The organism is Mycobacterium sp. Aquia_213 (genome assembly GCF_026625985.1).
Taxonomy (GTDB): Bacteria; Actinomycetota; Actinomycetes; order Mycobacteriales; family Mycobacteriaceae; genus Mycobacterium.
The window spans coordinates 849,719-905,559 of the sequence record NZ_CP113116.1; the positions used below are offsets into that span (position 1 = coordinate 849,719).

The 55,841-nt window shown below is 64.4% G+C and carries 60 protein-coding genes and 1 pseudogene (1 of these 61 cut by a window edge); 29 read left to right on the plus strand and 32 right to left on the minus strand.

Going from position 1 to position 55,841, the window contains the following annotated elements; translation table 11 throughout:
* The 6 genes in view from LMQ14_RS04135 to LMQ14_RS04160 are tightly spaced (at most 21 nt apart) and all read right to left on the minus strand, a layout consistent with a single transcriptional unit that may run on beyond the window.
* Positions 1 to 529, minus strand: the start of a protein-coding gene (locus LMQ14_RS04135) for an acyl-CoA dehydrogenase family protein (protein WP_267733568.1). 578 nt of this gene lie to the left of the window's left edge; 529 of the gene's 1,107 nt are visible here — the first part of the coding sequence; it begins with the start codon at positions 527 to 529; its stop codon lies beyond the left edge, outside the window.
* Entirely contained in the window at positions 526 to 960 is a 435-nt protein-coding gene (locus LMQ14_RS04140; protein WP_267733569.1) for a nuclear transport factor 2 family protein, read from the minus strand. The genes LMQ14_RS04135 and LMQ14_RS04140 overlap by 4 nt, the downstream gene beginning before the upstream one ends.
* Entirely contained in the window at positions 932 to 2,170 is a 1,239-nt protein-coding gene (locus LMQ14_RS04145; RefSeq protein WP_267733570.1) for a metal-dependent hydrolase family protein, read from the minus strand. Before LMQ14_RS04145 ends, LMQ14_RS04140 begins: the two co-directional genes overlap by 29 nt.
* Positions 2,171 to 2,173: 3 nt before the next feature.
* The gene (locus LMQ14_RS04150; protein WP_267733571.1) at positions 2,174 to 2,497 is read right to left on the minus strand and encodes a hypothetical protein; all 324 of its coding nucleotides are present in this window, start codon (positions 2,495 to 2,497) and stop codon (positions 2,174 to 2,176) included.
* Positions 2,481 to 3,758: an aromatic ring-hydroxylating oxygenase subunit alpha gene (locus LMQ14_RS04155; protein WP_267733572.1), complete on the minus strand. Its 1,278-nt coding sequence runs from the start codon at positions 3,756 to 3,758 to the stop codon at positions 2,481 to 2,483. Before LMQ14_RS04155 ends, LMQ14_RS04150 begins: the two co-directional genes overlap by 17 nt.
* 21 nt (positions 3,759 to 3,779) lie before the next feature.
* A complete protein-coding gene (locus LMQ14_RS04160) occupies positions 3,780 to 4,289 on the minus strand; it encodes a carboxymuconolactone decarboxylase family protein (protein WP_267733573.1) in 510 nt (169 codons plus the stop codon).
* Positions 4,290 to 4,707: 418 nt separating this feature from the next.
* Here LMQ14_RS04160 and LMQ14_RS04165 point away from each other — a divergent pair, with 418 nt between their 5' ends.
* The 9 genes from LMQ14_RS04165 (at position 4,708) to LMQ14_RS04205 (ending at position 12,397) form a co-directional block, all read left to right on the plus strand.
* The gene (locus LMQ14_RS04165) at positions 4,708 to 6,006 is read left to right on the plus strand and encodes an amidohydrolase family protein (RefSeq protein WP_267733574.1); all 1,299 of its coding nucleotides are present in this window, start codon (positions 4,708 to 4,710) and stop codon (positions 6,004 to 6,006) included.
* A gap of 68 nt (positions 6,007 to 6,074) precedes the next feature.
* Positions 6,075 to 7,241 carry an acyl-CoA dehydrogenase family protein gene (locus LMQ14_RS04170; protein ID WP_267735337.1) on the plus strand — a complete coding sequence of 389 codons (1,167 nt, stop codon included), beginning with the start codon at positions 6,075 to 6,077 and terminating at the stop codon, positions 7,239 to 7,241.
* A complete protein-coding gene (locus LMQ14_RS04175) occupies positions 7,238 to 8,050 on the plus strand; it encodes an enoyl-CoA hydratase/isomerase family protein (RefSeq protein WP_267733575.1) in 813 nt (270 codons plus the stop codon). Before LMQ14_RS04170 ends, LMQ14_RS04175 begins: the two co-directional genes overlap by 4 nt.
* 4 nt (positions 8,051 to 8,054) lie before the next feature.
* Positions 8,055 to 9,203, plus strand: coding sequence for a thiolase family protein (locus LMQ14_RS04180; protein WP_267733576.1), 1,149 nt, complete (start codon positions 8,055 to 8,057; stop codon positions 9,201 to 9,203).
* Positions 9,204 to 9,317: 114 nt separating this feature from the next.
* Positions 9,318 to 9,935 carry a TetR/AcrR family transcriptional regulator gene (locus tag LMQ14_RS04185; RefSeq protein WP_267733577.1) on the plus strand — a complete coding sequence of 206 codons (618 nt, stop codon included), beginning with the start codon at positions 9,318 to 9,320 and terminating at the stop codon, positions 9,933 to 9,935.
* A complete protein-coding gene (locus tag LMQ14_RS04190; protein WP_267733578.1) occupies positions 9,932 to 10,447 on the plus strand; it encodes a hypothetical protein in 516 nt (171 codons plus the stop codon). Before LMQ14_RS04185 ends, LMQ14_RS04190 begins: the two co-directional genes overlap by 4 nt.
* A 164-nt stretch (positions 10,448 to 10,611) precedes the next feature.
* A complete protein-coding gene (locus tag LMQ14_RS04195) occupies positions 10,612 to 11,886 on the plus strand; it encodes a cytochrome P450 (RefSeq protein WP_267733579.1) in 1,275 nt (424 codons plus the stop codon).
* Positions 11,883 to 12,083: a ferredoxin gene (locus LMQ14_RS04200; RefSeq protein ID WP_267733580.1), complete on the plus strand. Its 201-nt coding sequence runs from the start codon at positions 11,883 to 11,885 to the stop codon at positions 12,081 to 12,083. The genes LMQ14_RS04195 and LMQ14_RS04200 overlap by 4 nt, the downstream gene beginning before the upstream one ends.
* A gap of 29 nt (positions 12,084 to 12,112) precedes the next feature.
* Positions 12,113 to 12,397, plus strand: a complete 285-nt coding sequence (locus LMQ14_RS04205; RefSeq protein WP_267733581.1) for a DUF1330 domain-containing protein — start codon at positions 12,113 to 12,115, stop codon at positions 12,395 to 12,397.
* Between the two features lie 3 nt (positions 12,398 to 12,400).
* Here LMQ14_RS04205 and LMQ14_RS04210 read toward each other — a convergent pair whose 3' ends face one another.
* The 7 genes from LMQ14_RS04210 to LMQ14_RS04240 all read right to left on the minus strand — a co-directional run bounded on the left by LMQ14_RS04210 (position 12,401) and on the right by LMQ14_RS04240 (position 18,545).
* Entirely contained in the window at positions 12,401 to 12,601 is a 201-nt protein-coding gene (locus tag LMQ14_RS04210; protein ID WP_085223769.1) for a ferredoxin, read from the minus strand.
* A 9-nt stretch (positions 12,602 to 12,610) separates the two neighbouring features.
* Positions 12,611 to 13,816, minus strand: a complete 1,206-nt coding sequence (locus tag LMQ14_RS04215; protein WP_267733582.1) for a cytochrome P450 — start codon at positions 13,814 to 13,816, stop codon at positions 12,611 to 12,613.
* A gap of 114 nt (positions 13,817 to 13,930) precedes the next feature.
* On the minus strand, positions 13,931 to 14,695 hold the full coding sequence (locus LMQ14_RS04220) for an NAD(P)-dependent oxidoreductase (RefSeq protein ID WP_267735338.1): 765 nt from the start codon (positions 14,693 to 14,695) through the stop codon (positions 13,931 to 13,933).
* Between the two features lie 38 nt (positions 14,696 to 14,733).
* Entirely contained in the window at positions 14,734 to 15,549 is an 816-nt protein-coding gene (locus LMQ14_RS04225) for an NAD(P)-dependent oxidoreductase (RefSeq protein WP_267733583.1), read from the minus strand.
* A complete protein-coding gene (locus tag LMQ14_RS04230; RefSeq protein WP_267733584.1) occupies positions 15,546 to 16,433 on the minus strand; it encodes an alpha/beta hydrolase in 888 nt (295 codons plus the stop codon). Before LMQ14_RS04230 ends, LMQ14_RS04225 begins: the two co-directional genes overlap by 4 nt.
* On the minus strand, positions 16,430 to 18,085 hold the full coding sequence (locus LMQ14_RS04235) for a thiolase C-terminal domain-containing protein (RefSeq protein ID WP_267733585.1): 1,656 nt from the start codon (positions 18,083 to 18,085) through the stop codon (positions 16,430 to 16,432). Before LMQ14_RS04235 ends, LMQ14_RS04230 begins: the two co-directional genes overlap by 4 nt.
* Positions 18,086 to 18,224: 139 nt before the next feature.
* A complete protein-coding gene (locus LMQ14_RS04240) occupies positions 18,225 to 18,545 on the minus strand; it encodes a hypothetical protein (RefSeq protein WP_267733586.1) in 321 nt (106 codons plus the stop codon).
* A 198-nt stretch (positions 18,546 to 18,743) separates the two neighbouring features.
* Between LMQ14_RS04240 and LMQ14_RS04245 the strand changes: the two genes are divergently transcribed.
* Genes LMQ14_RS04245 through LMQ14_RS04255 form a run of 3 tightly spaced genes read left to right on the plus strand, consistent with a single transcriptional unit; the run spans position 18,744 to position 21,391 of the window.
* Positions 18,744 to 19,667, plus strand: coding sequence for an NAD-dependent epimerase/dehydratase family protein (locus LMQ14_RS04245; protein WP_267735339.1), 924 nt, complete (start codon positions 18,744 to 18,746; stop codon positions 19,665 to 19,667).
* 11 nt (positions 19,668 to 19,678) lie between these two features.
* Positions 19,679 to 20,422, plus strand: a complete 744-nt coding sequence (locus tag LMQ14_RS04250) for a hypothetical protein (RefSeq protein ID WP_267733587.1) — start codon at positions 19,679 to 19,681, stop codon at positions 20,420 to 20,422.
* 12 nt (positions 20,423 to 20,434) lie between these two features.
* Positions 20,435 to 21,391, plus strand: a complete 957-nt coding sequence (locus LMQ14_RS04255) for an LLM class F420-dependent oxidoreductase (protein WP_267733588.1) — start codon at positions 20,435 to 20,437, stop codon at positions 21,389 to 21,391.
* On the opposite strand, the gene LMQ14_RS04260 is transcribed toward LMQ14_RS04255, so the two are convergent.
* Positions 21,392 to 22,567, minus strand: coding sequence for an acyl-CoA dehydrogenase family protein (locus tag LMQ14_RS04260; protein WP_267733589.1), 1,176 nt, complete (start codon positions 22,565 to 22,567; stop codon positions 21,392 to 21,394). It lies immediately after the preceding gene.
* 234 nt (positions 22,568 to 22,801) lie between these two features.
* On the opposite strand from LMQ14_RS04260, the gene LMQ14_RS04265 reads away from it, so the two are divergent.
* Complete coding sequence (locus LMQ14_RS04265) at positions 22,802 to 23,674, plus strand: alpha/beta fold hydrolase (RefSeq protein ID WP_267733590.1); 873 nt, start codon at positions 22,802 to 22,804, stop codon at positions 23,672 to 23,674.
* Between the two features lie 8 nt (positions 23,675 to 23,682).
* On the opposite strand, the gene LMQ14_RS04270 is transcribed toward LMQ14_RS04265, so the two are convergent.
* Together LMQ14_RS04270 and LMQ14_RS04275 are read right to left on the minus strand one after the other, a co-directional pair.
* Positions 23,683 to 23,979 carry a ferredoxin gene (locus tag LMQ14_RS04270; RefSeq protein WP_267733591.1) on the minus strand — a complete coding sequence of 99 codons (297 nt, stop codon included), beginning with the start codon at positions 23,977 to 23,979 and terminating at the stop codon, positions 23,683 to 23,685.
* Positions 23,976 to 25,280 (minus strand): NADH-ubiquinone oxidoreductase-F iron-sulfur binding region domain-containing protein, encoded by a 1,305-nt coding sequence (locus LMQ14_RS04275; RefSeq protein WP_267733592.1) that lies wholly within the window; start codon positions 25,278 to 25,280, stop codon positions 23,976 to 23,978. Before LMQ14_RS04275 ends, LMQ14_RS04270 begins: the two co-directional genes overlap by 4 nt.
* Positions 25,281 to 25,316: 36 nt before the next feature.
* On the opposite strand from LMQ14_RS04275, the gene LMQ14_RS04280 reads away from it, so the two are divergent.
* Positions 25,317 to 25,790 carry a hypothetical protein gene (locus LMQ14_RS04280; protein ID WP_267733593.1) on the plus strand — a complete coding sequence of 158 codons (474 nt, stop codon included), beginning with the start codon at positions 25,317 to 25,319 and terminating at the stop codon, positions 25,788 to 25,790.
* 5 nt (positions 25,791 to 25,795) lie between these two features.
* Here the strand turns inward: LMQ14_RS04280 and LMQ14_RS04285 are convergent, their stop codons facing one another.
* The 7 genes from LMQ14_RS04285 to LMQ14_RS04315 form a co-directional block, all read right to left on the minus strand.
* Positions 25,796 to 26,662, minus strand: a complete 867-nt coding sequence (locus LMQ14_RS04285; RefSeq protein WP_267733594.1) for an alpha/beta fold hydrolase — start codon at positions 26,660 to 26,662, stop codon at positions 25,796 to 25,798.
* Positions 26,663 to 26,677: 15 nt separating this feature from the next.
* Positions 26,678 to 27,076, minus strand: coding sequence for a Rieske (2Fe-2S) protein (locus LMQ14_RS04290; protein ID WP_267733595.1), 399 nt, complete (start codon positions 27,074 to 27,076; stop codon positions 26,678 to 26,680).
* A gap of 1 nt (position 27,077) precedes the next feature.
* Complete coding sequence (locus tag LMQ14_RS04295; protein ID WP_267733596.1) at positions 27,078 to 28,223, minus strand: amidohydrolase family protein; 1,146 nt, start codon at positions 28,221 to 28,223, stop codon at positions 27,078 to 27,080.
* A gap of 30 nt (positions 28,224 to 28,253) precedes the next feature.
* Positions 28,254 to 29,345: an amidohydrolase family protein gene (locus tag LMQ14_RS04300; protein WP_267733597.1), complete on the minus strand. Its 1,092-nt coding sequence runs from the start codon at positions 29,343 to 29,345 to the stop codon at positions 28,254 to 28,256.
* Positions 29,346 to 29,636: 291 nt separating this feature from the next.
* On the minus strand, positions 29,637 to 30,536 hold the full coding sequence (locus LMQ14_RS04305) for an NAD(P)-dependent oxidoreductase (RefSeq protein ID WP_267733598.1): 900 nt from the start codon (positions 30,534 to 30,536) through the stop codon (positions 29,637 to 29,639).
* Positions 30,533 to 30,922: a carboxymuconolactone decarboxylase family protein gene (locus LMQ14_RS04310; protein WP_267733599.1), complete on the minus strand. Its 390-nt coding sequence runs from the start codon at positions 30,920 to 30,922 to the stop codon at positions 30,533 to 30,535. The genes LMQ14_RS04305 and LMQ14_RS04310 overlap by 4 nt, the downstream gene beginning before the upstream one ends.
* Positions 30,923 to 30,954: 32 nt before the next feature.
* Entirely contained in the window at positions 30,955 to 32,379 is a 1,425-nt protein-coding gene (locus LMQ14_RS04315) for an aldehyde dehydrogenase family protein (protein WP_267733600.1), read from the minus strand.
* A 92-nt stretch (positions 32,380 to 32,471) separates the two neighbouring features.
* Here LMQ14_RS04315 and LMQ14_RS04320 point away from each other — a divergent pair, with 92 nt between their 5' ends.
* From LMQ14_RS04320 to LMQ14_RS04330, 3 genes are all read left to right on the plus strand, one after another.
* Entirely contained in the window at positions 32,472 to 33,140 is a 669-nt protein-coding gene (locus tag LMQ14_RS04320) for a nitroreductase family protein (RefSeq protein ID WP_267733601.1), read from the plus strand.
* Positions 33,141 to 33,255: 115 nt separating this feature from the next.
* Positions 33,256 to 34,254, plus strand: coding sequence for an acyl-CoA dehydrogenase family protein (locus LMQ14_RS04325; protein ID WP_267733602.1), 999 nt, complete (start codon positions 33,256 to 33,258; stop codon positions 34,252 to 34,254).
* The gene (locus tag LMQ14_RS04330) at positions 34,238 to 35,410 is read left to right on the plus strand and encodes an acyl-CoA dehydrogenase family protein (RefSeq protein WP_267733603.1); all 1,173 of its coding nucleotides are present in this window, start codon (positions 34,238 to 34,240) and stop codon (positions 35,408 to 35,410) included. The genes LMQ14_RS04325 and LMQ14_RS04330 overlap by 17 nt, the downstream gene beginning before the upstream one ends.
* A 33-nt stretch (positions 35,411 to 35,443) precedes the next feature.
* On the opposite strand, the gene LMQ14_RS04335 is transcribed toward LMQ14_RS04330, so the two are convergent.
* The 6 genes from LMQ14_RS04335 to LMQ14_RS04360 form a co-directional block, all read right to left on the minus strand.
* Positions 35,444 to 36,016, minus strand: coding sequence for a hypothetical protein (locus LMQ14_RS04335; protein ID WP_267733604.1), 573 nt, complete (start codon positions 36,014 to 36,016; stop codon positions 35,444 to 35,446).
* Positions 36,013 to 36,990 carry a hypothetical protein gene (locus tag LMQ14_RS04340; RefSeq protein ID WP_267733605.1) on the minus strand — a complete coding sequence of 326 codons (978 nt, stop codon included), beginning with the start codon at positions 36,988 to 36,990 and terminating at the stop codon, positions 36,013 to 36,015. The genes LMQ14_RS04335 and LMQ14_RS04340 overlap by 4 nt, the downstream gene beginning before the upstream one ends.
* A gap of 55 nt (positions 36,991 to 37,045) precedes the next feature.
* Entirely contained in the window at positions 37,046 to 37,489 is a 444-nt protein-coding gene (locus LMQ14_RS04345) for a hypothetical protein (RefSeq protein ID WP_267733606.1), read from the minus strand.
* Positions 37,490 to 37,584: 95 nt separating this feature from the next.
* Positions 37,585 to 38,949 carry a cytochrome P450 gene (locus tag LMQ14_RS04350; protein ID WP_267733607.1) on the minus strand — a complete coding sequence of 455 codons (1,365 nt, stop codon included), beginning with the start codon at positions 38,947 to 38,949 and terminating at the stop codon, positions 37,585 to 37,587.
* A 14-nt stretch (positions 38,950 to 38,963) separates the two neighbouring features.
* On the minus strand, positions 38,964 to 39,164 hold the full coding sequence (locus LMQ14_RS04355; RefSeq protein WP_267733608.1) for a ferredoxin: 201 nt from the start codon (positions 39,162 to 39,164) through the stop codon (positions 38,964 to 38,966).
* 61 nt (positions 39,165 to 39,225) lie between these two features.
* Complete coding sequence (locus LMQ14_RS04360; RefSeq protein WP_267733609.1) at positions 39,226 to 39,927, minus strand: SDR family NAD(P)-dependent oxidoreductase; 702 nt, start codon at positions 39,925 to 39,927, stop codon at positions 39,226 to 39,228.
* A gap of 279 nt (positions 39,928 to 40,206) precedes the next feature.
* Here LMQ14_RS04360 and LMQ14_RS04365 point away from each other — a divergent pair, with 279 nt between their 5' ends.
* The 10 genes from LMQ14_RS04365 to LMQ14_RS04410 all read left to right on the plus strand — a co-directional run bounded on the left by LMQ14_RS04365 (position 40,207) and on the right by LMQ14_RS04410 (position 51,438).
* Positions 40,207 to 40,380, plus strand: coding sequence for a hypothetical protein (locus tag LMQ14_RS04365; RefSeq protein ID WP_267735742.1), 174 nt, complete (start codon positions 40,207 to 40,209; stop codon positions 40,378 to 40,380).
* Entirely contained in the window at positions 40,377 to 41,582 is a 1,206-nt protein-coding gene (locus LMQ14_RS04370; protein WP_267733610.1) for a CaiB/BaiF CoA transferase family protein, read from the plus strand. The genes LMQ14_RS04365 and LMQ14_RS04370 overlap by 4 nt, the downstream gene beginning before the upstream one ends.
* Positions 41,583 to 41,925: 343 nt before the next feature.
* Complete coding sequence (locus LMQ14_RS04375; protein ID WP_267733611.1) at positions 41,926 to 42,744, plus strand: MlaE family ABC transporter permease; 819 nt, start codon at positions 41,926 to 41,928, stop codon at positions 42,742 to 42,744.
* Between the two features lie 7 nt (positions 42,745 to 42,751).
* The gene (locus LMQ14_RS04380; RefSeq protein ID WP_267733612.1) at positions 42,752 to 43,597 is read left to right on the plus strand and encodes an ABC transporter permease; all 846 of its coding nucleotides are present in this window, start codon (positions 42,752 to 42,754) and stop codon (positions 43,595 to 43,597) included.
* Positions 43,598 to 43,720: 123 nt separating this feature from the next.
* Entirely contained in the window at positions 43,721 to 44,884 is a 1,164-nt protein-coding gene (locus tag LMQ14_RS04385) for an MCE family protein (protein ID WP_267735340.1), read from the plus strand.
* On the plus strand, positions 44,881 to 45,903 hold the full coding sequence (locus tag LMQ14_RS04390; RefSeq protein ID WP_267733613.1) for an MCE family protein: 1,023 nt from the start codon (positions 44,881 to 44,883) through the stop codon (positions 45,901 to 45,903). The genes LMQ14_RS04385 and LMQ14_RS04390 overlap by 4 nt, the downstream gene beginning before the upstream one ends.
* Positions 45,903 to 47,021, plus strand: coding sequence for an MCE family protein (locus LMQ14_RS04395; RefSeq protein WP_267733614.1), 1,119 nt, complete (start codon positions 45,903 to 45,905; stop codon positions 47,019 to 47,021). The genes LMQ14_RS04390 and LMQ14_RS04395 overlap by 1 nt, the downstream gene beginning before the upstream one ends.
* Positions 47,018 to 48,436: an MCE family protein gene (locus LMQ14_RS04400; RefSeq protein ID WP_267733615.1), complete on the plus strand. Its 1,419-nt coding sequence runs from the start codon at positions 47,018 to 47,020 to the stop codon at positions 48,434 to 48,436. The genes LMQ14_RS04395 and LMQ14_RS04400 overlap by 4 nt, the downstream gene beginning before the upstream one ends.
* The gene (locus LMQ14_RS04405; protein WP_267733616.1) at positions 48,433 to 49,689 is read left to right on the plus strand and encodes an MCE family protein; all 1,257 of its coding nucleotides are present in this window, start codon (positions 48,433 to 48,435) and stop codon (positions 49,687 to 49,689) included. The genes LMQ14_RS04400 and LMQ14_RS04405 overlap by 4 nt, the downstream gene beginning before the upstream one ends.
* On the plus strand, positions 49,690 to 51,438 hold the full coding sequence (locus LMQ14_RS04410; RefSeq protein WP_267733617.1) for an MCE family protein: 1,749 nt from the start codon (positions 49,690 to 49,692) through the stop codon (positions 51,436 to 51,438). It begins immediately after the preceding gene.
* Between the two features lie 81 nt (positions 51,439 to 51,519).
* On the opposite strand, the gene LMQ14_RS04415 is transcribed toward LMQ14_RS04410, so the two are convergent.
* The 3 genes from LMQ14_RS04415 to LMQ14_RS04425 form a co-directional block, all read right to left on the minus strand.
* Positions 51,520 to 52,041: a hypothetical protein gene (locus LMQ14_RS04415; protein ID WP_267735341.1), complete on the minus strand. Its 522-nt coding sequence runs from the start codon at positions 52,039 to 52,041 to the stop codon at positions 51,520 to 51,522.
* Positions 52,042 to 52,171: 130 nt separating this feature from the next.
* On the minus strand, positions 52,172 to 52,813 hold the full coding sequence (locus LMQ14_RS04420; protein WP_267733618.1) for a hypothetical protein: 642 nt from the start codon (positions 52,811 to 52,813) through the stop codon (positions 52,172 to 52,174).
* Positions 52,810 to 53,559 (minus strand): hypothetical protein, encoded by a 750-nt coding sequence (locus LMQ14_RS04425; protein ID WP_267733619.1) that lies wholly within the window; start codon positions 53,557 to 53,559, stop codon positions 52,810 to 52,812. The genes LMQ14_RS04420 and LMQ14_RS04425 overlap by 4 nt, the downstream gene beginning before the upstream one ends.
* A gap of 212 nt (positions 53,560 to 53,771) precedes the next feature.
* On the opposite strand from LMQ14_RS04425, the gene LMQ14_RS04430 reads away from it, so the two are divergent.
* Complete coding sequence (locus LMQ14_RS04430; RefSeq protein ID WP_267735342.1) at positions 53,772 to 54,161, plus strand: hypothetical protein; 390 nt, start codon at positions 53,772 to 53,774, stop codon at positions 54,159 to 54,161.
* Positions 54,162 to 54,550: 389 nt separating this feature from the next.
* Positions 54,551 to 55,224, plus strand: a pseudogene (locus tag LMQ14_RS04435) (SDR family oxidoreductase); the annotation flags it as partial.
* Positions 55,225 to 55,841: the final 617 nt, after the last annotated feature.

Sequence of the window (55,841 nt, forward strand, 5' to 3'; positions counted from 1 at the left end):
ACGCGGTGATGCCGTCATGGCCGGGCCCGGTGCGGGTGAGCAGGATGCAGCGGGTGGAAAACTGCGCGAAGCTGGTCCAGACCTTCTGCCCGTTGACGATCCAGTTGTCGCCGTCCTGAACCGCCCGGGTGGTCAGCGACGCCAGGTCGCTGCCCGAGCCCGGCTCGGAAAAGCCTTGGCACCATTGCTCTTCACCGCGCAGCAGTCGCGGCACCATTTCGGCGGCGAGTTCTACGGGGGCGTAATCGATCATCGTGGGTGTGAGCACCTCGAGCATCGAATACGGGCCGGGCTCGGCAAGGCGGCGGCCCACCACTTCTTCGCCGACGATCGCGCGCAGCACCGCCGGCCCGCCCAATCCGCCGACTTCTACCGGCCACCCGTAGCGCATCCAATCGGCGTCGTACAGCGCCCGGCTAACCCGCAGGAATTGCTGCATATGGCCCTGCAGCGAGTGATCGGGGCCGGGCGTTAAGTCGTTCTCGTCGAGCCACTTTCGCAGACCCGCCCGGAACTCCTCGACATTCACGGGGTGGGGCGGCCGATGGCGTGCGGTCGCCCGGAGTCGTGTACGCCGCTGCGGCGGATGAATGTCATGGCGCGGGTCTTGAGTCGCCATCCCTCCGCGGTCCGCGAGTAGGTGTCGCGGTAGTAGCCGATCCGCATGTCGTGCGTGGAGCCGTCGATGAAGCACAGCGGCTGGGTGCCGCTCGCCGAATCACCGTCGATGTTTTCCACCAGGGCAGTCCCGGTGAGGAACAAGCCCTTTGGCGCGGCGGCCACCAACTCCGGGAACTTGTCCAACTTGTAGGTGGAGCCGAACGCGCTGTAGGTGCCGTCGGGCGTGAACACGCCGATCAGACCGTCGATGTCTTCCTGGGTGATGGTGACGGCGTAGCGGGCGAGTAGCTGCTGGATCTCGACCAGGTCGTCAATTCTGGTTGGCTGATTTGTCGACATAGACCTTGCCGCCTTTCATGACAAAGCTGACGTTGCGAGTAACCGTGATGTCTTCCAACGGGTTTCCGGGTACCGCGATGATATCGGCAAGCTGACCTTCCGCGAGCCGGCCCCGGTCGGTCGAGTTGATCAGCTCGGCCGCGGTCGTCGTGGCCGCCCGCAGCACCGCCAACGGCGGCATGCCCCACTCGACGAGCGTGACCAGCTCGTCCGCGTTGCGGCCGTGCGGTATCGCGGGCGCGTCGGTACCGACCGCGATCTTCACGCCGGCCTCGTAGGCGGCCTTGATCGATGTCTTCGCCTTCGGGAACATCTCGGCGGCCTTGTCCTGCAACTCCTTCGGAGCGCGGGACACGTCCATCGCCTCGGCGAGCCTGCGGGTGGTCACCAGGAACCGGTCGTTGTCCACCAGCATCTGGATGGCCTCGTCGTCCATCAGGAAGCCGTGCTCGATGCAGTCGATACCGCACGCGACCGCGTGTTTGACCGCTTCCGCCCCATGGGTGTGCGCTGCGACGCGTAACCCGCGCCGGTGCGCCTCGTCGACGATCGCGCGCAGTTCTTCATCTGAATAATGTTGTGCGCCGGCCTCACCCGTCAACGACATCACGCCGCCGGAAACACACACCTTGATCAATTGGGCGCCGTGCTTGATCTGGTACCGCACGGCCTTGCGGACCTCGTCGACGCCGTTGGCGATGCCCTCTTCGACCGTGAGCTCAAGTGCGCCCGGCATGAATGCGGCGAACATCGTCGGGTCCAGGTGACCGCCGGTCGGCGTGATCGCGTGGCCGGCCGGGACGATGCGGGGCCCGTCGATCCACCCCGCGTCGATGGCCTTGCCCAGGGCGACGTCGAGCAGGTAGCCGCCGGTCTTGACGAACAGGCCCAGGTTGCGCACGGTGGTGAAGCCGGCGCGCAGCGTGCGCCGGGCGTTGCCGACCGCGCGCAGCACCCGCGTCGGAGGATCGTCCTGCACCTGGGACAGCCCTGGCGTCTCGCCGCGCCCGCCCATCAGGAGGTTGACCTCCATGTCCATCAGGCCCGGCAACAGGATCGCCTCGCCGAGGTCGATGACAGTGTCTTCTGGGCCCGTCGGGCCCGAGCCCCCGACGCCGACGATCCGGTCGTCCTCGATCTTCAGGATGCCCGGCCGAACGATCTCACCGGCGTCGACGTCGAGCAGCCCGGCGGCCTTGAGCGTCAGCACCGCTTAGATCACCGGCTCCCGAAGGACTTCAACCCATGCCGCGCCACTGTCCGGGACGCGCGGCTGCTTCCATGCCTCGATCGGGAAGGACACCATCACCAGCGACTGCATGATGTGCATCAGAGTTTTCGCGTCCTCGGGTAGGTCGTCCAACGGGAACTTATCGCAGTACGCGATCACATCATTCAGCAACGGGAACGCGACGTTGTAGAACTCCTGCATCTGGGGCATCGTCGACGCCAGCCGCTTGGCGTAACGCTCGGGCTCGGTGGCCAGATCCCAATCCAAATACGGCTCCAGGGCCGCGAATTCAGACGGTAGCGACATTGCGCTGGTGCTCCTTGACGTAGTTGGCGGTCGTATGGTGCAGATGGCGGATCAAGACTTCCTGGTCGCACAGCAGGAACTCCTTGACGGCCCGGGTGCCGATCATGGTCTGGGTGGCTTCCAGGGTGTTGGCATCCTGCAACGCGTACTCCTTGAACGTCACCGCGGCCAACTCCTGCGCCAATCGCTCCCGCGCGTTCTTCGGCGGAACGAAATACAGCGACGACTCGAAGATGTGCTTGTCGACCGCGGTCGGCCAGTAGTGGTAGGTCAGGTACCAGCCCGGCTCCCAGATCAGCAGCATGAAGTTCGGGTAGAACAGCCACGAGTCGATGCCCCACTGCGGCACCCGCTTCACGTTGACGCCCGGCGGCAACTCCAGGTTCTGGATGATCTCCGGCTTGTCCCACGGCCCGAACAGACCGCTGCGCAGCACCTGGTCCAACGGCTTGACCATGGACATGTCCGGGGGCGGCGCCTGACCACCCCAGGTGGACTGCAGGTTGTGCGGGCCGGCCAACTCGTAGTGCAGCGCCTCGTAGCCGAACTTCTGGATCTTGGCGGCTTCTTCCTTGGTGTACTGCCCCTGGTGCAGGATCGGCGCGTGGTAGAACTCGACGAACGCGTCGATGAACAGTTTCCAGTTGCTGCCGACCTCGGCCCGGTAGGAGTAGGTCTCGGTCATCTCGCCGAAGGGGTAGCCCTCGATGCTCTTCGCCAGCGGCCCGAGGTAGTCGATCAGCGGCGCCGCGTTGTCGTCGAAGTTGATGAAGATGAAGCCTTCCCACACCTCGCAACGAACGGCTGCCAGGCCGTAGTTGCCCTTGTCCAGGTTGAAGAACTCGTCTTCCTGCTGGACGAAGGTCAAATCGCCGTCCAGGCTGTAGCGCCAGGCGTGGTACTTGCAGGTGAACTGCCGGCAGGTGCCGGAGGTCTCTTCGTTGGGAAAGTCGTTCCACACCAACTTGTTTCCGCGGTGCCGGCAGACGTTGTGATACGCCTTGACGGTCCCGTCCTTGGTCTTGGTGATGATCACCGACGTGCCCTTGCCGGCCGACGGCAGTTCCCGGGTGAAGTAGCTGCCGGTCTTGGGGAGTCGCTCGACCCGGCCGACGTTCAGCCAGGTCTTCTTGAAGACCGCATCACGCTCGGCCTCGAAGAAGGCCGGATCGATCGAGTCGGTGTAATCGACCGGCGCGGTTCCCAGGTCGGGATAGTTTTCTGTCCAGCTGCCGACAGCCGGCTTGGGGAAATGAGCCACGGTTCTACCTCTCTGATCCGTCTAGTGGTGCTCGAGCTGTATGCCGAAAGTGTTGAAAGCCATGGCCAGCAAGGCGTAACAGCCGACCGTGAAGACGAAATCCATGCGCTGCTGGTCGTTGAGCCGCTCGCCGAGTGCCGCCCACGTTTCGTCGGACAGTTGCGATTTCTCGTCCAGCTCGTCGACCGCGGTGAGCACCGTACGGTCGAACTCGTCGGATGCCTCGCCGCGTTTGACGGCGTCGATCTGCTCGTCGGTGATGCCGGCGTCCCTGGCCATGCTGACGTGGTGCGACCACTCGTAGGCGGAGTCGCGACGGTGCGCGACTCGCAGGATGGCCAGTTCGCGGATGCGGGTCGGCAGCGTGGATGTCATCAACAGATGGACGTTGAACCGGAGAAACGCCTTGGCCAACGCCGGATGGTGAGCCAGTGTGCTGAGCGCGTTGTTGGTGTCTGCGCCACGCATTGCCGAGAGGGCCTGCTGGGTAGCCTCGTCCCACTGATCCGCGGGCAGCGGCGGCAAGCGCATCGACGGTGTCCTCTCGGCGAAAGAGAATTGGATTCTCATTTACAACTAACAGACTTGCATGATTCGCTCGGTTGGTCAATGCCAGCGGGTAGTGATCCGCTGCTGGGCCACCCGCGTGCCGCTTCGGGCCGGCTTATCGACGGTCCGGGCGACACCATCGGGCCGTGAGTGAACAAATTTTTGGTTTTTTCTTTGGTCGCAAGCCCGGTGCTGGCATTTCCGTGATCGCGTAGTCGCACGTGAGAGGGCCATCCGCGCCAAGATGAGGTATACCGGAACAGTGCCCGTATTTGCCCGGCCGGCCCGGTGGATGTTGATTCTCACCTGGCGAGAAGCTAGTTTTCAGAGGTAGCGGGGCGAGCCGACAGCCAGCGTCCTGGAAGCAGACTGCACGTGGATCCGATGGAGGAAGAAGCTCATGAACAAAGAAGACATGATGCTGATCAGCGTCGACGACCACACTGTCGAGCCACCCGACATGTTCAAGAACAACTTGCCGAAGAAGTACCAGGACGACGCGCCTCGGCTGGTGCACAACGATGACGGCTCGGACATGTGGAAGTTCCGCGACACGGTCATCCCGAACGTCGCGCTGAACGCCGTCGCCGGCCGGCCCAAGGAAGAGTACGGAATCGAGCCGACGGGTCTCGACGAGATCCGGCCGGGTTGTTACAACGTCGACGAACGCGTCAAGGACATGAATGCCGGCGGCATTCTGGCCTCGATCTGCTTCCCGTCGTTCCCGGGCTTCGCCGGGCGGCTGTTCGCCACCGACGACCACGACTTCTCGGTCGCGCTGGTGCAGGCTTACAACGACTGGCACATCGACGAGTGGTGCGGCGCCTACCCGGCACGGTTCATCCCGATGGCGATCCCGGTGATCTGGGATGCCGAGGCGTGCGCCGCGGAGGTGCGCCGGGTGTCGAAGAAGGGCGTGCACGCGCTGACCTTCACCGAGAACCCGGCCGCGATGGGCTACCCCAGCTTCCACAACGATTACTGGACGCCGTTGTGGAAAGCCTTGGTGGACACCGACACCGTCATGAACGTGCACATCGGATCGTCGGGCCGGCTCGCCATCACCGCGCCGGACGCGCCGATGGACGTGATGATCACGCTGCAGCCGATGAACATCGTGCAGGCGGCTGCGGACCTGCTCTGGTCCAAGCCGATCAAGGAGTACCCGGACCTGAAGATCGCCCTGTCCGAGGGCGGAACCGGCTGGATCCCCTACTTCCTGGAGCGTGCCGACCGCACCTACGAGATGCACTCCACCTGGACCCACCAGGACTTCAAAGGGAAGCTGCCCAGCGAGGTCTTCCGCGAGCACTTCCTGACCTGTTTCATCAGCGACAAGGTCGGCGTCGCGCTGCGCAACATGATCGGCATCGACAACATCTGCTGGGAAGCCGACTACCCGCACAGCGACTCGATGTGGCCGGGAGCGCCCGAAGAGCTGTGGGATGTGTTGAGCCTCAACGATGTTCCGGACGACGAAATCAACAAGATGACTTACGAGAACGCCATGCGGTGGTACTCGTTCGACCCGTTCACCCATATCCCGCGTGAGCAGGCTACTGTCGGCGCGTTGCGCAAGGCCGCCGAGGGACACGACGTGTCCATCAAGGCGGCGGGCCACGACAAGGACAGCAGGGCGGGTTCTTCATTCGCGGACTTTGCCGCCAACGCGAAAGCGCTGAGCGGCAACAAGGATTGAGCCTCATCGGAACGCAGGCGCGCCGGTGCAGGTCGACTAAAGGAGATTGAGCAGTGCCCGGCGACGGAATGAATTTTGAGCTGACCGATGACCAGGAGCTGATCCGTAAGTCGGTCGCCGAACTGGCGCGCAAATTCGACGATCAGTACTGGATGGAGAAGGACCAGGCGCACGAATTTCCGACGGAGTTCTATCGAGCCATAGCCGACGGCGGCTGGCTCGGCATGACGATTCCGACGGAGTACGGCGGCCATGGCCTCGGAATCACCGAGGCCACACTGCTGCTCGAAGAGGTCGCCAAGTCCGGCGGCGCGATGAACGCCGCCAGCGCGATCCACCTGTCGATCTTCGGCATGCAGCCGGTCGTCGTGCACGGCTCCGACGAACTCAAGGCCCGCACCTTGCCCACGGTCGCCAATGGCGATGTGCACATCTGCTTCGGGGTCACCGAACCCGGTGCCGGGCTTGACACTTCGCGCATCACCACGTTCGCCAAACGCGATGGAGACAAGTACATCGTCAATGGCCGCAAGGTGTGGATCTCCAAGGCGATGGAGTCCGACAAGATCCTGCTGCTCACCCGCACCAAGAGCTACGACGAGGTGGCCAAGAAGACCGACGGGATGACGCTGTTCCTCACCGACCTCGATCGCAGTCGCATCGATATCCGCCCGATCCGCAAGATGGGCCGCAACGCCGTCAGCTCCAACGAGTTGTTCATCGACAATCTCGAAGTACCGGTCGAGGACCGGGTTGGCGACGAAGGTAAGGGATTTCAGTACATTCTCGACGGCCTGAATCCCGAGCGGATGCTGATCGCGGCCGAGGCGCTGGGCATCGGCCGGGTGGCACTCGAAAAAGCGGTGAAGTACGGCAACGAGCGTGAGGTCTTCGGCCGGCCGATCGGCATGAACCAGGGCCTGCAGTTCCCGCTCGCGGATTCGCTGGCCCACCTCGACGCCGCCGAGCTGATGTTGCGCAAAGCCACGTGGTTATACGACAACGGCAAACCCTGTGGGCGCGAGGCGAATACCGCGAAGTATCTGTGTGCCGATGCGGGCTTCACCGCCGCGGACCGGGCGTTGCAGACGCACGGCGGCATGGGTTACGCGGAGGAGTACCACATCACGCGCTACTTCCGTGAGGCGCGATTGATGAAGATCGCACCGGTCAGCCAGGAGATGATCCTGAACTTCCTGGGAGCCAATGTCCTGAAATTGCCGAGGAGCTATTGACGTCCACCGAAGAACCCGTCCTGTTGTCGGGTGACAGCGATGGGGTACGCACGCTGACCCTCAACCGGCCGCGCCGCAAAAACGCGATCAGTCCAGAGCTTTGGATCGCACTGCGCGACGCGCTGCTCGCCGCGGGCCGTGACCGCAGCGTGCGTGCGCTGGTGATCACCGGTGCCGGCGGGGCGTTTTGCTCCGGGGCCGACATCGGGATCGCGGACGACATTCACCCGAAATACAAGCTGCAGCGCCTGACCGACGTGGCGCTGGCGTTGCACGAGCTGCCGATACCGACGGTGGCCAAGGTGACCGGCGTCGCGGTCGGAGCCGGATGGAACCTGGCGTTGGGCTGTGACCTCGTCGTCGCGACGCCGGAATCGACGTTCTCGCAGATCTTTTCCAAGCGGGGTCTGTCGATCGACCTCGGCGGCTCCTGGTTGTTGCCGAAACTTGTTGGCCTGCAACAGGCTAAGCGGCTGGCGCTGCTGGCGGAGACCATCGACGCCGTCGAAGCCCTCGCGCTGAACCTGGTCACCTGGCTGGTGTCCGCCGCCGAGATCGATGCCTTCGTCTCCGACCTGACCGCCCGGCTGGCGGCGGGCCCGCCGATTGCGCTGGCCCAGACCAAAGCCCTGCTGAATGAGAACGCCGATCGCACCCTGCGCGACGCGTTGGCCAACGAGGCGCGAGCCCAGATCGGTAACTTCGCGACCGCGGATGCGGCCGCGGCCTATGCCGCCTTCAGCGAGCGACGGGAACCGACGTTTACTGGTCGGTGGGCGCTATCGAAATCTGACGAGGAATCGGAGTAGGGACATGCGAGAGACGGTCATCGTCGAGGCGGTGCGCACGCCGGTCGGCAAACGCAATGGCGGGCTGTCGGGCATGCACGCCGCGGACCTGTCCGCGCTCGTCCTCAACGAGGTGCTGGAACGCGCCGGAGTCAGTCCGGACATCATCGACGACGTAATCTGGGGATGCGTGTCTCAGGTCGGCGACCAATCCAGCAACATCGGGCGCTACGCGGTGCTGGCCGCCGGCTGGCCCGAGAGCGTTCCCGGGACCACCGTGAACCGGGCCTGCGGGTCCAGCCAGCAGGCCCTCGACTTCGCGGTGCAGGCGGTGATGTCGGGCCAGCAAGACGTCGTCGTGGCCGGGGGCGTCGAGGTCATGAGCCGTGTTCCGTTGGGTTCGGCCAGGGCAACCGGCATGCCTTACGGACCGAAAGTTCGGGCCCGCTACGACGACTTTTCCTTCAACCAGGGCCTGTCGGCGGAGATGATCGCCAAGAAGTGGGGCTTCTCGCGCACCCAGCTCGACGAATTCTCGGTCCAATCTCACGAACGAGCGGCCGCGGCCCAGGACGGCAACGCGTTCACCGAGCAGATCGTGCCGGTGTTCGTGGAGGACGGCGGAATCATCAACGCCGACGAGGGGATTCGGCGGGGGAGCACCGTCGAGAAACTGGGATCGCTGAAGCCTGCGTTCGCCGAGGACGGCGTGATCCACGCCGGCAATTCCTCGCAGATCTCCGACGGCGCCGCCGCGCTGTTGGTGATGACGTCGGAGATGGCACTGAATCTGGGCCTGACCCCGATCGTGCGGTACCGCGCCGGTGCCGTCACCGGAGCCGATCCCATACTGATGCTGACCGGCCCCATTCCGGCGACCGAAAAGGTGCTGAAGAAGGCCGGCGTTTCGCTGGACGAAGTGGGCGCATTCGAGGTCAACGAGGCCTTCGCACCCGTCCCGCTGGCGTGGCTCGCCGAGACCGGCGTCGACCCGAGCCTGGTCAATCCGCTGGGCGGGGCCATCGCGCTGGGGCATCCGCTGGGCGGGTCCGGGGCGGTGCTGATGACCAGGTTGGCGCACCACATGCGCGATAACGGCATTCGCTACGGGCTGCAGACCATGTGTGAAGGCGGCGGCACGGCCAACGCCACCCTGGTCGAACTGGTCGCCTAGCACCGTCCAAAGAACTTCTTAAGAGTCCACCTGAGACTCTTGTCACAGCGGGCAAACCTACCTACTGTGTGTTTACTAGGTTGGTTCAGCCCACCAATCGGTCAAAGGAGTCCGGTGCCCGACGCACGCCGTTACGACACGCTTCTCGCCAAAGGCGAGGACCGCAAGGAGCGGATCCTCGCGGTCGCGCAGCGCCTCCTCACCCGCAACGGCTGGCGCAACACCACCTTGGCCCAGATCGCCGGCGAGGCCGGCGTCACTCCGGCGGGGCTGCTGCATCACTTCGCGTCCAAGGAGCAGCTGCTGCACGCGGTCTTGGACGCCCGCGATCAGGACGACGATTCGCACGCCGACCGGGCCGGCGACCTGCTGGCGCAGATCTGCGCGGTGGCCGACCGATTCAGCCGGGCGCCCGAATCGGTCGGTGCGTTCACAGTGCTGCTGGTGGAGAACATCCTTCCCGATGCCCCGTTGCACGACCGCATGCTCGATCGGCACCGGCAAGCCGTCGACATCGTCACCGAGCTCATTCGCACCGGTCAGGCCGACGGCCGGTACCGCGCGGACATACACCCCACCATCAAGGCAGTGGAAATCCTCGCCTTCGTCCACGGAATGGAAACCACATGGTTGCTCGATCCTTCGATACCTCTGGCCGAGGTCTTCAAGCAGTACGCCGAGACGCTGGCGCGGGACTTCGCGCCGCCGAGCAAACCATTGAGCACGAGATGAGGTACCGGCTTGATGTCGTCGCCTCCGGCGTCGTCGACGTGGTGCGGTTCGCCGGGGGGTGGCTGTTCGACCGGTCGATGGCCGGATGGGACGTCACCGTCCTGCTCACCGACCTGGCCGACCACCCCGATGTGCGGCCGCTGCAGATCATTGGGGTCCGCACCCTCGACCTCGAGTTCGCGCTGGAGTCCGTGGACGACCGTCCCCACCCGCAGGCCCTGGCGGCCGCGGCGGACCTGATCGGGTGCGATTCGCGGGTCCGCCAAGGCGTCTTGCAGGCTCTCGATCGCGGCGTCACCGAGGTCACCCTGTGGGGAGACACCTGGCCCGCGGAGCTGGATGGCAGCGTGGGCCTGGTGCAGCACCGGCTGAGCATGGCCGCGCAGATGTTCAAGGGCAAGGCGCTGGCCGCCGCGGCAATACCCGAGTTCTCGATCGGTCACACCGAGACGTTCCGCAGCGGGCTGCTGCCCTGTCCGTCGGTGGCCGCCGATCTGGTCCCGGCCAGCTAGTTCCCCGCCGCATGCCGGCCCGAATCCCGGGCTCCGACGGCAGGTCATTACCCAGTCCCAGCCCCCATAGCGGCACCCGTCGTTGACGACGATCATGCCGTGTGGAAATCTAATACTCATCTCTGAGAGGCTCATTCTCACTGCTGAGATTCGAACGGAGCAAGATGACGAACGACTTCTCCAAGTTGGACTTCTTCCGCGGCAAAGAGCTCATCGCCGACCCGTACCCCTATTACGAGTCGCTGCGGGAGCAGTGCCCGGTGGCCCGGGAAGACCACCACGGGGTCACGATGGTGACCGGTTGGGAAGAGGCCTGCGCCGTGCTCAACGACGCCGAGACATGGTCCTCCTGCACCTCGGTGACCGGCCCGTTTCCCGGCTTTCCGGTGCCGCTCGAGGGTGACGACATCACCGACCTGATCGAACAACACCGCGACGAGCTGCCGTTCAGCGACCAGTTGCCCACACTCGACCCGCCGACCCACACCAATCACCGCTCCCTGCTGATGCGGTTGATCACCCCCAAGCGCCTCAAGGAGAACGAGGACGCGATGTGGGCGCTCGCCGACCAGGTGCTCGACGACTTCCTGCCATCGGGGAAGGGTGACTGGATCAAGGGCTTTTCGAGTCCTTTCACCCTGCTGGTCATCGCCGACCTGCTGGGCGTGCCGATGGAAGACCGCGACAAGTTCGTGAAGGGCATCGCCGAGCACGCGGGCGGCGGCATCGGGGGCACCGGCAAGGAGTCGCTGTCGCACAGTCCGCTGGAATTCCTCTACGGCTTGTTCTCCGACTACGTCACCGATCGCCGCCGCGAGCCCCGCGACGACGTGCTGACCGGCCTGGCGACCGCCACCTTCCCCGACGGCTCGATCCCCGAGGTCGAGGACGTGGCCAGGGTCGCCAGCAACGTCTTCTCGGCGGGCCAGGAGACCACGGTGCGGTTGCTCGGTGCCGCGCTGCAGACCCTCGGGGAGCGCCCGGACATCCAGGCGCAGTTGCGCAAGGATCGCAGCCTGATCGGCAACTTCATCGAGGAGTCGCTGCGCCACGAGAGCCCGGTCAAGGGCGACTTCCGCCTGAACCGGGTGCCGGTCAACGTCGGCGGGGTCGACCTGCCGGCGGGCACCACCGTGATGATCGTGCAGGCCGCAGCCAACCGGGACCCGCGGCGATTCGAAGACCCCGCCACCTTCGATCCGGCCCGCAAGAATGCACGCCAGCACATCTCGTTCGGCCGCGGCATCCACAGCTGCCCGGGCGCGCCGCTGGCCCGGGCCGAAACCCGGGTGGCCATCGAGCGGCTGCTCGATCGCACGGCCGACATCAGGATCGACGAGGACAAGCATGGACCGGCGAATGACCGGCGCTACCAATATGTTCCGACGTACATCCTGCGCGGCCTGACCGAATTGCATTTGGAGTTCACGCTGGCATGAAGGTTTGGGTAGACGACCAGCGCTGTCGCGGTCACGGTATGTGCCTGACGGTGTGTCCGGACGTGTTCAGCCTCACCGACGACGGCTATGCGGTGTCGATAGAGGGCGATATTCCAACGGAATTGGAGTCGGCCGCCCACGAGGCCATCGAGTTCTGCCCGGAACAGGCCATCAGCGAGATCAAAGACGAGAACTGACGAAATTCCTACCGACGTAAGGAGATTCAATGCCTAAGGGATATGTCATCCTGACCGAGGCCATCAAGGACCCGGAGGGCATGAAGGCCTACGGCAAGGCCGCCGGTTCGGCGATGAGCGGTGCCACCATTCTCGCGGTGGACACCAAGCCCACGACGATCGAGGGCAGCTGGCACGGCGACCAGACCGTCGTGCTGGAGTTCGAATCCGTCGACGCTGCCCGCGCGTGGTACGAATCCGAGGGCTACCAGAAGGCGGCGAAGCTGCGGCAGGCAGCCGCCGACTGCAATGCGGTCATCCTCTCCGGATTCTGACCGCTACTCTCCGACGATCGCGATTGCCTGCCGAGGGCATTGACGGACGGCTTCGCGCACGTCCGCCTCGTTCTCCGGGGTGACTTCTTCCTGGTGGACGGTCAGCATGTCGTCGTCGCCGAGCTCGAAGATTTCCGGGTTGATGCCCATGCAGACTCCGTTGCTCTCGCAGAGTCCCCAATCGACTTCGATTTTCCTCGTCATTGCGACCCCTTACCGAACCACCTTGACGGGCACGTGCTTCCAGCCCGCGACATTTTGCATGGTCACCCGCTTGCAGCCGTCCCAATCCACCTCGTAGCGCGGCATGAAATCGACCAGCTTCTCCAGCGCGATCCGGCTTTCCAGGCGAGCCAGCGCGGCGCCGAGGCAGCTGTGAATCCCGTACCCGAGGCCCAGATGCTGTGCCTCGGTCTGGTCGCGCTCGATGTCGAACGTGTCGGCGTCGGTGAAGGCATCGCTATCGCGGTTCGCCGCGGCGCCGCACAGGAACACCGGCTTGAAGGGGGGAATCACGCCGCCGCTGACATGAGCCTCTTTCAGGGTGTAGCGGACGTTGTACTGGACCGGTCCCTCGTAGCGCAGTAGCTCTTCGACCGCCCCGGGGATCTTGCTGCGGTCGTCTTGCAGCTTCTGCCACTGGTCGGGGTTGCGTGCGAAGATGACCGCCGCATTGCCGATCAGCTTGGTGACGGTCTCGGCACCGGCGCCGCCCAAAAGCGTCGCGAATCCGGTGATTTCGATGTCGTCGAGCTTGCGGGTCGTACCGTCGTCACAGGGGATCTCGGCCGTGATCAGCCTGCTGATCATGTCGTCCTGTAGGTTCCCGCGCCGCTCCTGGATGAGGCCGAAGTAGTACATCGCGGTGTCGATGTTGGCCTGCATGCCGGATTCGCTGATCTCGATCTGGCCCGGCTCGTGATGCAGGCTGGTGTCGATCCAGTGCCGCACCTGCTGGCGGTATTCCTCGGGCACCCCGGCCATCCGGGTGATGACCTCCACCGGGAACGGTCCGGAGAAGTCCTGCACCACGTCGAAGTTGTCCGGATCGCATGCGCTCAGGTAGTTGTCGATGACCTCGTGGATGGTGTCCAGCTGCGAGGTGATCGCCCGTGGAGTGAACGCCTTGTTGAGCAGGCTGCGCATGTGCCGGTGCTCCGGCGGGTCCATGAAGATGATCGACTTCTGCTCGGGGGATACGCCCCTGCGCACCATCGCCAGGTCGCAGCCGCGCGCCGACGAGTAAGTGTCAAAATCCTTGAACGCGGCCGCCACATCCTCATGGCGGGTCAGCGCGTAGAAGTCTTCCTTCTCGTCGTAATAGAGCGGAGCGTCCTCGCGCATCCGTGCGTAAATATCGAACGGGTTGTTGTAGAACTCGTCCGAGTACGGGTCGAAGACGACTTTCGGTTTTGTCACTGCAGACTCCTCGGTGACGCGATGCTGGGCTGGACCTTTACGATTGAATGCCTGACTGTAACGCTAACGGTAGCGCTTTCGTCGCGAACCGGGAAGAACCGAAGTGCCGTCATGTCAGACCTTTCCGCCGACATCGAGAACTTCGATCACGTCATCGAGGGCACCGAGGTCGCTGCCGAGGTCTTCGGCGATGCTGCGCACCACTGCCACGTCTTTTCCGACGAATTCCCCGGCCATCTCGATGAACCCCGCGACGGAGCCGCGGGCAGCGACGATGTCCAGCACCCGGCTGGTGGCGCTGCCATGGGCCAATGCGCCCAGCACGGTCGATTCCGGAACGCCCAGGCGCTCGCCCAACCGGATTGACTCCGCGAGCAGCCCGATGTGGCCGGCGAACAGCGCATTGTTGACCAGCTTCACCGTCTGGCCGGCGCCGCGCGGGCCGACGTGCAGCACCGGATCGCCGTAGCAGCCCAATACCGGTCGCAGGCGGTCAACGGCGTCATCGGCGCCGCCGACGAACAGCGTGAGCTTTCCTGCCGCGATGTCGTGCGGGCCGCCGCTGACCGGCGCGTCGACGACCTCGACCCGGCCGGTCCGGGCGGCGATGGCCTCGATCGTTTTCGGGCTGGCCGTGGTGTGTACCACCAGCGTCGAGCCCGACGGCATCGCGGACAGCAGCGCGCCGTCCAGGCAGACCTCGCGGACCTGCTCGTCGGTGAACACGCAGAGCACCACCGCATCGGCCTGCGCGGCGTCGCTGACCTCGTTCACCACGGTTGCGTCCAACTGCTCGAGATCGTGCCGCTTGGCGTCGTCGGCCGCATCGCGGACCAACACGCGGACGTCGTGGCCGGCTGCCGCGAGACGCGCGACCATCGGGCGGCCCATCCGCCCGGCGCCGACGAACCCGACCTTCACCTCGGGTGATCCATCATGGCCAGCGCGGCGTCGGCCGCATCGAGGACGGCGCCCCCACGAGCGGTGGCCGCCTCGGCGAGGTCGACGATCAGCCGCACATCCTTCTGCAGCAGCGTGCCTGCCAAACCGGCCAGCCGGTCCAGAGTGCCTTCGCCGCCTATGACATTGAGCGCGAAGCTGTTTCCACTGCCGCGGGATACGACTTCGACGAGCCGTTTCGGGGTGACGCCCAGGGACTGCGCCAGTGAAAGGGCGGTGGCCGCGGTGCCCAGGTTGGCGGTGAACAGCAAGTTGTTGAGCAGCTTGGTGGTTTGGCCGGTGCCCAGCTCGCCGAGGTGGACCACAGGATCGCCATAGGTTTCGAAGACCGGACGGCAGCGCTCGACGTCGTCGGTGTCGCCGCCGACCATCACCATCAGACGGCCCTCGGCGGCGGCCGGACCGCCGCCGCTCACCGGCGCATCGATTACCGAAGCGCCTTTATTGCCAACCCTTTTCGCCAGTGTTTTGCAGGTGTTGGGGTGCACGGTGCTGTGCACCGCGATCACGCTGTCGGGCTTGAGGCCGGCGAGCAGCCCGTGCTCGCCGTTGGCGATCTCCTCGATGTCGGCCTCGCCGACCACGCAGAGGCAGACCAGATCGCTGGCCGCGGCGAGTTCGGCAGGTGATGACGCGATTTCCGCCGAGGTGTCGGCGAACGGCTCGACCGACGCGGGTCGGCGCGCCCACAGCGTGGTCGCGAAGCCGCCATCGATGATCCGCCGGGCCATGGGGCCGCCCTGACTACCCAACCCGATGAATCCCACCTTCATCCGGCAGCCTCTTCGCCCGCCGAACGCGCGGCCACACACTCGTCGGCGAACCCAAGGACCACCGCGTGGTAATCCGCGGCGGTGTGGCCGAGGCTGATGTTGTGGCCCGCCTCGAGTTGCCGGTGCAGGCCGAAGCGCGGCGCCGAGGAGAACATCGCGGTGATCTCTTGTACGGCCGAATCGTCAGTCTGCCAGACCTTTTCGTGCTCGGCGATGCTGAAGTGCACCGGCACCCGCACGGCCGGCGCCAGCGTCGGGAAGGTTTGACGGGCCCAGTCCGACACCATCTGGTCCTCGTAGGACGGAGCCGTCGGGGAAACGGTGACTCCGGTCAGGATCTCCGGCGGATACAAGTGTTCCGGATGCCATAACAGCTCGCGCAGCCCGGACGGCCGGCGCTCTCGCGTTGCCGTCTTGAGCATTTCGCGCGCCGCGGGGTGATAGTGCCGGCCGGTGCCGGCCAATTCGATGCCGAGCAGATCGGCGCCGCGCTCGTCGGCGGCCATCCGCATCGTCAGCTCGCAGCCACCCGAATGACCCATTACGAACAGGCCTGCGCCGCTTGGTCGTTCGCCGATAATGCGCTCGACCGCACCGTACGCCAGGTTGACGCGTTGTTCGCCCTCGACCATCGCCTCGGGATACGGCGCCGAACTGCCGTAGCCGGGGCGGTCGAGCGCGACCACGGTGAATCCCGCTGCAGCGCCGGTGCGTAACAGCGAATACGACGGATGGCCCGGACAGTCGAAATAGACGGCGGTGGTGCCGCCGCCGTGGATGGCCACGATCACGGCCTTGGGGTCGGGCGCTTCGCAGACCACCGCCGACATCGGCACCCCGTCGACGATCACCAACCGGGGACGCGGAGTCGGCTGGCTGCTCATGTGTCGGCCCGGAGCAGCAGCACGCCACTGGGAGTGAGGCCGCCGCTGCTGACCACGCCGACCCGCGCACCGGCGACCTGGCGATCGCCCGCCTCGCCACGCAACTGGCTGACGGCCTCATGCAAGAGGCCCATCCCGTGGGTGCGGCCGTGCGACAGTTGGCCGCCGTGCGTGTTGAGCGGCAGCTGGCCGTCACGGGCGATGTTCTTGCCGCCGTCCAGAAAGTCTTTGGCTTCACCGATCCCGCAGAAGCCCAGCGCCTCGATCCACGACAGGCAGTTGAAGGTGAAGCCGTCGTACAGCTCGGCGACGTCGACGTCTTCGGGTCGCAACGAGGTGCGGGTCCACACGTGCGCGGCCTGGCCGAGCACCTGCGGCTCGTGGGTCAGCGTGCTCTGGTCCCAGTCGAGCCGCTCGACGATCTGCGTTCCGACCGCTTCCACGAGGACGGGCGGCTTGGGCATATCGCGGGCGGCATCGACGGCCGAGACGATCACGGCGATCGCGCCGTCGCAGGGCACGTCACAGTCGTACAGGCCGAACGGCGTGGTGATGGGGCGGGCGGTCAGGTAGTCGTCCATCGTCATCGGGGTCCGGTAGATGGCCGTCGGGTTGAGTTCGGCGTTGGCGCGCTGGTTCAACGCGATCCAGCCCAGGGTCTCTTTGGTGGTGCCGTACCGGTGGAAGTGGCGCTGCGCGTTCATCGCCAGCGTGTGCGCCGCCGAGGTGGCGCCGAATGGCATCTGCCAGCCCGACATCCGGCCCATCGAGGGGGCGATCTTGCCCTGCTTCATCAGCTCGCCGTGGGTGGCTTCCCACAGCGTCCGGAAGCACAGCACGTGGCGCGCCAGGCCGCAGGCGATCGCCAGCATCGCTGAGATCACCGAACCGCCGGGGCCGAACGTCTCCATGGTGCCGTTGTGCCACGCCGGCCGGATTCCCAGCGCGGCCTCCAGCGCGGTGACCCCGCCTTCCCCCATGCCCGCGACGTTGATCGGGCCCGGGTAGGTCGACAGGCCGTCGATGTCGGCGAAGGTGAGGCCGGCGTCAGCGATCGCCGCCTCGCACGCGTCGATGGTGAGCGACAGCGGCGGCACCATCAACCGCCGCCCGACTTGCGACATGCCGATCCCGGTGAGGGCGGCCTTGTCCTCGAATTTCTCCCGGGTGAGCATCGGCTGGATGTGCTCGGCGAAGCGTTCCGGCGCGATCTCGTCGGCGGGCAGGGGAGCGGACTTGGCGTCCGGCAACGGCCGGAACAGGGGGAACCACACGTCCTCGACCTGCTCGAAGGCGACTTCGACCTGTTGGCCGAGTTCGAGTCCGTCGGGGTCGCACTCCACGATGTTGGTGGTCAATCGGACGCGGGGGTCTTCGGTGATCGCCACCTGCGCGATGACGTAGGGCGCCACCAGTCCGGGCAGGCTGAACCGCTCGTTGATGGTGAACCCGGCCAGTGTCGCGCGGCCGGAGACGGCGCGTACGGCGATGTCGCGCGAGCGGCAGTACCGGCACACCGGCGCGGGCGGGTGGATCAGCGCGTTGCACGCCTGGCACTCCTGCAGTCGCAACTTGCCGTCGGCACCGGAGGTCCAGAAGAACTCGTTCTCTTCCGTGACCAGGGGCAATGGGCGGCCCGGTGCTGCTGACACGTCACCTCCGGGAGTCGCACGGCCGGCCTGGTAGGGCCATTATGCAGATTGGAGAATTACGTTATCAGCCTAGACAGGCACGATCCAGACGCGTTGCAGTGCTGGTGCTGCATGTCAGGCGAGGGTGGGGCTCCCGCCGTCAGTACGGCACCCAGGCGCCGTCGAAGAAGGCACCCCATTGGTGAAAGCCGACGTGCCACATCGGGACGTTCGGTGACCACCAAGGCCGTGGCGGCGGGGGCGGCACATCCGGTCCGGCGAATGACGGTGCGTAGGGCGGCGGGGGTGTGTACCACGCCGGCGGTGCCTGTGGCGGTTTGCACACGCCGGTCGCCTGATTCCACGACATGTTGGAATCGCACTGCGCCGAGCTGATACCCGGCGTCGCGATCACAGCGCCCGCCATCGCCGCGAAGACGACCGCGCCGGCGGCGGACATACGACGAACAAACCACATCATGATGCGCCTCCTATTGGGCATCCCAACCTTGCTTCGTCCCAGTTTATTTCGTAGACAACGCCACGACCAGCTAACAACGTCCGAGGGCGGCTCCACATCGAGCCCGACCACCCGTGCCATTTCCGATCTTCCGGGGGTTATGCTCCCAACAACATATCAAGTACTTCACATTGCTCCTCGTCATGATTGGAGGGCTTGTTGCTCGACGCGGAGAAGGTTCTGATCACCGGGGCGACGGGCAAGATCGCGTTCCCCATCGCGCGTGCCCTGGCCGCGGCGGGAAACGAGGTATGGGGTGCCGCTCGCCTGAAAGACCCCGCGGACCGCGAAAAACTTGTCGGCGCCGGCGTCTTGCCCGTCGCGCTGGACGTCAGCACCGGCGACTTCTCCGGTCTCCCTGACGATTTCAGCTACGTCTTCCACGCGGCGGTGGATCCCGGCACCGACGACTGGAATCGCTGCATCGAAACGAACGCGCAGATGTCCGGTGAATTGCTCCACCACTGCCGGTCCGCCAAGGGATTCGTCTTCTGCTCCACCGGCTCGATCTACGCCTACCAGGGACAACGCCCACTGACCGAATCCGATCCGCCGGGAGTGCCGCTGCGGGCGAACTACAGCATGTCCAAGGTTGCGGCCGAGGCGGTTTGCACGTGGATCGCCAAGCACTATCGGATCCCGCTCACCATCATCCGAATCTGTTCGACGTATGGACCCCAGGGCGGTGCCCCAGCCGATCGTCTCGATGCGATGCTGGCGGGCAAGCCGATTCGGCTCTATCCCGACAAGCCCAACAATTACAACCCCATCTACGAAGACGACTACGTAGAGCTCGGCGTCCGCGCCATGGAAGTCGCCGCGGTGCCGCCCGTGGTGGTGAACTGGGCCGGCAGTGAGACGGTCAGCGTCGAGGATTACTGCACGTTCGTGGGTGAGCTGGTCGGCGTCGAGCCGATCTTCGAATACACGGCCGAGGCGCACACGCCGTTATGGCCGGATGTCACCCACATGCACGACGTGCTCGGCCGCACTAAGGTGCACTGGCGCGACGGCTTCCGGCGCATGGTCGCGGCGCGCCACCCGGAAATATCGCTGCCCCAGCATGATTCGACGAGATCGTAAGGACGTACGCGATGCAGCTTCCCGGCACGCCATCCGACGAGGTCGCCGAGGTTCTCGCCGCCGGGCGGGGAGAGATCACCACGCTGTTCGTCTCCATGGCGACTCGCCATCCCGACGGAACCGACGCCGAATACCTGCGCTGGCACACGCTTGACCACCGGCCGGAGCAACATCGGCTAGCCGCGGTGCGCGCCTCGTTGCGGCTGGTGTCCACACCGGCCTGCCGCTCCGCGCGTGCGGTCAGCGGTGGACCGTTGGACGCGGTCGACCACGTGATGACGTACTTCTTCACCGACGCGGCAGGACTTCAGAACTTCAACGAATTATCCACGGCCCTAGGCAATGCCGGCCGCAAACTCTCGTTGCTGCCGCCGGTGGAGCGCGGCGTGTACGACGTCGGCAGCCGTGCGGCCGCGCCCCGGGTCAAGGTCGGGTCGGATGTGCTTCCCTGGCTGCCGGTGCGAGGTGCGTACGTGGTGGTCGAGCGGGGATCGGCAGCGGTGAACCCGCTTGTCGAGGTCGACGGCGTCGCCGGCGTCTGGTCCGCATTGTCGCGCCAGGTTGACGCCAATCTGGCTAGCGCTCAAGGGAATCAGTCGATCACCTATTGCTTTCTCGACGACGACCCGGTTGCGACCGCACAACGACTTCGGCCGGTGCTCGCGGCGCGTTGGGCCGAGCCAGGCATCGAACCACTTTTTGCCGCACCATTTTTCGCGGTGGTTCCGTACGAATGGGATCGATATGTCCCGTAGCCAGTGGGCCGCATGCGCGTCGGCTTGATGGTCGGCTCCGACAAGGAGCGCGCGCGTGCCGACCGGCTGTCCGGGCTCATCGGCGATGCTGTCGCGGCCGAAAGCGACGGTTTCGCCTCGTACTGGATGCCTCAGGTGCCCGGCTACCTCGATGCGATGACCGCCGTGACGCTGATCGGGCAGGCAACCGATCGCATCGAAATCGGAACGGCGGTCGTTCCGATTCAGACCCGCCATCCGATGATCATGGCGCAACAAGCCTTGACCACCCAGATCGCCTGCCGCGGGCGGTTCACCCTCGGCATCGGGCCGTCGCATCATTGGATCGTCAACGGTCAACTCGGATTGGACTACGCGCGCCCGGCGCGCTTGATCGGCGACTACCTCGACGTGCTCGTGGCGTCGTTCGTCGGACCGGGGACGGTCGACGTCGACAATGACAGCTATCACGTCCACTCGCCGGTGGATGTCACCGACACCTGCCAGGTTCCAATTCTGTTGTCCGCGTTGGGGCCGACGATGCTGCGACTCGCGGGCGAACGAGCCGGCGGCACCGTGCTCTGGATGGCGGACGAGCGCGCGATCGGCGACCACGTCGTCCCGCACATCACCGAGGCGGCGACCCGCACCGGGCGGCCCGCGCCACGGATCGTCGCCGGAGTTCCCGTCGCACTGTGCGCCAACGACGAGGCAGACGCCGCCCGCGCCTACGCCAGCGAGGTGCTCGGGCACGCCGACTTCTCGCCGAACTATGTGCGGGTGCTGGAACACGGTGACGCGCAGGACGTCGGCGACACCATGGCGGCGGGCGACGAGTCGGCGATCCTGGCCCGGCTGCGCCGCTACCGCGACGCGGGTGCTACCGATCTGGCGGCGCGAATTGTCCCGTTGGGCAAGGACGCGACGCAACGGACCGAATCACGACGTCGGACCCAGGAGTTTCTCGGGTCACTGTGTCCCGCGCTGTGATCAGCGCGTCGGTAGACCGAGCACTCGCGCCGCGATGATATTGCGCTGAATCTCCGACGTGCCGCCAGCGATGGTGCCCGCGTAACTGCTGATGTAACGGGTGAACCAGCTGGCGGTAAACACGTTGGGCGCGTGGGGGTTATAGGGTGCCGTGAGTGTCGTGTCGCGCAATCCGTCGACGCCCGCGCCGTCCAGCGCATGCCGGAGTGCGTTTTGTTCGGCCTCCGAACCGAAGACCTTCAGCACGGACAGGCCCGCCACGTCGACGTCACCGCGAGCCGCCCGCCCCAGCGCCCTCGAGCCGAGCAGCCGCAGCGCGCAATAGTCCATCGCGATGGTGGCGTAGTGGTCTGCGTTCACCTGGTCCGCCGGGCGGTAGTCCTCGAGAAGCTGCTCGAGCCGGTTCGCGAAGGCCATCCACATCAAGGTGCGCTCATGACCGAGTGAGCCGTTCGCGACCTGCCATCCGCCACCACGCGGCCCGACGAGATTTTCCGCGGGCACCCGGACGTCGTTGAAGAAGACCTCGTTGAAGTCCAGATCGTCGCGGTCGTAGACCGATGCGAAGGGACGGCACACCAGCCCGGGGGTATCGGTGGGAATCAGCACCGCACTGATTCCCTTGTGCCTCGGCGCGTTTGGATCGGTGCGAACGAACGTCAGGATGACGTCCGCGTCATGGGCGCCCGAGGTCCAGACCTTCTGCCCGTTGACCACGAAATGATCGCCGACCAACTCGGCCTTTGTCGAGAGCCCCGCCAGGTCGGAGCCGGCTCCCGGTTCGCTCATGCCCAATGACGCGGTCATGTCGGCACGCAGAATCGGTACCGCCCAGTGCTGCTTTTGCTCGTCGGTCCCGAAGGACAGCAGCGACGCCGCGATGATGCCGACGCCTTGGGGATTGAAGCAGTGGTAGATCCGGCGCCGCGACAGCTCCTCGCGATGCACGAATTGCTGCAGGATGTTCGCGTTGCGCCCGCCGAATTCGGGCGGATTTCCGGGCAGCAGCCAGCCGTGGTCGAACTGGAGCCGCTGCCAGCGGCGCGACCATTCGGGTACGTGCGATGTCGAGGTAGGTCGTTCCGCGGCCTGCGCCTGCGTCGGCAGATGCTCGTCGAGAAAGGCGACAAACTCCGCGCGGAAGGCTTCAACCTCGGCGTCAAAGGTGAGTTGCATTAATGCTACGAATCAGGGCCGGGAAGCTCAACGCGCGAATCCCCGTTGGGCTTCCTCTCATTCGTGACGATGGGCAACGGGTGGCCCGGCGCTGCTGACACGTCACCTCCGGGAGTCGAACGGCCGATTTGGTAGGGCCGTTATAAAAAACCGAGAATTACGTTATCACCTGCGATCAGGCACGATCTAGACCGAGCCGTCGAAGCCAAGGTCATCAACCGCGAAGGTGGATCATTGTCCGAATACGTCGCCGATGAGCAGTTCCAGGTGGTCCGGTTGCGGGACGGTCGGCGACTGAGTTACGCCGAATACGGCGATCCGAGCGGTTTTCCGGTACTCAACGCGCACGGCGGGCTGGCCTGCCGTCTCGACGTCGCAGCCGCGGCGCCAGTCGCGAACTTGTGCGGGATTCGTCTCATTTCCCCCGATCGACCGGGCGTCGGGCGGTCGGACCCGCAACCGGGCCGAACCATCCTGGATTGGGCGCGCGACATCACCGAATTACTCGACGGGCTCGATATCGCCCGATTCGCCGTGATGGGCTGGTCTCTGGGTGGACAGTACGCCGCGGCAGTGAGTTATGCTCTGCCGCAGCGGGTTACGCGCGGTGCAATCATCGCCGGGGCTGTGCCGTTGACCGAACCCGGGGTGATCGATGGTCTGCCGAGCATCGATCACACCTACATCCGCATGTCTTGTCGTGCGCCGTGGGCGGCGCGGCTGGTCTTTCGTGCGATGGGTCTAGCCGCCGTATGCGCCCCGCGACTCTATGGCCGGGTTGCCGCACGCGAACTCGGACAGGCCGACGCGGCGGTGTTGAGGGCAGACGGTTACCCGACCTTCGCACACATGTCGCGAGAGGCGCTGAGACAACCGCAAGGCGTCGTCGAGGAGTACCGAACCATGGTGCGCCCGTGGGGCTTTGCGCCCGAGGACATCCACGTCCCAGTGGACATCTGGGCCGGGACGGACGACAAACTGCTGGACCCGTCGTGGCCCGGCGAACTCGCCCGTCGCATACCGGACGCAACGTTGTATCAGCGACCCGGCGGACACTTCCTCGCCCACCTGTACTACCGGGACATCTTCACGTCGCTACGCGGGTGATGAGACGTTCAGCGCGTGAAGCCCCATTCGGCTTCATTCTCTTCGGTTTTGAGATGCTCGGCCGGATCGTCTGCGTCGGTGAGCGGCGGCTCAGGGGCGCGGAATCTGCGCTCGCCGAGCTCGGTGATCGCGTGCACCGGGCAGTCCAGCAGCGCCCGCATGACCGCGTCACGATCCGCTTCGGCGACGGTGCCATCCCCGATCAGGGCCGCATATCCCCAGTCGTCCAGCGAGAAGTATCCGGGCGCGTGCTTGGCGCAGACGCCGAAGCCGTCGCAAATGGTGCGGTCCAGGCGGATTTTCATGCGTGCCTCACAACTTCCGCCTCATACGGTCGGTCGGCGCGGAATGCGCCCCCGGCGCAATCCGGGCAGGTGCCGTCGAGATGCGCGGTGACTTCGGCCGGGAATTGGTCGAGCAGGCTGGCGGCGATATTGGTGGCGGCATCCAGCGTCGCGCAGGCCCCGCGTCCGCGCAGCAGCACCGACCAGCGGCGCAACCGGTCGACGTCTTCTTTCGTCGCGGCGCCGTCGCGCAGGGCCCCGGCGGCGGCAGCCATCGCCGCCGTCCCGTTGAAGCACGACCCGCACTGCCCGGCATTTTCGCGATCGAAGTAGGCCAGCACCGCCGCCGCGACCGCGACGGGGCAATCGTCGGTGATCACCGAGACTGCACCACAGCCCAGACCGCTGCCGAGGCGCCGCATCGTTTCGTGGTCGAGCGAGGTCTGCAGCACGGTGCGGTTGAGCAGGCCGGCGAAATACCCACCCATCAGCGCTCCACGTACCTGCTCTGGGGAAATACCGTGCAGGGCAAGCAATTCAGTGAAAGCCAAACCGTGGGGTAGCTCGTAAAGGACCGGCGGTTTGCCGCCACCGGTGATGGTGGCCAAAAACGTGCCCGGCGACAGCGACGTGCCCTGCGACCGGAACTCCGACGAGCCGTGACCCTGTAGGTAGGGCAGATTGGCCAGCGTCTCGACATTGCTGACCAACGTGGGCCGATCATCGACACCGGCCTCGAAGGGGCGCGGCGGCTTATCGGTCGGCTTGGCCGGGCCGCCGTTGATCGCCCGAACCGCGGCGGTCTCCTCACCGGCCACATACCCGGGCGCCACCGTCAGTACGTGGACCGTGACGCCTAGCGTGTCGGAATCGAGCTCGCCGAGCGCGGTTTCGACGCTGTGCGCCGACTCCGGGTCGGACACATACACGTAGGCGCGGTCCGCGGCCACGATCGCGGCGGCCAGTCGAAGCCCATCCAAGACCAGGTGTGGGCGATTGCGCAGCAGCCAGCGGTCCTTGACCGAAGCCGGTTCTCCCTCTTCGCCATTCGCGACGACGACGGGGCCAGCGGTGTCCGCGATCAGACGCCCGTTGTCGCGCACTGTCCGCAGCTTCACCACGAGGGGAAAGGCGGCGCCGCCGCGGCCGACGAGTCCGCTGGATTCGACTTCGCTCAGCAATGCCTCGGCGTCGGCGAGCGGGCGGTAGCCGCCGAGCCGTCGATAGGCCACGAGGTCCTCGCGGCCTTGTTCAATGAGCAGCCGCGGTGTGCACCCGGGAAGGGTGGCGGTGGTGATGGTCGTGGACTGGGTGGTGTTCAAAGCTGGCCTGCCATCGTCTTAGTTAGGCTTGCGCCCATGCGAACTGCCGTGGTGCGTGTCAACGTCGACCCGGAAAGCGTGCTCACGCCCGCACAACTAGGTGAGGGCATGGCAGCGCTCCTCGAACTCGCGGCGCAGGCCGGCGCGGGCGTGGTCGAGAACGACCTGGGGTCCATGCCCAAAAGCCGCCGTGAAGTCGAAGTGCTCGTCGCGGCCGAAGACGGCGACACGGCCAAAGAAACTGCGATAGGTTGGTGCGCCAAGGTATTCAGCGTCACCCCGGTCCCGGGCGTGATCACGTTTGTCAGCCGCGGAACCGATGACGACGCCCACGGCGTGCTCTCCGCGTTCGGCCTCACCGGTGACATCGTGCGCACCCCCGGCGACGAAGGATTCGACGTCGTCTACGTGACGCTGCGGGAGGCGGACCTCGAACGCATTCCGGAAAGCCGAGTCCACACGGCGCTGGAAGCGTCGCTCAATTGCGAAGTCCACATTCGCGTCGTGTAGCGCCATTACGAGCCCAGGAACTCGAGAATCGCGGGTGCCGCCTGCACCCAAGTGTCGAACATGTTGAAGTGCTTGACCCGGCCCGCCGCGCGGTCCTCGGACGCACGCTCCCAGGCGTCCTCGGGCCACGGCGGGTCGATCAGCTTCGATCCCTTGATCAGGCAGCTGACTTCCAGCGACGTCCGCTTGGGGTGATCCATGTCGTTCTCGCCGCCACGAATGATCAACGTGGGAACCTTTATCCGGTCGAACATTTCGTCCTCGACACCGGGAATCGTCTGCCCCGGCTTGGAAACGAATGCGTTGAGCCAGCGCAGCATGATCTTGAGGAAGTCGGCGGATTCGAAGTCGAGGAACCGTTGCTTGTTGGCGGGGTTCTCCGCGATCCGGTCGCGCCATTCGGTCACCTGCACCACGCCGTCCATCCCGGTGCCGCGCACCGCGAGAATGCTCGGGATGATGTAGAAGGAGCCGAGCACGAAACTGCCGTAGATGCCGCCGACGATGTTCCACACAACGAGCTTGGTGACCATCTCGGGGTAGAGCATCGTCGTCAGCATGGAATCCCTTGCGCCGCCGGATCCTCCGGCGAGAATGCAGCGCTCGAAGCCCAGCCCGGTGACCAGCTTGTGCAGTGTCTCGGCGCGCATGTGCGACTCGCTTTGCCCGTAGAACTGGACATCGGAGGCCCCGCAGTTGGGCCGGTCCCACAGCAGCACCCGGTAGCCACCCGCGGCCAATGCTTCCGCGAGCGGACGCAAGCCTTCGATTTCCTTGCTGAACCGCCCGCCGGGCGTCAGGGCGATGAGATCACCTGAGTCACCGAGGATTTCGTAGACGACATTTCCCCCGTTGATCTCGATTGAAGGCACGCGTTTCTCCTGTAGTTAGGCCTGGACCAGAACGTCGTTGCCGACGACACGCACCGGATAGGTGCGGATACTCCACTCCGGCTTGACCGCGGTGGTGCCGGTCGCCAGCTCGAAACCCCATTGGTGCCAAGGGCAGTAGATGAACTCGAGGTCTCGCACCATCACCGCGTCGCCGGGCACGGTCTCGTCGACGATCGTCCGTCCGCGCGGGCGCCCCGAGCACAGCGGACCGCCCTCGTGTGGGCAGTAATTCGCGATGGCGTAGAAGGTGCCGTTGACGTTGTAGACACCGACGCCGTGACGTCCGATCGGTACCAGCTTGTGCTTGCCCGGCGGAATCTCGTCTACGGTGGCGACAACGTGCTCGCGGCCCTGGGCGAGACGTGGCTCGGGCCGTTTGGTTTCCTCCGTCAACTCAGAGCACCCGAGTCTGACCCTCGAGGACCGGGACGGTCTCGGGCAGGTGATAGGTCGCGATGCCGTTCTTGTACATGACCGCATCCCGGGCGTGCTTGGGCAGGTGCTTGACCAACCAGCGCGGGTCGTCGAACGTCCAGTGCGGGTAGTCCGAGGAGAAGAGCAGGATCTTCTCGCACTCCATCCATTCCAGCGCGCGGGTCAGCTCGGTCTTGTCTTCCGGGTAGTCCAGCGGCTGGGTGGTGAACTTGATGTGGTCCTTGACGTACTCCGAGGGCTTGCGCTTGATGTCCACCCACGACTTGCGTGCTTCGTAGATCGCGTCCATCCGCCACATCAGCGGCAGGATCCAGCTGAATGCGTGCTCGACGAAGACGATCCGCAGCGTCGGGAACCGGTCGAAGACGCCGTCGAAGATCAGGCTCATCACCTGGTTCGCGGCCAGCAGCGAGTAGGTCACCATGAAGTCGTGGTTGTAGCTGGGGAATCCGACCGGCGGGATCGGTAGCTCGTCGAACTGGCTGCGCGACAGGTGGCAGCTCACGGTGATGTCGTGCTTGGTGGCGGCCGCCCAGATCGGGTCGTATTTCGGGTTGCCCCAGGGCGGGCGCGGCTCGGCCTTGATCAAAATCTGCGCCATGTAGGGGTGCCCGGCCCATTTTTCGATCTCCCGCGCGGACTCTTCCGGCTCCTCGATGGCGGCGCAAATCGAACCGCGCCAGCGCTCGTGCCAGTTGTTGTGGCTGTCCAGCCAGTGATTGGCCTGCCAGTCGTTCAATGCGGCCGACATCGCGTGCTGCGCTTCGGGAATGCGAGCAGGATAGGCGGCGGGTTCCAGGATCGCGATGTCGGAGCCCGCCTCCATGATCAGCTGGCGAAACGCCATGTCCGGGTCGCTGCACGGGAATTCGCCGTTGGCGGGAAACGCGTCCACCCGCATCGCGTAGGAGTGCGCGTAGTCGGGCGCGTCGTAGTAGATCTGCTCGCCGATGGTGCGGGTGAGGAAATACTTGCTGCGCCAGGGCTCCGGGATATACGGGACCAGCTCGCCGCGCTTGGGCGCCGGGTGGACATCCGAATCTACGCATCGGACGGCTATGCGCTCGGTAGCGGGAACCCGCTCCTGCGAATGGGTCAACGTCATCTGGGGTCTCCTCAGTCTGCCGTGTTACTTCTACTGTGCGCCCACCCCGGCGGGGATGTCTATGCCGTAGAGCTGCGCCGCATTACGCCAGCACAACTTTTCGCGTTGTTCGGCGGACAGCGCGCCGGGCAGCTTGTTGATATCCCCGCATTGCCAGTGTGGGTAACTCGAGCCGAACATCACCATGTCGTCCTTGCCGGTGAAGCCGAACCACTCGCCGGCGAATTCGGTGTCACCGGGCCCGTCGAGGCTGCCCTGCACGAAATAGACGTGGCCGGGCAGGTAGTCGCTGGGGATCCGCGGCGCCCAGGGCGTCTGCTCGAGGTGCGGGCGGCCGAACGTGTCCATCCGCCAGATAAACGGTGTGATGAAGTCCGCGGCGCCGTCGCCCCAGACGAACTTGAGACCGTCGAAGCGCTCGAACACTCCCTCGGCGATCATGTTCATCAGGTGATACAGGTAGTTCAGCGCCATGAAGCTGACGTATTGCTCGTAGGTGCGGGTGTTCCCGTTCGGCGTCGGCGGGAAGGCGATGCCCGAGCCGACTTCGATGTGTGCGGCAACAGGCAGGCCGGCGTCGACCGCGGCTTCCCACAGCGGCCAGAACTGTGGTTTTCCGTAGACCTCGCGGGATTGCAGCGGAACGCCGATCTGAACCACCCGTGGATGACCGCGCCATTTCTCGATCTCGCGCAACGCACCGGAGATGTCGTCGGGGTTCACCCGGATGGTGCCGCGGAACCGCTCGCCGTACTGGCTGGACTCCAGCCAGTTGGACACCATCATCTCGTTGTGCGCGGCGTGCAGCGCGCTGCCCAGATGCCGGTCCGGCATGATGCCGCGGGCCGCCGGATGCAGGACCGCGATGTCGACGCCGCGCTTCGAAAAGAGCTCATGGCCAACGAATTCGGGATCCGAGCCGGGGTACTGGCCATCCGGGCCCTCGGTGTTGGGCGCGTACTCACCACCCGGGGCGCCGTACCAGTCCATCTCGTAGTCGGGGAACCCGCGACTCTTGAACGGCTCACGCAGGGTCTTCCGCAGCGCTTTGTTGGACGGGAAGAAAATGTGCACGCTCGCGTCGATCAGCGGCGTGCTCGTCCCGTCAGCGTGTTCGATCACGACAGCCACCCTTCGGTTCCGGTAGCCAAAGTGAGCCAAACCTGGTCATAAGATAGATAATCTAACATTCTCATAGGCTGTCGATCAATGAATTTCCGGTAAGCGTCTCGTTTAACGATATGCGCTGGTAGCCGCTGGTATTGCCACCATCAGAGCAATCGTCGTTCTTCAATCCGGATAATACCATTCTCGGCACTCGTGGGAAGGTGGCTGCCGCGCCGGCGCGATTGCCTCGCCGCGGCCGGGCCCGCTACCCGGGCGTTACAGAGTCGCCGAACAGTGTCACGCCGTCTAGCTGGCGTCGACGCCACCGACGACGACGCCGGCCGCCTTCTCGAACGGCTTGATGACCGCCGTGAAATCCGAGTCGGCGCCTTGGTCGAGCGCGGCCGCCTCCCAGAGCCGGCCGATGGTCTCGGCGACGTCGACCGGCACGCCCAGGGCCTCGGCTTCGTCAAGATAGAGCCGCACATCTTTGAGCATCAGACCGGTGGCAAAGCCGTAGTCGAAGGTGCGGGGCAACACCGCACGCGGAAACTTGTCCCGACTCGCGCTCGTTGCACCCGAGCCCGCGTTGAGAACTTCGACCATCACGGCCGGGTCGAGACCGGCCTTGACGCCCATCACGACGACCTCTGATGTCGCGACCAACACGTTGGCCGCCAGGATGTTGTTGGCGAGCTTCATCGTTTGCGCCGACCCGGCCTTCTCTCCGATGTAGTACGGGCGACCGATCGCCTCGAGTACGGGCTGTATGACCTCGAATTCGCGGCGCGGACCCGAGACCATGATGGTGAGCGCCCCTTTCTCCGCGCCACCCACTCCGCCACTGACCGGGCTGTCGAGAGCGGCGATGCCTCGTTGAGCCAGCAGGTCATGGATCTGCACGGCGGTCCGGCTGCCCACGGTCGACAGGTCGACGTAGCGCTTGACCCGCGAGCCCTCGATCACACCCGTGGCCCCGGTGGCGACCTCGAGCGACACCGCCGGTGTCGGGAGGCTGGCCAGCACCGTTTCCGCGCGGTCGGCGACGTCTTTCGCCGCTGACGCGGCGCGGCCCCCGAGCGAGACGATGCGTTCGAGGCTGGTGCTGCTGGTGTCGAAGGCGACGACGTCGTGACCGTCGCCGATCAGGCGACGCGCCATCGGAAAACCCATGTTTCCCAACCCGATAAAGCCGATATCGGTCACGACTGCGGGCTCTGGTCCAGTTCGGCGAACACCTCGCGGGCGATGCGGAAGCTGTCGACCGCGGCCGGAACGCCCGCGTAAATGGCCACTTGCAAGAAGACCTCGCAAATCTCTTCGCGGGTAACGCCGTTGGTCAGCGCGCCCTTGATATGTGTCCGTAATTCATTCGGCCGATTGAGGATTGGGATCATCGCCAGGTTGAGCATGCTGCGCGTCTTGAGGGGCAGCCCGTCGCGGCCCCATACCCCGCCCCAGCAGTATTCGGTGACGAGATCTTGCAGGGGCTTGGTGAATTCGTCGGCGTCGGCCAGCGCCCGGTTGACGTACTCCTCGCCAAGTACCGCGGAGCGGATTTCAAGCCCGCGCTGGTATGTTTCGCGATCCAATGGTCTTCTCCTTTATGTCCGGGCCCTGCGCATCACAAACGGACGACGACGGTCTTGGTTGCGGTGAACATGTCGAGGGCTTCATAGCCCTTCTCGCGGCCGTATCCGGATTTCTTGAAACCCCCGAACGGCAATTCGACCCCGCCGCCGGCGCCGTAGGTATTGATGTAGACCTGGCCCGCCCGGATGTCGGCGGCGAGCCGGTGCGCGCGGGATAGGTCGTTGGTCCACACCGCGCCCAGCAACCCATAATCGGTCCCGTTGGCCAAGCCGATAGCCTCCTCCTCGCTGACGAACCTGTTCACGGTGAGCACCGGGCCGAAGATCTCCTCTTGGGCGATGGTCTCGGCGGGATCGACATCGGTGATCACCGTGGGGGCAAAGTATGCCCCGTCCGTCAACTTAGGATCCTGCGGTGGCTCACCGCCACAAAGGATTTCGCCCTTGACGTTGCCGGCAACCATCGTTTCCACCCGTTGTTGTTGTTTGCGGGAGACCAGCGGCCCGAGATCGGGGTCCTCGAGTCCCGGCCCGATCGTCGCCAACTGCAGCCGCCGGCAAACCATTTCGAGCAACGCGTCGTGAATGGACTCGTGTACCAGCAGACGCGATCCGGCCGAGCATGTTTGACCGGCGTTCTGCAGTATCGCCTTCGCGATCGATTCCGCCGCGCGTTCCAAATGTGCGTCGGGGAAAACGATCTGCGGGGACTTTCCACCCAACTCCAAAATCGTGGGTACGACTCGGTCGGCCGCGGCGTGGGCGATCGACGAACCGATCTGGGTGGATCCGACAAAACCCACGTGGTCGACGCCCGCGTGTGCCGCCAGAGCGGCCCCGGCTTCGGCGCCGATCCCGGTCACCACGTTGAACACCCCGGACGGCAAGCCGGCTTCAATTGCCAGTCGCGCTAATTCGACTGCGGTGCGCGGTGTTTCATCGGCGGGCTTGGCGATGGAGCAATTGCCCACGGCGATCGCGGGGGCCACGGCGCGGGCCAGCAACTGCATCGGGTAGTTCCAGGCGACGATGTGCCCGGTGACGCCGAACGGCTCCCGCCGCGTGTAGACGTGCAGATCCGTTGACAGTGGGATGGTTTGGCCGTAGTACGAGTCGATGGCGTGGCCGTAGAAGCGGAAGTAACGCGCGGCGACGGCGGCATCGGCACGCGCCTGGGTCAGGGGCTTTCCGGTGTCCTCGCTTTCGATCCGGGCCAACCGCTCTTGGTTGTCACCGATCAGATCGGCGATCCGCGTCAAGAGCGTCGCCCGCGCCTCCGGCGCGGTGTCCCGCCAGCTTTTCGATGCCGCCGCGGCGGCCCCGACGGCGCGATCGACCTCGTCGGCGCCGCCGCGCGCAACCGATCCGAGGGAGCGTCCGGTGGCCGGGTCGATGTTGTCGTAGCAGTCCTTCGAGGGCACTGATTCGCCGTCGATGAATGACTCAGTGATGGTCACGGTTGATCCCTTGACTTCGTTCGGCGTGCCGACGGTTAGCTAGACGCTAGTGAATAGTTGCATCAGAAGGCCCGGGCCGAAAGGGAGTGACCATGGCGGGAGCCAGCAGCGACGTCTGGGAAGTGATGTCGACGGCCCGGACGATCCGGCGCTTCACCGACGAGCCGGTCGACGACTTCACACTCGCGCAGTGCCTGGAAGCGGCGAGGTGGGCCCCGTCGGGCGCCAACGCGCAAGGCTGGCGTTTCGTCGTGCTGCGCTCACCCGAGCAGCGGGCCGTCGTGGCCAAGGCTGCTGCCCACGCCCTGGAAGTGATCGAGCCGGTCTACGGAATGAGCCGGCCCGCCGACGACGACAACAGCCGGCGCGCTCGTACCTACCGTGCGACCTACGAATTGCATGACCGGGCGGGCGAATTCACGTCGGTCTTGTTCGCGCAGCAGCACTTCCCGACGGCATCCGAGCTGCTGCTGGGCGGATCGATCTTTCCCGCCATGCAGAACTTCCTACTGGCCGCGCGCGCCCAGGGCCTTGGGGCCTGCATGACCAGCTGGGCCTCCTATGGCGGCGAGCAGCTGCTGCGGGAAGCCGTCGGGGTACCCGACGGCTGGTTGGTCGCCGGCCACATCGTGGTCGGGTGGCCCGAGGGCAAGCACGGCCCACTTCGTCGCCGCCCGCTCGCCGAGTTCGTCAATCTCGACCGTTGGGACGAGTCCGCCAGCAGCCTTTTTGCAGCTCCTGCGAGCCCACCGGCAAACTAAGCCACCGCGCCTCGGTTAACGCACGCCGATACGTCATACGCCGAATTCGAGATTATTACTTCCGGAAGGGAGAATGGTATTCTCGCGAGGGCGGTGACGACAGGAGGCGGCCTCGATGCTGTTGGAGTTCGATGCTGATCAGCGACTGTGGCAGGACACGGTGCGAGACGCCCTTGCAAAGCAATGCCCGCCCTCGCTGGTGCGGAGCGTGGCCGAGGATGGCGTAGACCCGAGCCCGCTGTGGAAGTCGTATGTCGACCAGGGCTGGACCGAGCTGCACGAATCGGACAGCGCGGTGGAGCTGGCCATCGTGCTCGAAGAGCTAGGCCGCGCAACCGATCCCACGCCGTTCCTGGCGACGATGAGCCAGTTCGCACCGCTTGTCGCGGACCGATTCGACCCACACCAGTCGGGCACCGCGGTGTACAGCGGGGTCGCGGCGCACCGTGACGCCGAGAGCTGGGTGCTGGCTGGAACGGCACGCCACGTCCTGGACGGTGACCGCGCGGACCGGCTGGCGGTCGTGACCGACGCGGGCGTGTTCCTCGTCGCATCCAGTCAGGTCTCGGCCCGGCGCGCGTCGGTGTTCGACCCGGTGCTGCACGTCGCCGACCTGTCGTTCGCCGAGGTCCGGGTGCCCGACAGCGAGCGGCTGACCGTCGACGCGGAACGCGCTCATCATCTTGCGCTGACGGGCATGGCCATCACGATGGTCGGCGCCTGCCAGCGCATCCTCGACCTGGTGCTCGAGCACGTCAAAAGCCGCCAACAGTTCGGTGTGGCGATTGGCTCCTTCCAGGCCGTGCAGCACAAGGCCGCCGACATGCACGTCGCGGTGGAACGCGCTCGCGCGCTGGCCTACTTCGCCGCGCTGACGATCGCCGCCGACGATCCGCGCCGCCGGCTGGCGGCCGCGATGGCGAAGGCGTCGGCGGGGGAGTGCCAGTCGGTGGTTTTCCGGCACGGTCTGCAGCTGCACGGCGCGATGGGCTTCACCTGGGAGAACGACTTGCAGTTCGCCCTGAAACGGGCCAAGGCGGGCGAGCTTATGCTCGGCGGTGCTGCCGAGCACCGCGCACGCATCGCGGAGGAATACCGTGCAGCTGACTTTTGATTCCGACGTCGAGGAGTTCCGGGCGGAGTTCTCGGCGTTCCTGGACGAAAACCTGCCTCCCGCAAGCGAAACACTCGAGCGTCCCCGCTCGGTCTCGCACATGCCGCAGTGGGCACGCGACTGGCAGCGGCTGCTGTTCGACAACGGCTGGCTGCTGCCCAGCCAACCGCCGGAATTCGGCGGACGCAATGCGACGGTCCTTCAACAGTTCGTCTACATGCAGGAACTCAGCCGCCGCCGGATCTACCACAGCTTCAACCCGCAGGGCGTGAATATCGTTGGCGCCTCACTGTTGTCGTTCGGCAGCGACGAGCAGAAGCGACGCTGGGCGGTGCCGATCCTGCGCGGCGAGATCACCGCGTCGCTCGGCATGAGCGAACCCAGCGCCGGCTCCGATCTGGCGTCGCTGCGTACTCGCGCGGTGCTGGACGGCGATGATTTCGTTGTCAACGGACAGAAGGTGTGGACCTCCGGCGCCCACGATGCCGACGTCTTGTTGACGTTCGTCCGTACCAATCCAGATGTGCCGAAGCACAAGGGAATCAGCGTGCTGATCATCCCAACCGACACGCCGGGTCTGGTGCGCCGGCCGTTCCCGTCGATCGTCGCGGCCGACGATCTGGACTTCAACGAGGTGTTCTTCACCGACGTGCGGGTGCCGGTGGAGAACCTGGTCGGAGAGGTCGACCAGGGTTGGAAGGTGGCCAACGGGTCGCTCGGACACGAGCGCACGATGATGTGGCTGGGCTTCGCGGATCGAATCGACAACATGATCGACGACTTCCGCCCCGGCACCGAGGTCGAGCGCGACCAGTACGCTTCCACGATCATGGACCGACAGGCGCTGCGCTTGCTTGGGTCGGCGGCCTTGGCCCGCGCCTCGCGCGGCGAGGACGACGTGGCCGCTATCTCGGTGCTCAAACTGCTCGGGTCCGAGGCCGAGTTGCGTGGGATGGACCTCGCGTTCACGGCCGCGGGATCGGACGGACTCGTCCATCCCGGCCAGACCGGTCCCTACGCGCACATGAACCTCGACCACTACTTCGCCAGCTGGTTCGAGCGTTATGCGCGAAGCTTTTCCGGCACCATCGCCGGCGGTACCTCCGAGATTCAGCGCAACATCATCGCTCAGCGTGTACTCGGTTTACCGCGCTAGTTGACTAGCTCCACTCGCGAGCAGAGGCGCCCGCTAGACCGGGTCGAATTTGGTGATCAGCCAGTTGCCATTGACCCTGGCCATACTCACCAACACGCTGCTGGAAGCCATCGCGGGGTCCGGATTGTCCTTGCTCGTGGTGCTCTGGTCGACCAACACCAGCACGACGGCCGAATCCGGATGCAATTCCTGAACGGCGGCCCCCAACACCCGAGCATTGGTTTTCAGTGACTTCTGTTTGGCCGCCGGAGCCACGATCTGTTCGGTGAACTGGTTGTAGTACGAAAGGAAGTCGCCAGAGAGGTGCGACTTGGCCGCGGCGAAGTCTTTGTCGAGTGAATCGGGCGAGTAGGACAGCAGCGCGACCGTTCCGTCGGACGCCGCACTGGCGACCGCGCTCGCGACGCTGGCGTCGGTCTGTTTGTCGGGCCGGTACTGCTTGAAGTACAGCCACGCCGCCGCGCCACCGGATACGAGCAGGAGCAAAATCAGAACAACGGGGACGACTTTCACCCTGCGCCGCGCCGGTGGCTCGCTAGGTCCACTGACTTCCGTCTCGTCGGAAGATTCGTCGACGGCGTCGGTGCTGCTGTCGTCGTCGGTCACGGAACGAACTCCAGCTTCGACATCTTGTATTGCCCACCCTCTTCGGTGACGGTCACCTTGAGTCGCCAGTTGCGCCGTTCGTCTTTGGCGCCCGCGGCGTTGGTGATCTGCGATGACGCGGCGACGAGTACCAACGCGGAATTCCCGTCGATGGATTGCACGGCTGCCGCATTCACAGTTCCCTGGGTAACGACCTTGGACTGCTCGACGACGGTCGTGAAATCTTTTGCGCGCTGCTGGAGATCGTCCTTGAACTGGCCGGTAGAGCTGTCGATTACCCGCTGAACATCCTCCTTGCTCCTGTTGAAGTCCAGGGAAAACATGTTGACGACACCTTGTCTGGCGCCCGCGACGAAGTTCGCGGTGCGCTGGTTGCGCTCGGTGATTTCATTACGTTGCCACACCATGTATCCGCTGGCCCCGACGAATGCGCAGATGAGGACGATCACGGCCGCTTTCCACGTCACGGACAACGACGGCAACCGCTGCCGCCGAGAGCGGGCCGACTTGGATTCCGATTCTGCGTCTTCGGCCGTTTCGTCGGAGACTTCTTCTTCTTCTTCTTCTTCTTCTTCTTCTGTTGCTGCTGCAGTCTCGGCTTCTTCGGAGCCGGTTACGTCGGCGTCGGCGTCGGTTACGTCCTCGCCGGTTTCGGCTGTCGCCTCGCCGGTGTCGGTTACGTCCTCGCCGGCGTCGGCGTCGGTTTCGTCCTCGCCGGTTTCGGCTGTCGCCTCGTCGGTGTCGGTTGCGTCCTCAACGGCACCCGCGGCTTCTTCGGTGGTTTCAGCGGTCTCAGCCTCTGTCTCATCCTGGGCTTGCACTTCGCGCCGGAGTCGGGCGGCACGGGCGCGGGCACGCGCCGCGGCCGCCAGTGCTTCGGCTTCGGCGGCTTCCGCCTCGGCTTCCGCGATCAATGCCAAAGTGTCGGCTTTCGACTTGGCCGGATCTTGCGGCGGCTTCTTCGCCTCAGCCATCGTGCTTACTCCCCGTCGCCCTCACCAGCGACTGACTCCCGTACGTCTCACGCGGCTACCATCGCACGAGCGAGAACTGGTAACTGTTGGTGCCCCCTGGCCCGCCACCGCAGCCCGTGTTGAATGTCGAGTCGACCTGACCCGCCAGCGTCACCGCATCCCACGAATAAACGTCATGCGAGGGAAAGAACTGGACCACGCAGCGCACACCGAAGGGATCGTCCACGGCCATGGTGTAGCGGCCGTTCGACAGGTGAGCATCGGCCTTCCATGGGGCTGCTTGCCCGTTGGGTTGCGGAGTCGCGTAGACGTTCATGCAGCCGGGCACTTTAGGAGTGCACGGGTTAAGCGACCAAATCCAACTGTGGCCGGTATCCCGGTTTGTATCCACTCTGTAGTTGCCAAACAGCGTGTCCGCGTGGGCGGTCGGCATGACGGCCAGCGCCGCCGTGGCAAGCGCAAGGCTTACTGCGAAAGTCTTCACCCGAGCGTCTCCCATCTCTGCACACGCTCGCCTCAATATAAGGCGCGGTCGGGCTGAACAGGCCGACTCGGACTGATTGGATCAGTCAACGGCCGGTTCGTCTAGGCCTGCTAGTCGATAACCGCAACTTCTTTGCGCTCGGTGATCGGCAAAGCGAGCTGCTGCTCGTCGCAGATGCGTTGCAGCTTGTCCAGTGTTTCGTCGAGGCCGGCGCCGACCGCGGGGCCGGGGGTGAAGGTGGCGGGCAGCTTGCGCATGCCCTGGATGACGCCGATGCATTCATAGTGCACAGTGCCTTCGGGGTCGCAGTGGTAGTCCGGCATCCGGTCCAGAACCGCGGTCAGCATGGACTTGAACACCGTGCGCGCCACGTTCGATCCGACGCAGCGGTGCACGCCAATGCCAAAGCTGAAGTGCCGGTTGCCTTTACGGTCGAGAAGGACCTTGTCCGGGTCGGCGAACACCGACGGGTCGCGGTTTGCCATGGCCCACGAAATCCACAGCCGCTCACCTTCTTTGAACTGATTGCCGACGAGCTCGACATCGTCGGAGAACGTCCTGCCATCACCTGCCGCCGGGGTGAAGTAGCGCAGGAATTCCTCGGTCGCAGGATCGAGGAGGGTGTCGCGGTTCTTGGAGAGCAACTCGCGCTCCTCGGGGTTCTCGGAGAGCCATTCCAGCGAATGGGCGGTCAATGCCGTCGTAGTGTCGAAGCCGCCGCCGATGACCAGGCCGAGATTGCCGAGGATTTCGAGGTCCGGGGCGGGCTCGCCGTCGATCCGCAACTGCAGGAGTCCGTTGACGATGCCGGGCCGCGGATTCTCGCGAATCTCGATCATGTTGTTGACCATGTCCAGGCCCATCTCGCGGTGCATCGCGGTGACGCGCTCGATGTCGGGGGAGTGTTCCGGGGTGTAGACGGCGGCGTGGACGGGCTCGCTGTATAGGTTCCACTTCTTCAGTGGGATGCCCAGCATCGCCAGGGTCAGCACGGCGGGCACGATGTTGGCCAGGTCGTCGACGAAGTCGATGCTGCCGCTTTCGATCTTCTCGTCGAGGCAGGCGCGGGTCACGTCATGGATGAACGGCTCCCAGCGCCTGACCGCGGCCGGCGACAGATAGGGGTTCAGCACGTTGCGGTAGGTGCGATGCTCGGGCTCGTCCATTTCGAGGATGCCGCCGCGCACCATACTGACGCGTCTGGCCTTCGGGATGGAGATGCCTCCGTAGCCGCGACGCTCGTTGTTGATGTCGTGGTCATTGGAGACCGCGGGGCAGCGTGCGAGCTCGAAGACTTCGTTGCTGCCGGCCGCGACCCAGTGTCCGTCGTAGGTTTCGCTCCACGCCATCGGGCACTTGGCGTGCATCTCCTCGGTGATCTGCTTGAACTGCGAGCGGTACTCCGCGGCATTCCGATCGAAGTGATACTTGTTTTTCTTACGGTCGTCGTCGCTCACGACGTCGTCGACGCTCAAGGTGCTGTCTCCCTTTAGGTTTCGTCCGTGATCATGATCGCCTGCTCCGGGCACGAGTGCGCGGCCTCGCGAACCTGGTCTTCCCGGTCGGCCGGCACCTCTTCGTTGACCGCCGACGAACTGCCGTCAATGTCGCTGAGCTCGAATGAATCCGGCGCAATCATCGCGCACAGGGTGTGGCCCTGGCAGCGTTCTGAATCAACCCAGACCTTCACGATGTCTCCTCCTGGGGGCTGCAGTGTGGCTCAGTTACGGTAGTCCCGACGACGACCTCGCTCAGGTGTTTCGGCCGCCGTTGACGCCCAATATCTGACCGGTGATGTAGCCGGCTTCCTCGGATATTAGGAAGGCGCATGCGGCCGCGATGTCCTCCGGCTTGCCGATTCGGCGCACCGGGGTCCGGGCGATTGTCTCGTCGATGTCGCCGAGGTAGCCGCGTTGTTCGGCGCTGCGCAGCATCGGGGTGTCGATGAAACCGGGCGGCACCGCGTTGACTGTGATCCCACTCGGGCCGTACTCGAGGGCCAAAGACTTGGTGAGTCCGTTGACCGCCGACTTGGCCGCGACATAGTGAGCCATATAGGGAGCGCCGGAGTGGGTGCTCGACGACGAGATGTTGACGATCCGTCCCCACCCTGCCTCGACCATGTCGGGCAGCACCGCCTGGGTCATGTGGAAGACCCCGTGGAGGTTGACGTCGATCACGCGTTGCCAGTCCTCGAACGAGAGGTTGCTGAACTTCTTGAACCCATCCAGGCCCGCAGCGTTCACGAGTACTGCCACCGGGCCCAATTGCGCGCGGATCGCCGAGACCGCCGCGTCCACCTGGGACCGATCCGTCACGTCGGCGGTGAAGGACAGATCGGCGTCCGACGGCCTCAGATCGATGGTCGCGACATCGAGCCCATCGGCGCGCAGCCTGTGGGCGACCGCCAGACCGATCCCGGATCCACCACCGGTGACCACTGCGGTCTTCACGCCAAGGTCCCTAGGCCAAATGCGGGCGTCTCAGTCACAAAGAATCTCCTTCGCAATTATGAGAACCTTACTCTCACGCGGAAGTGACGTGCAACATAGCGGCGAAACGCCCTGCTGCCTGGGCTGAGGCCAGCCACACGCTATCGTGTTGCCCGATAGGGGCGCTGGTCAGCCCCCTTGTCCCATTCCTATGACTTTCTTGAATTCTCGAGACTCGAATGTAAGATTCGCCGGGGACGAGAATGAAATTTTCGTGACCGTCACCACAATAGGAGCTAAATGTCAGCGCAGGTCACACTGTCGGAAGTCGCGCATACGAGCGGCTCAGGGGTGTCCCGCAGACTGCTCGACGGCCGGCAATCTGGCGTCGGTCGCGAGATGGGCGTTGCCGGGCTCGAAGAGTTCTTGGGGCGCAAGACCTTCGCCGTCCCGGTGATGGGAGGCAACAAATGAGGCCATTAGAGGGCATTCGCGTTCTGGAAGTAGCGATGTACGGGTTCGTCCCGTCAGCGGGTGCGGTGTTGGCCGAATGGGGCGCAGACGTAGTCAAAGTCGAGCATGCGGTGACAGGCGACCCCCAGCGTGGACTTCGGCAGACCGGCATGTTGCGCGTCGAAGGTGATCCGAATCCCAATATCGAGCACGCCAACCGCGGCAAGCGCAGCGTCGGACTCGACATGTCGGTTCCCGAGGGCAAGGAAGTGCTCTACGAGTTGGCCCGCCGCTCCGACGTGTTCTTGACCAGCTTCCTGCCCGGGGCCCGGCAAAAGTTCGGCATCGATGTCGACGACATCCGCGCGGTGAACCCGTCGATCATCTACGCGCGGGGCAGCGCGCTCGGGCCGCGCGGTGAAGAGGCGACCAAGGGCGGCTACGACATGACCGCCTTCTGGTGCCGGGCCGGTACAGCCGCCACCATCACCCCGATGGGGATGCCCGGAATGATCGCGCCGCCGGGACCTGCCTACGGCGACACCATCTCCGGGACCAACCTGGCGGGAGGCATTGCGGCGGCATTGCTCAAACGCGAGCGCACCGGGGAGCCGTCCGTCGTCGACGTGTCTTTGCTGGGCAGCGGGCTGTGGTCGATGGGCCACACGGTCGCATTGACCAAGCACCTGAACCAGCGGCTGGAGGCACCGCCGCCGGGTGTGCACGGCGCACCGAACAACCCGTTGGTGGGGCTGTATACGACATCTGACGGCCGGTACATCTCCTTCGTGATGATGCAGCCGACGAAGTTCTGGGCCGATGTTTGCCGGCACGTCGAGATGCCGGAACTGGCGGACGACCCGCGTTTTGAGACTGTCGAAAAAATTGCTGAGAACACACCCGAAGCCGTGGAGATCTTGACCAAGGCCATCGCAACCCGCACGCTTGCCGAGTGGAGCGACCGCTTTGCCACGCTGGCCGGCCCCTGGGCGCCGGTCCAGGACACGTTGCAGGCGGCCGACGATTCACAGATCAGAGCCAACGAATATCTTGTGCGCGCAGGCGAACTCGACCTGGTCGCCAACCCCGTTCAGTTCGACGTCACCGCGCCGCAAACCGGACCGGCACCGGGATTTGCGCAACAAACCGACGAGATCCTGCAGGAGTTGGGATTCGACTGGGACCGCATTATCGAACTCAAGACGGCAGGCGCCGTCACTTAACGCCGTCACCTAGAAGCGGAGCAGCCCTCAATTGTCTAAGCCGAACATCCCGTCTGTTCAGACCCGCCCGCCCTATCCGGGGGCGGCGGTCAAAAGTCGTTCGATAACGGTTGCGCGATTTTTGCTCCGCCTGGACGTGGCATGAGTCACAATGACCCGACGCTTCTCACGCATCAGAACGGAGGACCGGCGTTGAGCATGGTCGCCGCCGCTGCGCTGGAGGTCGATTCCGGAATGTGGCTGCTCGGTGAGCATTTCACCACCGACGTTGGGTCGAATCTACCGCAGCCGATGTGCAAGAACAAGACTGTCAGTCTCGTAACGGCGGGAAGGTCTGAGGCCGATGGCGGTTAAGGGCGGCGAGCACTGGTCAACGGGATTGCCTGCGCTGAAACTGAAATGGGACTTCTCGGGGCCCATGCAGGCGGTCGGAGCCTTGTTCGCAATGTCGGCCGACGCGGTCAAGTTCGTGTTCGTGCGGCCGTTCCAGTGGCGGGAGTTCTTGGAGCAGTCCTGGTTTGTCGCGCGGGTGGCGCTGGCTCCCACCTTGCTGGTAGCGATCCCGTTTACCGTTCTGGTCAGCTTCACGCTCAACATCCTCTTGCGCGAACTGGGCGCGGCGGATCTATCCGGTGCGGGTGCCGCGTTCGGTGCGGTCACCCAGCTCGGCCCGTTGGTAACGGTTTTGATCGTGGCGGGCGCGGGTGCCACGGCAATGTGTGCGGACCTGGGGTCGCGCACAATTCGCGAAGAAATCGACGCGATGGAAGTGCTGGGCATCAACCCGGTGCAACGGTTGGTCACACCGCGCATGTTGGCTTCTGGGTTGGTCGCCTTTTTGCTCAACAGCCTGGTCGTCATCATCGGCGTCCTTGGCGGCTACGTCTTTTCGGTGTTTGTGCAAGACGTGAATCCCGGCGCGTTTGCCGCAGGAATCACCTTGCTCACCGGCGTGCCCGAGGTGGTCATTTCGTGCGTCAAAGCGGCCCTTTTCGGTCTCATCGCCGGCTTGGTCGCCTGCTATCGGGGCCTGTCGATCACCGGTGGGGGCGCGAAGGCCGTCGGCAACGCGGTGAACGAAACCGTGGTTTACGCCTTCATGTCCCTGTTCGTCGTCAACGTGGTCGTCACCGCGATCGGCATCAAGATGACTGTGAAGTAGGGCTGCAATGGCGCTAAGGGCTGTATATCCGCGATTGAGCCGCCAATTCGAGAAGCCGGTTGCCTCGTTGGGCCGGATCGGCGATCACACCCTGTTTTACGGTAGAGCGCTCGCCGGGATGCCGTTCGCAGCCACCCATCACCGGCGCGAAGTCATTCGACTGATTGCCGAGATCAGCATGGGCGCGGGCACTTTGGCGATGATCGGTGGAACCGTTGTGATCGTCGGCTTCCTGACGCTGGCGGCGGGCGGCACGCTGGCCATTCAGGGTTACACCTCGCTGGGCAACATCGGCATCGAGGCGCTCACCGGCTTTCTGGCCGCATTCATCAATGTGCGTATCGCGGCACCGGTGGTCGCCGGGATCGGTTTGGCGGCCACCTTCGGCGCCGGGGTGACTGCGCAGCTGGGTGCCATGCGGATCAACGAGGAAATCGATGCGTTGGAGGCCATGGCCATTCGGCCGGTTGCCTATTTAGTGAGCACCAGAATCCTGGCGGGAATGCTGGCCATCACGCCGTTGTACAGCGTTGCGGTAATCCTGTCGTTCGTGGCCAGTCAGTTCACCACCACGTTCTTGCTCGGACAGTCGCAGGGTTTGTACCAGCACTATTTCAATACCTTCCTGAACCCGATCGACTTGTTGTGGTCGTTCCTGCAGGCCATCGTGATGGCGCTCACCATCCTGCTGATCCACACTTACTACGGTTATTTCGCGTCGGGTGGGCCGGCCGGTGTCGGCAACGCGACCGGTAACGCGGTGCGCACCTCGCTGATCGTCGTGGTGTCGGTAACACTGCTGATCTCGCTGGCTATTTACGGTTCCAACGGCAACTTCAACCTGTCCGGATAGGAGGTAGACGTGACAAACAGATTCGGGCCTGGCCCCATCGACCGGTCTGAGGCCGCCAGTGACGCGTCTCCTGTCGCCGCGTCACCTGGGCGCCATTTCGGCGCCCAGTCCTACGCGCGCCCACTGGCGGGCCTGGCCACCTTAATCGTCATCGTCGTCATCTTCGCGGTTGCGGTCGGTCTGTTTCGGGGCTCCTTCACCGAATCCGTGCCGCTGACCGTAATTTCGCAACGAGCCGGCCTGGTCATGAACCCGGACGCCAAGGTCAAGATGCGCGGCGTGCAAGTGGGCAAGGTCGCCTCGATCGATCCGCTGCCCAACGGCCAAGCGGCGATTCACTTGGCGATGGACCCCTCGCAGTTGCGCTTCATTCCCGGCAACGTGCTGGTCGACATCGCGTCATCGACGGTGTTCGGCGCGAAGTCGATCCAGCTGGTCGAACCCGCCCAGCCCTCGGCACAGCGGCTGCACGGTGGCCAGACGTTGCAGGGCCAGCACGTCATGGTCGAGATCAACACGGTGTTCCAGCAATTGGTGTCGGTTCTGGCCCAGATCGATCCGCCGAAGCTCAACGAGTCACTGGGTGCGCTGGCACAAGCGTTCAGTGGGCGCGGCCCAAAGCTCGGCCAATCCCTGGCCGACTTGGATTCATTTCTGGCCAAGCTGGAGCCAAGCCTTCCCGCGTTCAGGCATGACCTTGCGGTCTTACCGGTAGTGGCCAACGCCTACGCCGACGCGGCACCGGACCTGTTGAAGACCGCCTCCAACGCGACGCGGATTAGCAAGACGATCGTCGACGAGCAGCGCAACCTGGATGCATTGCTAATCAGCGCGATCGGCTTGGCCGACATCGGCAACGACGTCCTGTCGGCGAACCGCCAACCGCTGACGGACGTGATGCATCTGCTGGTGCCGACCACTGATCTGACCAGCGAATACCACGAGGCGCTCACCTGCAGTTTCGCCGGCCTCATACAGTTATCGCACGGGGCGCCGTTGTCCGAACCGAGCATCAACATCTCGGCGAGTCTCACGTGGGGCGCCGAACGTTATCGCTATCCGACGAACCTGCCCAAGGTTGCGGCAACGGGCGGCCCGCACTGCGTGGGTCTACCGAAGCTGCCGTTCAATACGAGCCCGCCGCAATTGATTACCGATATCGGCGCTAACCCCGTGGGCTACGGAAACCCGCAGCTGCTTCTGAACTTCGACGGCCTCAAGCAGCTGTTGTATGGCCCGATCGAGGGCCCCCCACGCAACCCCGCTCAGATCGGACAACAGGGATGAGAACGCGCGCCACGCTGATCAAGTTCGCGGCCTTCGCGGTCGTGATGGCGATGCTGACCGCCTTCCTGTTCTTCATCTTTGGCCAGTACCGGACGGGTTCGACGACCGAGTATTCGGCAGTCTTCAGCGATGTGTCGCGGCTCAAGCCGGGGCAGTCGGTGCGGGTTGCCGGAATCCGGGTGGGCACGGTCGATAGCGTGTCGCTGCAACCGGACAAGAAAGTTGTGGTGAAGTTCGATGCCGACCGCAACGTCGTTCTCACCGAGGGCACCAGGGTCGCGGTCCGCTACCTCAACCTGGTGGGCGATCGTTACCTCGAACTCATCGACGGTCCGGGCTCGACCAACCATCTGCCGGCCGGCGGTCAGATTCCCGTCAACCGCACCGCGCCTGCGCTTGACCTCGATCTGCTGCTCGGCGGACTGAAACCCGTTACCCAGGGTCTAAATGCGCGCGATGTCAACGCGCTGACTTCAGGATTGTTGCAGGTGTTTCAGGGTCAAGGCGGGACTCTCGAGTCGCTGTTCGCCAAGACGACGTCGTTTTCAAATGCCTTGGCCGACAACGATCAAACCGTGCAGCAACTGATCGACAACCTCAACATCGTGCTCGGCACGGTGTCCAAGGACGGCGCCCAGTTCTCCGGCGCGATCGATCGCCTCGAGCAGCTTGTCAGTGGGCTATCTCAGGACCGAGACACGATTGGGCCCGCCATTGACGCCTTGGACAAGGGAACCGCCTCGCTGGCGGATCTGCTTGCCGCGGCGCGCCCGCCGCTGTCCGGCACTATAGCCCAGTTGAATCGGCTGGCGCCCATACTCGATGGCGATAAGGATCGACTCGATGCCGCAATCCAGAAGGCGCCCAGGAACTACCGCAAGCTGGTGCGACTCGGTGTGAACGGCGCCACCATCCCGTATTACCTCTGCCAGTTCGGGATCCGCGGCACGGATCTTCAGGGCAAGACCGTGCGCGCCAATATCTTCAGGTCAGATGCAGGAAGGTGCACCGAACCCTAATGCTTAAGTATCGCGGAGGTGGCCGGGTCAAGGCCGGGCTCATCGGCGTCGCCCTGGCGGTGCTAGTAATCCTGGTGGGCTTGTCGCCCGACCGGTTCATTGCTTGGGCGACGATGGTCCGCTACCAGGCGCTGTTTTCGGAAGCCGGCGGCATCGCATCGGGCAACCCGGTGATTGTGTCGGGGGTAAAGGTCGGCACGGTGTCGGATGTGTCGCTGGACCACGGCGATGCTCTGGTGACGTTCACGACGAAGGGCAACGTCCTGCTCGGGTCGGAGACCACCGCGCATATCCGCACCGGCTCGTTGCTGGGTGAGCGGATGCTGACGTTGGAGTCTGCCGGCGGCGGCACGCTGCATCCGATGGCTCTCATCCCGGTTTCGCGCACGTCGTCGCCTTACTCGTTGACGGAAGCGGTCAGCGACTTAACATCGGACACAGCGGGAACCAACACCGCGGCGCTGAATGAGTCGTTGGACACTCTGGCGGCGACGCTCGACCAGCTCGCACCCCAAATGGGGCCGGCCTTCGACGCACTCACCCGGTTATCCCGCACCCTCAACAGTCGTAACAAGAACCTGAGCGAGCTCTTCAAGAGTGCCGGCGACGTCACCGGCATACTTTCCGAGCGCAGCCAGCAGGTCAACAAGCTCATCCTCAACTCCGACTCTCTGCTCCAAGTCCTGGTGGCGCGGCGACAAGAGATCGTGGACCTGTTGGCCAACACGTCGGTGGTGGCCAAGCAGCTGACGGCGTTGGTGCACGACAACGAAAGCACATTGGCACCGACGCTGGAGAGGCTGAATCGGGTGACCGAGGTGCTGCAGAAGAACCGCGACAACATCGGCAAAGCGTTGCCGGGTCTCGCCAAATTCCAGATCACGGTTGGCGAGGCCATCGCCGGTATGTATGCCTACCAGGCGTTCGCCCCGAACTTCCTTATCCCGCAACTCTTCCAGGAGTTGTTCGACTACCTCTGGGGATTCCGCACCTTCGACACTTCCAAGGGTCCCGGCTTCCCGTCGCCGATACCTCGGGCGCTAACCCCATGGCCGTACAACTCCATTCCACAGTGCCCTGGCTGCACGTTGGGCGGCAGGATCGGAGGATCACAATGACCCCCCGGATCCCGCGCAACAGGCTGACGGCCGTGACGGCGGTTGTCTTGGTCGGGCTCATCGTTGTCGGCGTGGCCGTGGTCGTCCGCAACACGTTCTTCGGCCCGAGGACGATTACCGCCTATTTCACTACCGCCACCGCGATCTATCCCCATGACGAGGTGCGGGTTTCGGGCGTGAAAGTCGGCAACATCAAATCCATTCAGCCGCAGGGCACGCAGGCCAAGATGACCCTCGAGGTCGACCGCGACGTGCCCATTCCGGCGGCCGCTAAGGCGATTGTCGTCGCCCCGAATCTGGTGGCCTCCCGCTACGTCCAGCTCTCACCGGCTTATCGCGATAGTGGGCCGGTCATGAGCGATGGGGCTGTGATACCGGTGGAGCGAACTGCGGTGCCGGTCGAGTGGGACGAGGTCAAAACCCAGTTGATGCGGCTGGCAACGGATTTGGGACCTAAAAGCGGGGTGTCGGGCACGTCCGTGGGTCGTTTCATCGACAGCGCCGCCAACGCGCTCGACGGCAATGGTGACAAGCTGCGGCAAACACTCGGTCAACTGTCAGGCGTGGCTCGGATCCTCGCCAACGGTAGCGGCAACATCGTCGACATCATCAAAAACCTGCAGACTTTCGTCGCTGCGCTGCGCGACAGCAACGTCCAAATCGTGCAGTTCAACGAGCGTCTGGCCACGCTCACCAGCGTTGTCAACGACAGCAAATCCGACCTGGACGCGGCGCTCACGGATCTGTCGACGGCGGTCGGCGAGGTGCAGCGGTTCGTCGCCGGCACCCGCAACCAGACGAGCGAGCAGATCGCCAGGTTGGCCGACGTCACGCAGAACCTGGTCGATCACCACATGGCCCTGGAAAACATTCTGCACGCGGCGCCCAATGCGCTCGGCAACTTCTTCAACGACTACAACGCCGACACCGGAACCATCGTGGGAGGATTCGGGCTCATGAATATGGCGAATCCGACGTGGGGGGGACAGGTTTTGCTGTCCGTACCGGGCTGCACCCAAATGGGCGCCGTCGAGAACATCACCGCGGTCGAATCGGGCAAGCTGTGCTCCCTGTTCCTAGGTCCCGGATTGCGACAAACCAGCTGGAACAACTCGCCACTTCCCCTGAACCCGTTCATATCCAAGTCGGTTGACCCGTCCAAGATCCTCTACACCGAACCGCGCCTGGCGCCCGGCGGCGAGGGCCCGAAACCCGCAGCACCCGAAATCCCGCCTGCGGTGTCGGCCTACACCGGCCTGCCGGGTGATCCGGTGGGACCGCCGGGGTCGGTGCCCCTGGGGCGGATACCGGGCGCGGCGATGCCGCTGCCGCCCCCGCCGTCGACACCCGTGCCACCGCCACCGGCGCCGAGTGTGTCGGACATGCTGCTGCCGGCCGAAGGGCCACAACAATGATCGCTCGGGGTGCGGTTCGGCGGGTGTTGGTCGTGGGCTGTTGTGTGGTGGTGTCGGCGTCGGGATGCGCCTTTCATGGCCTGAATTCGCTGCCGTTGCCGGGTGCGGTGGGGCGTGGGCCGGGGGCCACCATCTATCACGTCGAGTTGCCGAATGTCGGGACGATGGAGTCGAATTCGCCGGTGATGATCGACGATGTCGTGGTCGGCAGTGTCGGTGAGATGCGGGTGCAGGGCTGGCATGCCGATGTTGAGATCTCGGTGAAGCGCGATGTGGTCGTGCCGGCCAATGTGGTGGCCAGCGTCGGTCAGACCAGCCTGTTGGGGTCGATGCATGTCGAGCTCAATACCCCACTCGGGCAGTCGGGCAGCGGACGGTTGCAGCCGGGTGCCACGATTCCGCTGAGCCGGACCAGCGCCTATCCGTCGACCGAGCAGACGTTGTCGTCGCTGGGCGCGGTCGTCAACGGCGGCGGGCTGGGGCAGATCGGGGAGGTCGTCCACAATTTCTCGACCGCGCTGTCCGGGAACGAGGGCGCGGTGCGTGATCTGATCACTCGCCTCGACACGTTCGTGGGGACCCTGGACGATCAGCGGGACAACCTTGTCGCCTCCATCCAGGCGCTGAACCGGCTTTCCGGCACCTTCGCCGAGCAGCGCGACGTGCTGACCGAGGCGCTGAACAAGATTCCGCCGGCGCTCGATGTACTTATCAAGGAGCGCCCGCGGTTGACGGCGGCTCTCGATCACCTTCGGGTGTTCAGCAACACCGCGACCCGGTTGGTCAACGACGCGCAGGACGACCTGGTCAAGAATCTGAAGAACTTGGAGCCGACCATCAAAGCACTTGCCGACGTGGGACCGGAGTTCGGCGCGGCGATCGCGGCGGGCTTCGTGTTCCCGTTCACCCAGAACTTCGTCGACCGAGCAGTCCGAGGCGACTACTTCAACCTGCATTTCGATTTCGACCTGACGATTCCACGGCTCAAGAAGGGACTGTTCCTGGGGACCCACTGGGGGCAGCTGGATATGCCGGTCCCGCCGGTGCCCGGGGACCCGTATCGCATGAATTACACCCTCGATCCGCTGCATAATCCCGTGCGGCCACCGTGGATCGATCCCAATGCGCTGCCCCTGCCCGGGCCCCCACCTGGCGTCCCGCTGCCCGGACCCCCGCCGGGTGCATCGATACCAGATGCGGGTCTTGGTCAAGCGCCGCCGCCGGCAACGGCACCGACGGGAAGTGGCGGATAGATGCTGACGCGCTTCGTTCGGCTACAGCTGTGGATCTTCACGATCGTCGGGACCCTTGGCGTGATCGCGATGGTCCTCTTCTACATCCAAGCGCCGACGCTGCTGGGTATCGGCCGGATGACCGTGACGCTGGAGCTGCCGGCCACCGGCGGCTTGTACCAGTTTTCCAACGTGACCTACCGTGGGGTTCAGCTGGGCAAGGTCACCTCGGTGGGGTTGACGCCGACCGGCGCGAAAGCGACGCTGTCGCTTAGCACTTCACCCAAGGTGCCCGCGGACCTGACGGCGGCGGTGCTCAGTGTCTCCGCGGTAGGCGAACAGTACGTGGATTTGCGGCCCAAGACCGATTCGCCACCCTACCTGCATGACGGCTCAGTTATCGCCATGCGCGACACGACGATTCCGCAGGCGGTCGGACCGATGCTCGAGCAGCTCAACGCGTTGGTCGGCAGCATTCCGAAGACCAAACTCGGTCAACTACTCGACGAGACCTTCGAGGGCTTTAACGGTACCGGCTACGACCTGGGCTCACTGATCGATTCCTCGGAGACACTGTCGCGCGACTCCAACGGCGTCGTCGATCGCACCCGAGCCCTCACCGAAGACACCGGGCCGCTATTGGATACGCAAGCCCGCACCACCGATTCGATCCGGACGTGGGCACGCAGCTTCGCCGGCATTTCAGATACGTTGGTGGACAACGATTCCCACTTCCGCACCATCCTGCAAAAGGGTCCTGACGCAGCTGACGAAGCATCCCGGCTTCTCGAACAAATCAAACCGACGCTGCCGGTATTGCTTGCCAACCTGACCACAATCGGACAAATCGGCGTCACATACCACCCCTCGATCGAGCAGCTGCTGGTGTTGCTGCCGTCTTCGGTTGCCATCGAGCAGGCCGCTGCCGGCGAAAACCATCCCGACGGTAGGGCTTACGGCGACTTCGCAGCTACGGTCGACGATCCGCCCATTTGCACGGTCGGCTTCATGCCACCCAACACATGGCGATCCCCGGACGACCTCAGCGACATCGACACACCGGACGGGTTGTACTGCAAACTCCCGCAGGATTCGCCGATCGCGGTTCGCGGTGCCCGCAACTATCCCTGCATGGGGCACCCGGGTAAGCGCGCGCCGACCGTCGAAATCTGCAACAGCGACAAGCCGTTCATGCCGCTGGCGATGCGCCAGCACACCCTCGGTCCCTATCCACTGGATCCGAACCTGCTCGCCCAGGGCGTCCCGCCCGACGACCGGATTACCACCAACGACAGAATCTTCGGTCCGGTCGAGGGAACGCCGCTGCCGCCGGGAGCGGTGCCGCGCGGCACACCCGCGGGGCCCCGGGGAGAAAGTCCCCCATCGGGCACGGCCGGAGCCGCTGTCCCCCCCGTGCCGTCGTCGGGACCAACGCTGGCGCCCATGTCGCGAATGTCGGCTGATATCCCGGCTTTCGCGCCACTCGACGTCCCTTCGCCGGGAGAGCTTCCCGCACCGTCGGCGCCCCCACCCCCGCCGCCACCGCTGCCCGCCGTTCCTGCGCCACTGGACCAGGTCGACGGTGGACAGCCCCAGGCTGCGCCAAGTTCGTTCGGGCCTAAGGCATCTAAGCCTGCGCCCTCGGTCGTGGTGGCAAAGTACGATCCGCACACCGGGCGCTATGTCGGTCCGGACGGGAAGTTGTATCAGCAGTCGGATCTTGTTGCTCCGAAAGCGCCCAAGACGTGGAAGGACATGCTTCCCACCTGACGCCGCCCTGGAACCATGCCCGACATGGCGGTACTACCGCGCTTGCGGGGGAGGTGGGGTAGTGAAGCTACGACCGCCTGCCTAGGAGAGTCGGTCCAGGCGCAACGGCATCGCGATATCAAGCCACTGATTTTGCCCGCAGGCACCGCTTGGGCCAACTGTCTTGTCCTTACCGGACAGGGTCGGCGATCCGATTTGGAATCCACCATTGTCGTTCACCGGGAAGAAGAAGTAGGTCTGCTGTCCGCTGAACGCGGTACCGTCTTCGCACCGCTCCCAATTCGGCACTTCGCGCTTCACCTTCCACATCGCCCCATCAAGTAAATACGCGGGCGCGCTCCATCCCTGGTCGCTCGTCACCATGCCATGGCATTCCTGGAAATTGGTGCACGTCGAGCTGATGGTCCACGTTTGGTAGACCGTCGGCTCGCCGAAATATTGGTCATTTCTCTGCGCCCAATCGCCGATCGACGTGACGCGGAACGTCCCGTTGATGGCCACTTCTTCCTTGGTTGTTGCCCGGGCCGTCGGTGCCGCGGCTAAACCGCCGAAGATGGTGGCCGCCACCAGCGTTGCGGTGGTGAGTGTTTTCACTGAACGCATCAGGTGCTCCTCGAAGCGCATCATCCGACAGTCCTCTGGCAGCTTTCGCCATCGGTTGCGGCGTTCTCGAGCGATGACATTACACCGCTTCGGCCGACCAGGTAATGGTTGGGAAGAAGATTTACTGCGCTCATGCGACCGGGTCGAATTTCGCGATCAGCCAGGAATCGTTGACCTTTGTCACCGTGACCAGGATGGCGCTCTGCGTCTTCTCGGGATCTTTCTTTTGCACGCTTGCCGTGGTCTGGTCGACGAAAACTAGCACGACGGCCGAATCGGGATGCAAATCCGAAACTGCGGCCCGAATCACCTTGGCGGTCGCCGTCAATTGCCCCTGCTGCGCAGTCGGCGCGACGACATCTTCGGTGAATTTGTCGTAGTAGGCCAAAAAGTCGCCGGTGAGATGCGATTTCGCATTGTCGAAATCGCGATTTAGATGCTCGTACGAATACGACAACGCCGCCACGGCGCCATCCGACGCCGCCTGGATTGCCCGGTGTGCTGTCGGATCGCCGACCCGCTGATCCGGCCGGTACAAAATGAAGTACACACCGGCAGCCACTGCCACGGAAGCAATGACGAACGTTGTCGCGACTATCGAACGCCACCTTGCCAAATACCGACGGGCCCACGGCCGGAGCGCTGCCAGCCGGCGGACGCGTACCGATTCCTCGCTAGCGGGTGGCCGCTCACCCTCGTCGTCGGGGGAATTCTCCGAGCTCTCAATCGCCGTTTCGTTGCTGTCCAGCGACGAGCCGCGCTCGACACTCATGGCAGGAATTCAACTTTCGACATCTTGAGTTGACCGCCGTCTCGGTCCAAATTGACACTGACCCGAAACAAGGCCGGCGGCGGTTTGGCGTTATCCGGGCCAGTCGGAGTGGTTTTCGCCGCCACGAGCACGATTCCCGAATTGTCGCTCAATGACGCGACCGCGACGCCTTCCACGGTGACCTTGCTGCCGACCTTGGTCTCCTCGGCCTTCTTGACTATCAGCGTCGACAGCACTGACAGCTGGTTCTTCTGGTCGCCCGTCGAGGCATCGATCATGCGCTGGACGTCATCCTTGGCATGATCGGGGTCAATCGACATCAGGGCCGTGACCGCTTGCCGGGCGGCTGCACTGAACTCCGCGGCGAGCTGCCGATTGTGGACCGCGGTGTGGTGCTGCCACAGCATGTAACCGCTCGCGCCGAGAGAAGCGGAGGCGAGCACGATGCCGACGCCGATCGCAATTGATTTCCGCCCCGGGCGGCGAAACCATCGCGGACGCGCGGGACGACGCGGCAATCGTAGCCGTTTCCGGGCCGGCTTGGCGGGGCGCTGCTCGACATCCCGGGACCCGGCATCGTCGTCCGCGTCCCCGGTTTCTGCTGCCTTACGTAGCCGTGCAAGGCGTGCCCGAGCCGCCTCGGCGCGCGCTTCGGCCGTGGCGACTTCGTCTGCTGCGCCCGGTTCCGCGACTGGCGCTACAGCGCCCGAGTCGACGTCGGCGTCAGGCCCCTCCGGATCGTGCACGGAGAGGCAGCTTATCACTTCGGCCTGGGCTCAACGCCTTTCTCAGGCAGCTCCCTTCACGGCTCTTACATGCGGAAATCCATGCCAGTCAGGGAATCGGCCGAATAGCGTTCGCGGTCTCCCGCGCGGACGGCGGTTCTTGCTCAGGAGATCTTCTCCAACTAGGAGAATTTTCTTTTCAGGTGTGGCAAAGTGATCGAGTGCGATTAATCGTGGCCCTATTTGCCGCGTTGCTCGGCACCGGTGTGCTGGCGGCGCCGCCCTCCTTCGCCGGGCCGACTGTCTGCGACTATCCCGCCTGCACGCCGGGCATCATGCCGCATCAGGTCCTCGGAGCGCCGTGTGACAACACCACTTACTACGCCTTCGGTGTTCCCGACGGCTATGTTTCCTTCTCCTCGGAGCCTGGCCGACTGATGTTCTGCGGTTCGCCACGGAGATACCAGCCTCGATGGTTCCGGTCGCCTCCGATGGCTGGAGTCAAGGACGAAAACGCCAACTGCCAGAATTACCTGAACTACGTCGCGCAGTCGCCCGACGGTCTGTTCCTCATCTGTATTGCCCACGACGGCATTTCGAGCTGGGTCCGCGCCGACACCTAGCCGCACCGTTGCCGTTCAGCTGGCCCATCGGCGGATGCGTTGACAACGTTCGACACACAGGACGCTGCGGCATCGCTCGATCACGCCAACCAGTCGGACAACAGAGTCCCGAAAGCAGTGTCGCTGCGAGAGGCGCGACAGCTTTGCGATGCCCCTCCTCTCTTCCCGTTCGGGCTGGGTTTTGCCGTCAACGAGCTGGAGACGATGGGTTTCTCGCTGCGGCTATTCGGCTTGCCGAGCCCGTTGGCGAACGCGACACGATCCACTATCTCTTTGTCAGCGTGCGTAAACGGGGTCGAAGCCTTGCCGGCGGAGTGATGTGGCGTCTATCGAAAAAGCGCTCGGGCCAATCATTCTGCGCGGAATGGTCAACCAGCTCCGGGGTGCGGGTGACCCGGCGGAACATCCTCATCACCGGCGCGAGTTCGGGTTTGGGTGCCGGGACGGCACGAGAGTTCGCCGCCAAGGGGCGCAATCTCGCGCTTTGTGCCCGCCGCACCGACCGGCTAGACGAGTTGAAAACCGTTCTATCTCAACAGCATCCGAACGTCAACATCGTGGTCGCTGGGCTGGATGTGGACGACCACGGGCAGGTGCCAGAGGTGTTCGCCGAGCTCAGCGATGAATTGGGCGGTGTCGACCGCGTGATTGTCTCTGCGGGTATCGGCGCGGGCGCGCCCTTCGGTTCGGGTCAGTTGGGGGCCAATAAGACAATCATCGAGACCAACCTGGTGGCCGCGCTGGTTCAGATCGAAGCGGCGTTGGAAATGTTCCAGGCAATCGGTTCTGGGCATCTGGTGCTGATGTCCTCGATGCTTTGCGTGAGGGGATCCCGGGTGTCTGGTCCGCCTGTGCGGCCAGTAAAGCTGGGCTGCGCTCGCTGGGGGAATCGCTGCGGGCCGAATACGCCAAAGGCCCGATCAGGGTATCGGTGATGGAGCCGAGTCAGATCAAGTCGGAGATGAACCCAAAATCCGGCTCCAGGATGTCTATGCTCGACAACGCAATTGGTGTCAAGGCGCTGGGCGCCGATAACGCAGCTGCTGCGGGTTGTGCCACTATCGCACATCAATCGCTTCACCTAGCCCTTACCGATCAACTGCGAACGCAACACTTACTGAATGAAAAATGGCCGTACCGCCGGTACCGAATATTCCGCCGGCCGTGCGCCATTGCAGATTTCATCGCATTTGTGCAGCTAGGCGTTGGCAGTTTTTACATGACCCGTGGTCATCGACGGAGCTAACGGGTTGCCTTCGTTGTGGTGCTGCGGGACAACGTTGTTCAGGGCCCCCAAGCAGCGGCGCCCGCCGCCCGCTAAGACCGCGATTCTCTGGTCAGATCCAATTAACCCGACTAACATCATCGCTTGATTCGTCGCCCGGCGACGAATCATCAGTTGCACCCTCAATTTGGCGGTGAAGGCCGTCTGAAAACCAATAGGTGTTATGGCTATACGGCGAGTAGCGGCGCAGCTGAAGTCCTCGCGACCGCACAGGTCTCTTGACGAGATGGCCGCTGCCGCCGGTGCTTCCCACTCCTTGTCCGGACCAGGCTTTGGCCCGGATCATTATTGCGTCAACCGTTCACCTGATATACGTGGCCGGGGCGCCGACCGATGCGAGTGAACTTCCTCGGTAACAGCGATTTAACTCGCGGTGAGCCCGAACGAACGCGGCA

What these genes read in the sequence shown, in the direction of transcription:
- LMQ14_RS04150 (WP_267733571.1), bottom strand. Translation starts at nt 2,497, where the DNA reads ATGTCGCTACCGTCTGAATTCGCGGCCCTGGAGCCGTATTTGGATTGG.
- LMQ14_RS04200 (WP_267733580.1), top strand. Translation starts at nt 11,883, where the DNA reads ATGAAGGTTTGGGTAGACGACCAGCGCTGTCGCGGTCACGGTATGTGC.
- LMQ14_RS04270 (WP_267733591.1), bottom strand. Translation starts at nt 23,979, where the DNA reads ATGAAAATCCGCCTGGACCGCACCATTTGCGACGGCTTCGGCGTCTGC.
- LMQ14_RS04260 (WP_267733589.1), bottom strand. Translation starts at nt 22,567, where the DNA reads ATGCAACTCACCTTTGACGCCGAGGTTGAAGCCTTCCGCGCGGAGTTT.
- LMQ14_RS04400 (WP_267733615.1), top strand. Translation starts at nt 47,018, where the DNA reads ATGACCCCCCGGATCCCGCGCAACAGGCTGACGGCCGTGACGGCGGTT.
- LMQ14_RS04410 (WP_267733617.1), top strand. Translation starts at nt 49,690, where the DNA reads ATGCTGACGCGCTTCGTTCGGCTACAGCTGTGGATCTTCACGATCGTC.
- LMQ14_RS04255 (WP_267733588.1), top strand. Translation starts at nt 20,435, where the DNA reads ATGCGCGTCGGCTTGATGGTCGGCTCCGACAAGGAGCGCGCGCGTGCC.
- LMQ14_RS04365 (WP_267735742.1), top strand. Translation starts at nt 40,207, where the DNA reads ATGTCAGCGCAGGTCACACTGTCGGAAGTCGCGCATACGAGCGGCTCA.
- LMQ14_RS04165 (WP_267733574.1), top strand. Translation starts at nt 4,708, where the DNA reads ATGAACAAAGAAGACATGATGCTGATCAGCGTCGACGACCACACTGTC.
- LMQ14_RS04345 (WP_267733606.1), bottom strand. Translation starts at nt 37,489, where the DNA reads ATGGGAGACGCTCGGGTGAAGACTTTCGCAGTAAGCCTTGCGCTTGCC.
- LMQ14_RS04420 (WP_267733618.1), bottom strand. Translation starts at nt 52,813, where the DNA reads ATGAGTGTCGAGCGCGGCTCGTCGCTGGACAGCAACGAAACGGCGATT.
- LMQ14_RS04225 (WP_267733583.1), bottom strand. Translation starts at nt 15,549, where the DNA reads ATGAAGGTGGGATTCATCGGGTTGGGTAGTCAGGGCGGCCCCATGGCC.
- LMQ14_RS04325 (WP_267733602.1), top strand. Translation starts at nt 33,256, where the DNA reads ATGCTGTTGGAGTTCGATGCTGATCAGCGACTGTGGCAGGACACGGTG.
- LMQ14_RS04250 (WP_267733587.1), top strand. Translation starts at nt 19,679, where the DNA reads ATGCAGCTTCCCGGCACGCCATCCGACGAGGTCGCCGAGGTTCTCGCC.
- LMQ14_RS04190 (WP_267733578.1), top strand. Translation starts at nt 9,932, where the DNA reads ATGAGGTACCGGCTTGATGTCGTCGCCTCCGGCGTCGTCGACGTGGTG.
- LMQ14_RS04395 (WP_267733614.1), top strand. Translation starts at nt 45,903, where the DNA reads ATGCTTAAGTATCGCGGAGGTGGCCGGGTCAAGGCCGGGCTCATCGGC.
- LMQ14_RS04280 (WP_267733593.1), top strand. Translation starts at nt 25,317, where the DNA reads ATGCGAACTGCCGTGGTGCGTGTCAACGTCGACCCGGAAAGCGTGCTC.
- LMQ14_RS04405 (WP_267733616.1), top strand. Translation starts at nt 48,433, where the DNA reads ATGATCGCTCGGGGTGCGGTTCGGCGGGTGTTGGTCGTGGGCTGTTGT.
- LMQ14_RS04320 (WP_267733601.1), top strand. Translation starts at nt 32,472, where the DNA reads ATGGCGGGAGCCAGCAGCGACGTCTGGGAAGTGATGTCGACGGCCCGG.
- LMQ14_RS04140 (WP_267733569.1), bottom strand. Translation starts at nt 960, where the DNA reads ATGTCGACAAATCAGCCAACCAGAATTGACGACCTGGTCGAGATCCAG.
- LMQ14_RS04205 (WP_267733581.1), top strand. Translation starts at nt 12,113, where the DNA reads ATGCCTAAGGGATATGTCATCCTGACCGAGGCCATCAAGGACCCGGAG.
- LMQ14_RS04210 (WP_085223769.1), bottom strand. Translation starts at nt 12,601, where the DNA reads ATGACGAGGAAAATCGAAGTCGATTGGGGACTCTGCGAGAGCAACGGA.
- LMQ14_RS04340 (WP_267733605.1), bottom strand. Translation starts at nt 36,990, where the DNA reads ATGGCTGAGGCGAAGAAGCCGCCGCAAGATCCGGCCAAGTCGAAAGCC.
- LMQ14_RS04375 (WP_267733611.1), top strand. Translation starts at nt 41,926, where the DNA reads ATGGCGGTTAAGGGCGGCGAGCACTGGTCAACGGGATTGCCTGCGCTG.
- LMQ14_RS04230 (WP_267733584.1), bottom strand. Translation starts at nt 16,433, where the DNA reads ATGAGCAGCCAGCCGACTCCGCGTCCCCGGTTGGTGATCGTCGACGGG.
- LMQ14_RS04370 (WP_267733610.1), top strand. Translation starts at nt 40,377, where the DNA reads ATGAGGCCATTAGAGGGCATTCGCGTTCTGGAAGTAGCGATGTACGGG.
- LMQ14_RS04170 (WP_267735337.1), top strand. Translation starts at nt 6,075, where the DNA reads ATGAATTTTGAGCTGACCGATGACCAGGAGCTGATCCGTAAGTCGGTC.
- LMQ14_RS04220 (WP_267735338.1), bottom strand. Translation starts at nt 14,695, where the DNA reads ATGGTCGCGCGTCTCGCGGCAGCCGGCCACGACGTCCGCGTGTTGGTC.
- LMQ14_RS04390 (WP_267733613.1), top strand. Translation starts at nt 44,881, where the DNA reads ATGAGAACGCGCGCCACGCTGATCAAGTTCGCGGCCTTCGCGGTCGTG.
- LMQ14_RS04295 (WP_267733596.1), bottom strand. Translation starts at nt 28,223, where the DNA reads ATGACGTTGACCCATTCGCAGGAGCGGGTTCCCGCTACCGAGCGCATA.
- LMQ14_RS04380 (WP_267733612.1), top strand. Translation starts at nt 42,752, where the DNA reads ATGGCGCTAAGGGCTGTATATCCGCGATTGAGCCGCCAATTCGAGAAG.
- LMQ14_RS04180 (WP_267733576.1), top strand. Translation starts at nt 8,055, where the DNA reads ATGCGAGAGACGGTCATCGTCGAGGCGGTGCGCACGCCGGTCGGCAAA.
- LMQ14_RS04160 (WP_267733573.1), bottom strand. Translation starts at nt 4,289, where the DNA reads ATGCGCTTGCCGCCGCTGCCCGCGGATCAGTGGGACGAGGCTACCCAG.
- LMQ14_RS04415 (WP_267735341.1), bottom strand. Translation starts at nt 52,041, where the DNA reads ATGCGTTCAGTGAAAACACTCACCACCGCAACGCTGGTGGCGGCCACC.
- LMQ14_RS04240 (WP_267733586.1), bottom strand. Translation starts at nt 18,545, where the DNA reads ATGATGTGGTTTGTTCGTCGTATGTCCGCCGCCGGCGCGGTCGTCTTC.
- LMQ14_RS04195 (WP_267733579.1), top strand. Translation starts at nt 10,612, where the DNA reads ATGACGAACGACTTCTCCAAGTTGGACTTCTTCCGCGGCAAAGAGCTC.